The 57,671-nt window shown below is 54.6% G+C and carries 45 protein-coding genes (2 of these 45 only partly in view); 27 read left to right on the top strand and 18 right to left on the bottom strand.

Annotation, left to right across the window (positions count from 1 at the left end; translation table 11 throughout):
- The 5 genes from KIS77_00695 to KIS77_00675 all read left to right on the top strand — a co-directional run.
- Positions 1–360, top strand: partial view of a biopolymer transporter ExbD gene (locus KIS77_00695; protein MCW5920838.1) — the 3' portion only. It extends 60 nt beyond the left edge of the window; only the last 360 of its 420 coding nucleotides appear in the window; the start codon falls outside the window, past its left edge; its stop codon occupies positions 358–360.
- Positions 361–415: 55 nt separating this feature from the next.
- Positions 416–1,372, top strand: coding sequence for a hypothetical protein (locus tag KIS77_00690; GenBank protein MCW5920837.1), 957 nt, complete (start codon positions 416–418; stop codon positions 1,370–1,372).
- A gap of 161 nt (positions 1,373–1,533) precedes the next feature.
- Complete coding sequence (locus tag KIS77_00685; GenBank protein ID MCW5920836.1) at positions 1,534–3,009, top strand: glucosaminidase domain-containing protein; 1,476 nt, start codon at positions 1,534–1,536, stop codon at positions 3,007–3,009.
- Between the two features lie 7 nt (positions 3,010–3,016).
- Positions 3,017–3,676, top strand: coding sequence for a DUF4112 domain-containing protein (locus tag KIS77_00680; protein MCW5920835.1), 660 nt, complete (start codon positions 3,017–3,019; stop codon positions 3,674–3,676).
- 215 nt (positions 3,677–3,891) lie between these two features.
- Entirely contained in the window at positions 3,892–5,067 is a 1,176-nt protein-coding gene (locus KIS77_00675) for a DUF4105 domain-containing protein (GenBank protein MCW5920834.1), read from the top strand.
- Here KIS77_00675 and KIS77_00670 read toward each other — a convergent pair.
- Positions 5,052–6,437 carry a hydroxymethylglutaryl-CoA synthase family protein gene (locus KIS77_00670; protein ID MCW5920833.1) on the bottom strand — a complete coding sequence of 462 codons (1,386 nt, stop codon included), beginning with the start codon at positions 6,435–6,437 and terminating at the stop codon, positions 5,052–5,054. The two genes, KIS77_00675 and KIS77_00670, sit on opposite strands and share 16 nt — an antisense overlap.
- Before the next feature lie 549 nt (positions 6,438–6,986).
- On the opposite strand from KIS77_00670, the gene KIS77_00665 reads away from it, so the two are divergent.
- The 5 genes from KIS77_00665 to KIS77_00645 all read left to right on the top strand — a co-directional run bounded on the left by KIS77_00665 (position 6,987) and on the right by KIS77_00645 (position 12,213).
- Positions 6,987–7,328 (top strand): hypothetical protein, encoded by a 342-nt coding sequence (locus tag KIS77_00665; protein ID MCW5920832.1) that lies wholly within the window; start codon positions 6,987–6,989, stop codon positions 7,326–7,328.
- A gap of 62 nt (positions 7,329–7,390) precedes the next feature.
- Complete coding sequence (locus KIS77_00660; GenBank protein ID MCW5920831.1) at positions 7,391–8,473, top strand: c-type cytochrome; 1,083 nt, start codon at positions 7,391–7,393, stop codon at positions 8,471–8,473.
- Positions 8,474–8,768: 295 nt separating this feature from the next.
- The gene (locus tag KIS77_00655; GenBank protein ID MCW5920830.1) at positions 8,769–11,027 is read left to right on the top strand and encodes a TonB-dependent receptor; all 2,259 of its coding nucleotides are present in this window, start codon (positions 8,769–8,771) and stop codon (positions 11,025–11,027) included.
- 28 nt (positions 11,028–11,055) lie between these two features.
- Positions 11,056–11,262, top strand: a complete 207-nt coding sequence (locus tag KIS77_00650; protein MCW5920829.1) for a hypothetical protein — start codon at positions 11,056–11,058, stop codon at positions 11,260–11,262.
- 90 nt (positions 11,263–11,352) lie between these two features.
- The gene (locus tag KIS77_00645; protein ID MCW5920828.1) at positions 11,353–12,213 is read left to right on the top strand and encodes a phosphatidylinositol-specific phospholipase C/glycerophosphodiester phosphodiesterase family protein; all 861 of its coding nucleotides are present in this window, start codon (positions 11,353–11,355) and stop codon (positions 12,211–12,213) included.
- Between the two features lie 6 nt (positions 12,214–12,219).
- Here KIS77_00645 and KIS77_00640 read toward each other — a convergent pair whose 3' ends face one another.
- Positions 12,220–14,472 (bottom strand): T9SS type A sorting domain-containing protein, encoded by a 2,253-nt coding sequence (locus tag KIS77_00640; GenBank protein ID MCW5920827.1) that lies wholly within the window; start codon positions 14,470–14,472, stop codon positions 12,220–12,222.
- 501 nt (positions 14,473–14,973) lie between these two features.
- Here KIS77_00640 and KIS77_00635 point away from each other — a divergent pair.
- The 4 genes from KIS77_00635 (at position 14,974) to pstB (ending at position 18,514) form a co-directional block, all read left to right on the top strand.
- Positions 14,974–15,885 carry a PstS family phosphate ABC transporter substrate-binding protein gene (locus KIS77_00635; protein ID MCW5920826.1) on the top strand — a complete coding sequence of 304 codons (912 nt, stop codon included), beginning with the start codon at positions 14,974–14,976 and terminating at the stop codon, positions 15,883–15,885.
- A gap of 8 nt (positions 15,886–15,893) precedes the next feature.
- Positions 15,894–16,778 carry a phosphate ABC transporter permease subunit PstC gene (pstC, locus tag KIS77_00630; GenBank protein MCW5920825.1) on the top strand — a complete coding sequence of 295 codons (885 nt, stop codon included), beginning with the start codon at positions 15,894–15,896 and terminating at the stop codon, positions 16,776–16,778.
- A 2-nt stretch (positions 16,779–16,780) separates the two neighbouring features.
- A complete protein-coding gene (gene pstA / locus KIS77_00625; GenBank protein ID MCW5920824.1) occupies positions 16,781–17,599 on the top strand; it encodes a phosphate ABC transporter permease PstA in 819 nt (272 codons plus the stop codon).
- A gap of 159 nt (positions 17,600–17,758) precedes the next feature.
- The gene (pstB, locus tag KIS77_00620) at positions 17,759–18,514 is read left to right on the top strand and encodes a phosphate ABC transporter ATP-binding protein (GenBank protein MCW5920823.1); all 756 of its coding nucleotides are present in this window, start codon (positions 17,759–17,761) and stop codon (positions 18,512–18,514) included.
- Here the strand turns inward: pstB and KIS77_00615 are convergent.
- Entirely contained in the window at positions 18,490–19,491 is a 1,002-nt protein-coding gene (locus KIS77_00615; protein ID MCW5920822.1) for a flippase-like domain-containing protein, read from the bottom strand. The two genes, pstB and KIS77_00615, sit on opposite strands and share 25 nt — an antisense overlap.
- A 299-nt stretch (positions 19,492–19,790) precedes the next feature.
- On the opposite strand from KIS77_00615, the gene KIS77_00610 reads away from it, so the two are divergent.
- Positions 19,791–21,527 carry a zinc-dependent metalloprotease gene (locus tag KIS77_00610; GenBank protein ID MCW5920821.1) on the top strand — a complete coding sequence of 579 codons (1,737 nt, stop codon included), beginning with the start codon at positions 19,791–19,793 and terminating at the stop codon, positions 21,525–21,527.
- A gap of 152 nt (positions 21,528–21,679) precedes the next feature.
- Positions 21,680–22,291, top strand: coding sequence for a hypothetical protein (locus KIS77_00605; GenBank protein ID MCW5920820.1), 612 nt, complete (start codon positions 21,680–21,682; stop codon positions 22,289–22,291).
- A gap of 153 nt (positions 22,292–22,444) precedes the next feature.
- Here KIS77_00605 and KIS77_00600 read toward each other — a convergent pair whose 3' ends face one another.
- The 6 genes from KIS77_00600 to KIS77_00575 form a co-directional block, all read right to left on the bottom strand.
- Positions 22,445–23,278, bottom strand: a complete 834-nt coding sequence (locus KIS77_00600) for a phytanoyl-CoA dioxygenase family protein (protein ID MCW5920819.1) — start codon at positions 23,276–23,278, stop codon at positions 22,445–22,447.
- 211 nt (positions 23,279–23,489) lie between these two features.
- Positions 23,490–24,239: an acylneuraminate cytidylyltransferase family protein gene (locus KIS77_00595; GenBank protein ID MCW5920818.1), complete on the bottom strand. Its 750-nt coding sequence runs from the start codon at positions 24,237–24,239 to the stop codon at positions 23,490–23,492.
- A gap of 90 nt (positions 24,240–24,329) precedes the next feature.
- The gene (locus tag KIS77_00590) at positions 24,330–25,334 is read right to left on the bottom strand and encodes a Gfo/Idh/MocA family oxidoreductase (protein ID MCW5920817.1); all 1,005 of its coding nucleotides are present in this window, start codon (positions 25,332–25,334) and stop codon (positions 24,330–24,332) included.
- 220 nt (positions 25,335–25,554) lie between these two features.
- The gene (locus tag KIS77_00585) at positions 25,555–26,505 is read right to left on the bottom strand and encodes a hypothetical protein (protein MCW5920816.1); all 951 of its coding nucleotides are present in this window, start codon (positions 26,503–26,505) and stop codon (positions 25,555–25,557) included.
- A 66-nt stretch (positions 26,506–26,571) separates the two neighbouring features.
- The gene (locus tag KIS77_00580; protein ID MCW5920815.1) at positions 26,572–27,462 is read right to left on the bottom strand and encodes an N-acetylneuraminate synthase family protein; all 891 of its coding nucleotides are present in this window, start codon (positions 27,460–27,462) and stop codon (positions 26,572–26,574) included.
- A gap of 23 nt (positions 27,463–27,485) precedes the next feature.
- Complete coding sequence (locus KIS77_00575; protein MCW5920814.1) at positions 27,486–28,046, bottom strand: HAD hydrolase family protein; 561 nt, start codon at positions 28,044–28,046, stop codon at positions 27,486–27,488.
- 507 nt (positions 28,047–28,553) lie between these two features.
- Between KIS77_00575 and KIS77_00570 the strand changes: the two genes are divergently transcribed.
- The gene (locus KIS77_00570; protein ID MCW5920813.1) at positions 28,554–30,056 is read left to right on the top strand and encodes a serine hydrolase; all 1,503 of its coding nucleotides are present in this window, start codon (positions 28,554–28,556) and stop codon (positions 30,054–30,056) included.
- A gap of 110 nt (positions 30,057–30,166) precedes the next feature.
- On the opposite strand, the gene KIS77_00565 is transcribed toward KIS77_00570, so the two are convergent.
- A complete protein-coding gene (locus KIS77_00565) occupies positions 30,167–30,982 on the bottom strand; it encodes an SDR family oxidoreductase (GenBank protein ID MCW5920812.1) in 816 nt (271 codons plus the stop codon).
- Positions 30,983–31,178: 196 nt separating this feature from the next.
- Between KIS77_00565 and KIS77_00560 the strand changes: the two genes are divergently transcribed.
- On the top strand, positions 31,179–31,475 hold the full coding sequence (locus KIS77_00560) for a hypothetical protein (GenBank protein MCW5920811.1): 297 nt from the start codon (positions 31,179–31,181) through the stop codon (positions 31,473–31,475).
- 24 nt (positions 31,476–31,499) lie between these two features.
- Here KIS77_00560 and cmk read toward each other — a convergent pair whose 3' ends face one another.
- Positions 31,500–32,174 carry a (d)CMP kinase gene (cmk, locus tag KIS77_00555; GenBank protein MCW5920810.1) on the bottom strand — a complete coding sequence of 225 codons (675 nt, stop codon included), beginning with the start codon at positions 32,172–32,174 and terminating at the stop codon, positions 31,500–31,502.
- A 114-nt stretch (positions 32,175–32,288) separates the two neighbouring features.
- Here cmk and KIS77_00550 point away from each other — a divergent pair, with 114 nt between their 5' ends.
- Positions 32,289–33,617 carry a glycosyltransferase gene (locus KIS77_00550; GenBank protein ID MCW5920809.1) on the top strand — a complete coding sequence of 443 codons (1,329 nt, stop codon included), beginning with the start codon at positions 32,289–32,291 and terminating at the stop codon, positions 33,615–33,617.
- 88 nt (positions 33,618–33,705) lie between these two features.
- Here KIS77_00550 and KIS77_00545 read toward each other — a convergent pair whose 3' ends face one another.
- Positions 33,706–34,227 carry a hypothetical protein gene (locus KIS77_00545; GenBank protein MCW5920808.1) on the bottom strand — a complete coding sequence of 174 codons (522 nt, stop codon included), beginning with the start codon at positions 34,225–34,227 and terminating at the stop codon, positions 33,706–33,708.
- A 239-nt stretch (positions 34,228–34,466) separates the two neighbouring features.
- Positions 34,467–37,577: a gliding motility-associated C-terminal domain-containing protein gene (locus KIS77_00540; protein MCW5920807.1), complete on the bottom strand. Its 3,111-nt coding sequence runs from the start codon at positions 37,575–37,577 to the stop codon at positions 34,467–34,469.
- A gap of 1,622 nt (positions 37,578–39,199) precedes the next feature.
- On the opposite strand from KIS77_00540, the gene KIS77_00535 reads away from it, so the two are divergent.
- The 3 genes from KIS77_00535 (at position 39,200) to KIS77_00525 (ending at position 42,294) form a co-directional block, all read left to right on the top strand.
- Positions 39,200–39,757 carry an RNA polymerase sigma factor gene (locus KIS77_00535; GenBank protein ID MCW5920806.1) on the top strand — a complete coding sequence of 186 codons (558 nt, stop codon included), beginning with the start codon at positions 39,200–39,202 and terminating at the stop codon, positions 39,755–39,757.
- 13 nt (positions 39,758–39,770) lie between these two features.
- Positions 39,771–41,111, top strand: a complete 1,341-nt coding sequence (locus tag KIS77_00530; protein ID MCW5920805.1) for a hypothetical protein — start codon at positions 39,771–39,773, stop codon at positions 41,109–41,111.
- A 76-nt stretch (positions 41,112–41,187) separates the two neighbouring features.
- Positions 41,188–42,294 (top strand): hypothetical protein, encoded by a 1,107-nt coding sequence (locus KIS77_00525; protein MCW5920804.1) that lies wholly within the window; start codon positions 41,188–41,190, stop codon positions 42,292–42,294.
- Here KIS77_00525 and aat read toward each other — a convergent pair.
- The 4 genes from aat to KIS77_00505 all read right to left on the bottom strand — a co-directional run bounded on the left by aat (position 42,285) and on the right by KIS77_00505 (position 44,420).
- Positions 42,285–43,007, bottom strand: coding sequence for a leucyl/phenylalanyl-tRNA--protein transferase (aat, locus tag KIS77_00520; protein ID MCW5920803.1), 723 nt, complete (start codon positions 43,005–43,007; stop codon positions 42,285–42,287). The two genes, KIS77_00525 and aat, sit on opposite strands and share 10 nt — an antisense overlap.
- Before the next feature lie 37 nt (positions 43,008–43,044).
- The gene (locus tag KIS77_00515) at positions 43,045–43,365 is read right to left on the bottom strand and encodes an ATP-dependent Clp protease adaptor ClpS (GenBank protein ID MCW5920802.1); all 321 of its coding nucleotides are present in this window, start codon (positions 43,363–43,365) and stop codon (positions 43,045–43,047) included.
- Positions 43,366–43,379: 14 nt separating this feature from the next.
- On the bottom strand, positions 43,380–43,862 hold the full coding sequence (locus KIS77_00510) for a redoxin domain-containing protein (protein MCW5920801.1): 483 nt from the start codon (positions 43,860–43,862) through the stop codon (positions 43,380–43,382).
- A gap of 159 nt (positions 43,863–44,021) precedes the next feature.
- A complete protein-coding gene (locus KIS77_00505) occupies positions 44,022–44,420 on the bottom strand; it encodes a hypothetical protein (protein MCW5920800.1) in 399 nt (132 codons plus the stop codon).
- 37 nt (positions 44,421–44,457) lie between these two features.
- Here KIS77_00505 and KIS77_00500 point away from each other — a divergent pair, with 37 nt between their 5' ends.
- Entirely contained in the window at positions 44,458–46,215 is a 1,758-nt protein-coding gene (locus KIS77_00500) for a M23 family metallopeptidase (protein MCW5920799.1), read from the top strand.
- Between the two features lie 453 nt (positions 46,216–46,668).
- Here KIS77_00500 and KIS77_00495 read toward each other — a convergent pair whose 3' ends face one another.
- Positions 46,669–47,082 (bottom strand): hypothetical protein, encoded by a 414-nt coding sequence (locus KIS77_00495; GenBank protein ID MCW5920798.1) that lies wholly within the window; start codon positions 47,080–47,082, stop codon positions 46,669–46,671.
- Positions 47,083–47,456: 374 nt separating this feature from the next.
- Between KIS77_00495 and KIS77_00490 the strand changes: the two genes are divergently transcribed.
- The 4 genes from KIS77_00490 to KIS77_00475 form a co-directional block, all read left to right on the top strand.
- Positions 47,457–48,095, top strand: coding sequence for a hypothetical protein (locus KIS77_00490; protein MCW5920797.1), 639 nt, complete (start codon positions 47,457–47,459; stop codon positions 48,093–48,095).
- Between the two features lie 4 nt (positions 48,096–48,099).
- Positions 48,100–48,297 carry a hypothetical protein gene (locus tag KIS77_00485; protein ID MCW5920796.1) on the top strand — a complete coding sequence of 66 codons (198 nt, stop codon included), beginning with the start codon at positions 48,100–48,102 and terminating at the stop codon, positions 48,295–48,297.
- A gap of 261 nt (positions 48,298–48,558) precedes the next feature.
- Positions 48,559–53,175: an HYR domain-containing protein gene (locus tag KIS77_00480; GenBank protein MCW5920795.1), complete on the top strand. Its 4,617-nt coding sequence runs from the start codon at positions 48,559–48,561 to the stop codon at positions 53,173–53,175.
- Between the two features lie 208 nt (positions 53,176–53,383).
- Positions 53,384–57,671, top strand: partial view of an HYR domain-containing protein gene (locus KIS77_00475; GenBank protein ID MCW5920794.1) — the 5' portion only. 239 nt of this gene lie beyond the right edge of the window; 4,288 of the gene's 4,527 nt are visible here — the first part of the coding sequence; it begins with the start codon at positions 53,384–53,386; the stop codon falls past the right edge of the window.

The following is a 57,671-nucleotide window of genomic DNA, read 5'->3' as shown; positions in this document are numbered from 1 at the left end:
GTCATCTTCCTCCTGTTGATGTTCTTCATGCTGACATCCAATTTCGTCACCACCAACTCGCTGCAACTACAGCTGCCCTCGAGTAGCTCCTCCGCCCCCATCGCCTCCACTCCGTTGGCCGTCTCGATAAGAAAGACCGGCCAGATGTACCTTGGCAATAGCCCCATTGACCGCCAATCGCTCCAGCCTGTGCTCGGCTCGCGGGTAAGAGCCGAAGACGAAGACCCCACGAAGGTGACCATCACCATCGCTGCCGAGCAGGGAGTGCCCATTGAAGATGTTGTGTTCGTGTTGGATATTGCCAATAAATTGAAGGTGCGAACTATCTTGGCCACCAATCAGTTGAAAGACGACAAATAATTTTTTGTGCATTCAACACCGTTTCGGCATCCATTCACCCAAAACTGCAATAGTCATGAAAGCCATAGTCCATAGAGAAGAAGACCGCACCAAGGCGATACTTACCAGCCTGTTGGTTCACCTTGGCATGTTGGCCCTGCTTATGTTTTACAAGTTTTCCGTCCCGGAAAAAGCAATTGAGCCACCACCCGTCTATATCAATATTGATATGTCGAACTGGGGCGGTGGCGGCGACAATGCCGCACAGGGCCAACCGGACAGAGGCAGAAACAGCACTTCGGCACCCGCTGGCGACCCAACCGACGTGGCAGAGCCTGCTTTGCCCGCCAAGGTGCCGCCCGCCGAGCCCAAACCCACGCCTCCCACCCCTACCCCACCAGCCAAGACAGAGCCTCCGGTCAACACGCCCACGACCGAAGACCCCAACGTGGCGGCACTGCGCCGTCAGCAGCAAGAGGAGGCCAAGCGCAAGCAGGAAGAACAAGACAGACTTGCAGCCATCGAACGCGAACGCATCAAGAAGGAACAAGAAGCCGCTGCCGCCAAAGCAAGGGAAGAGCAAGCAAGACGGGATAGGATCAAAAATTCTGGACTTGGCACGGGCGGCACAGGCGCAGGTAGCGGTTCGGGTGGCAACGCCGGCAACCAAGGCATCCCCGGAGGCACAGGCAGCAACCCATTCGGGCAAAGCCCCGGCAGCGGAGGCGGTTCGGGAGGAGGCATCGGCACTGGCACCGGCGGCTCGGTCGGCGGAGGGCTGGGTGGCCGCAAAGTGCTGACCCTTGCCAAAGCAGATTATGACTCCAATAAACAAGGCACCGTGCGCGTGCGCGTATGCGTCAACAGCGACGGCACGGTGGTGGAAGCCGACCCCACCCAATCCGGCTCCACCACGACAGATGCCACACTCCGCTCAGCCGCCAGAGCTGCCGCGCTGAAAAGCAGATTTGCCGCAGAGCCGGGCGCAGAGGTGCAATGCGGCTGGATTGAGTACAACTTCATCCTGAAATAACACACCTAACCTTTTTTGATACTCGAACGGCGATTCCGATGCAAACGGAAGCGCCGTTTTTTGTTTGACGAAGACAACCCTCTTGGCAGAATAGATTTTTTGCGAAGGCGTTTTACATTTGGCCGTTCATTCAGAATTCCAAAACTCAATTTCCGCATTACATGATGACGAAACAGATTTTCCCCGTGCTGCTACTCGTAGCAGCCCTCGCAGCGCCCTCTTGCAGCGCCTTCAAAAAAAAGCCCGAACCCGCTCCCGCCTCTTCCATGTTCAGCTCGCGCACTGGCGCCGACCGCAACCAGATTTACACCGAAAAATTCGCGTCGGCGGCCATTTATGAAATGCAGCGCCTTGGTGTGCCAGCCAGCATCACGCTCGCCCAAGGCATACTGGAAAGCGGAGCAGGCACTAGTGAGTTGGCTCAAAACGCTAACAATCATTTCGGCATAAAATGCGGCAACGACTGGAAAGGCGCTACCTATATGAAAAAAGACGATGACCGGGGCCCCGACGGCAAACTCAAGGAATCCTGCTTTCGCAAATACACCAAGGTGGAAGAGAGCTACATAGACCACGGACATTTCCTGCGCGACCCCAAAAAAGAATTTCGCTACGGATTTCTTTTCAAACTCGACCCAACTGACTATAAAGGCTGGGCACAAGGGCTGCAAGCGGCAGGCTATTCCACCTCCAACACTTATGCCGACAAACTGATTGACATCATCGAGCGATACAAACTCTACGAATACGACGTGGCCAGCGGCAAGCCCACAGCCCCGCCCCAGCCCGAAAACCCTCAATACGGCACGGAAACAGGTGCAGATGTCGCGCTGCCAAACCCCGCCAACCGCGTGGGGCGCATCAACAACGTGAAGGTAGCCATCGCGCGTCAGGGAGAAACCATCACCGATATTGCCCGCACCTATATGCTCAAACCTGACAAGGTGGCCGAATACAACGACCGAGGCTACACCCCCCTTGAAAAACTCAAAGCCAACACGCGGATTTTCATCGAGCCTAAAAAAGACAAATGGACGAGCGGGCCAGCCAACGAACACGTCGTGAAGGCCGACCAGACCATGTTCGACATTTCCCAAGTATATGGAATCAAACTGAGCAAACTGTTGGAGCGCAACTACATGACCAGAGGCCAAGAACCCGCCGAAGGCGAACGCATCCGCCTCAACAGCAATCGCTCAAAAAGCGACCCCGTGCGCCTACGCGACGGCATGGCAACCACAAAGCCCGAAAACCCCGGCGGCTATTGGCCAACTCCCAACCCCGGCAGCATGACCCCCGACGAGGACGGCCTGCTCGAAGAAATCGGCGGCGGCGAAGGGAACAAGCCCCAACAGCCCTCCACCCCACCAACCACTACCCCACCGACCACTCCGCCACCCAGCGCGCCAGCGCCAGTGGTGACGGGCAGCACCAACTATCCCCCCATCGTCACGCCACCCAGCACCCCACCGCCCACCCCCACAAACCCCGCCGCCCCCGGCACCCATGTAGTGGTGAAAGGCGACACCCTGTTCAGCATTGCCCGCAAATACAACACCACCGTCGCCAACATAAAACGCCTCAATAACATGACCAGCGACACCGTGAAAATCGGGGAGACGTTGCGCGTGCAATAGGATTATTTTGAGGAGCAAGCCCCAAAAGCAGTCGCCCCAACAAGCGGCTGCTTTTTTATTTCCCCACTGCCACATCTTCGCCACCAACCCTACTTTTGCCCCCCAAATCAACCTCCGCATGGACAACCAGCAACCACCAACCACCAACGAACAACTCCGCCCGGACGAGCCAGTCGGGCAAGCAACAACGAACGCCCCCCAACCAAACGACCCCGACCTCGCCCGGCTCGACGCGCTCGCCAAAATCTTGGACGACCAATTCCGCATCCCCGGCACCAATGCCCGGTTTGGATTGGACGGCATCATCGGACTCGTGCCCTATTTAGGCGATGTGGCTGGGTTCGTCGTGTCGGGCATACTCATGCGCACCATGCTCAAGCGCGGCGCTGGCCCCCTGCTCATGCTGCGCATGATGGGCAACTTTGCCCTCGATGCCATCACGGGCATCGTCCCCATTGTGGGCGACTTGTTCGATTTTGGCTTCAAAGCCAACCGCCGCAATGTGAATTTATTGAAAAAATATTATGCCGACGGAAAGACAAAACCAAGCGCCCGGTGGTCAATAGCTTTGCTGAGCATCTTGTTTTTCGTGCTATTTGCCCTTTTGATTTGGGGCATTTGGAAAATGGCAGCCATGCTCGCCTCATGGGTGTGGGGGCTTTTTTGATTTTTTTGCCACCTTCGCTCCCGCAAAAATTGAGAGTGTTCAGAAAAATGTGTCAAACCATACCGGGGGTGTTTTCTTTTTACGCAATACACGCCGCGCTTAAAGGAATGTAAATTATTGAAAACCAAAACCCTGTGCCCTTAGTGCCTCTGTGTTTTCTTATCGTCTCCATTGGGATGACACAGTTTTCTGAACACTCTCCAAAAATTGTTTGGATGAAACACCTCATGCTGCTTGCCTTCCTGCTGTGCGCGGGAACATTACCGTCACAAAACACGCCCGCCCTCTCCGATAGCGCCCGCGTCAGCCTGATGACCGTCGCGCCGGGCGAGTTCCTATACAGCACTTTTGGCCACAGCGCCCTGCGCATCCTCGACCCCGCCAACCGACTCGACCGATGCTACAACTACGGCACATTCGATTTCGAGCAGCCCAATTTTATCCTCAAATTTTGTCGCGGCAAACTCCTCTATTACCTCGATGTCGAGCCTTATCGCGGCTTCGAGCGCGGCAATCTGCGCGACCAGCGTGCCATGCAGGAACAAACCCTCAATTTGAGCCAAACACAAAAGCAACGCCTTTTCGAGGTGTTGGAAGAAAACGCCCTCGAGGAAAACCGCTACTACAAATACGACTTTTTCTACGACAACTGCGCCACCCGCATCCGCGACGTGGTGGGGTTGACCTTCGACCAACCCATCCAATGGGACAGCAGCCGACTCGCCCTAGGCACCACAATGCGCCAACTCCTCAACCCCTACATGACCAGTCAGCCCTGGACACATTTCGGCATGAACCTCGGCTTGGGCTACGCCGCCGACCGACGGGCGCTAGCCCAAGACTTCATGTTCCTACCCGACCATGTGCGCGATATGTTTGCCGCAGCCCGCATCAACGACACCACCCCGCTCGTCGCGTCGGAGCGCAACATCCCCGAATACCCGTTTCCGACCACCGAGTTCAGACCCGGCTTCCTCGACCGACCCCTCTGGGTGATGAGCCTCGTGGCGCTGCTCGGTCTGTTAAGCATGTTTCATCGCCTAACGGAACGGATATTCGATACAGTTTTTTGGTTCGTGTTGGGCGCGTCGGGGCTGCTCATCGCATTGCTTTGGTTCGCCACCGACCACTCGGCCACAAAGACGAACTTCAACCTGCTGTGGGCGCTCCCCACGCATTTGCTTGTGTTTTGGCGCAGCCACAAAGGCGGCTGGATTCGGCTCCACTTTGCGATAGCAGGCAGCCTCGCCCTCATAGCCCTCATTTTTTGGAAAATCATTCCGCAGGAAATGCCAGTGGCAGCCATGCCCATTGCGGCGTTGGTGGCGGTGAAGGGGTTGTGGAGTCCATTCAAAGACTGGCTCGCACAACGTCGTCAAAACACCGCATAATACCTCGCCCCCAACGTCACGCCTTCGTGACCCACTCTTTCAAGCCCCCAACGCCCTTCCTCTGCGAAAACCGCCCCTTGTTGCTGCCCGGTGTGCAGCAGTTCATATTGGTCGTAGTCGAGCGCCCGGCGGTCGCGCAATTTTTCAAACACCTTAAAATGCTGCGTCACCTCGCGCCACTCTTTCTGTACGACGGCCTCAAACACCTTCGCCTTCGAGCCGCTGCCGTAAGCCACGAAGCCCAATTTTTTTCCCGCCAAATTGCCATTTCCCGCAAAATCACACTCGAGCGTGCTCATGAGCGCGAGGAAAATAGAAGCCGTGTACAGGTTGCCAGTCTCCATGCTGGCGCGTTGGGCTTTTTCCAATTTTTGGGCGACAAAACGGCGATAAAGCGTTGATTCGCTGACGTTTTTCAAAAAGGCAGCGTGCGCTTTCCCAAATGATTTTTTCTCCAAAAACTGCCCCGCATATGGCTCCTGAAAGCCAAATCTGGCAACGTCATTTTCCCAAGCACCCTTCGTTTTTCGCTCCTCAACAAACCGCTCCACAAACATCCGCTTGGCGTGAAAAGCATAAGGCAGGTGAAAAATCATCCGCGCCCAACGCTCGCTCAGCGCCTGAAACTGGGCGTCGCGAAACAATCGCGCCGCCACCGCCCGACGGCGAAAATCGTCGAGCGCCTCGTTCATGCGGTTCTGATAGCACAGGTTGGAAAACTGCCCGTCGAACACAGGCGTTTCGCTGAATTTTTCCCGGCGGGGCTTGTAAAAATCATGCACGCTCTCCATCGCCACGCCAAAGAGCCGCCGCACCACCAACAGTCGCGGATGCCAGCGCACAAGCATGGCCACCGCGCCAGCGCCTTGTGTGTATTCGCCCGTGGAGTTGAGTTCGTATTTGGCAATGTCGCTGGCCACCACGATACCGATGTTGTTGCGGTCGGTCGCTACCCAGTCGAGCGTGTTTTGCAGCGCATCCGTCGCGCCGATGCAGGCGAACGTCATGTCGAGTACGTCGCAATGTCGAAAGCAGTCGGGTCCGTAGCGGTTGGCGAAGCGTTGCGCGAGCATCTCCACCGCGTAGGTACCCGTCGGTTTGGCCATGTCGAGTGCGCTCTCCGTGCCGAGGTAGATGCGCCCGATGTGGCGCGGGTCGAGGCCGTTGCGCTCCATAAGTTCGGCCACCGCTTCGGCGGCCATCGTTGCGGCATCCTCGTGCGCATCGCACACGGCCATTTTGTGGAGGCCGAGGCCCAGCGAAAGTTTCTCGTAAGGGATGTTGCGTTTTTCGGCCAATGCGCGGATGTCAAGATAAAGTTTGGGCACATAGAAGGCCATGTCGTCAATGCCGATGGGAAGTAGCGCCATGAGTTGATTGCGAATAGTTGAGTGTGTGTGTTGCATTGCCCGCGCCTTCGGCGATTCGCGCTTTGTCGGGTTCTGAGGTGTCATCCCGGAAGCATGGAGGGGTGACATCTCAAAAACAGGCCGTGATGTCACCTTTTTCGTTCCTCAAAAGATGACACCTCTTACAAACCGAGAATAGCTGACATAAGCGAGCAGTTATTTCAAAAAAATACTTGCTCCCAATGACTAGCGCCATGGGCAATATGAAAAACGGACAAAGTGGTTAGGGAAAAAAATGGTCGCTGTGTGGTGTCGTCAGCGCATAAAATTGGCGGGCGAAGGTAGCGTGAGTTTTTAGTATCAATCCAGCAGCACCCACAAATTTTTGCATAAAACCCGTATCGCTCAAATTTGTTTTCATTTTGCAAAAGATTGATTTTAAGCGATTTATTTTAAACACAAAAAATTTTTTCAAAAAATTTTACAAAATAATTTGTGTTTAAAAACAACTTGTTTATTTTTGTACCGCGTTTAAAACAAACAAGTTAACAGCAACAAAACGAGTGGCTTATGAAACTCGAAGTATTTGAAAGCAAGCACGGCACCAAAGTCGTCACCGCCTCCAACCTTCACGCCGCCCTCAAATTGCCCGTTCGTCAATACGGCGCACAAGTGCGTCGCTGGCTCCGCGATGCCTACGAATTTGCCGACGGCATCCGCCGCCCGCAGCCCTATCGCGACTTCGCCAAACGGCCTCGGCCCGGCGAACCGATTGAGGACTTCTTCCTCACGCTCGAACTGGCCAAACTCATCGCGCTCCGCACCAATAGCAAGGACAAACTCAAATATGCACGCCTGCTCGACACCTTCTTGCACAACGGGCAAATGAGCCTCTTCCAGCAGGCTGCATAAACGCTGCCGTTATGCGTATTTTTGCCCGCCGTCAGCGTCTGAACACGCTAGCGCCAATATGCATGAAAAACCGTTGTTACCTTGCATGGGCCACACTCACCTTTTTGTCCGCCTGCGGCACAAAGGAGCCTGTGGAACCCCCTGTCACTTTTGACCCGACACCGTACACTTTGGACTACGGCCACTTCGACCCTCCGCAGTTGCCGACCGACAATCCCCTCACCCTTGCGGGCGTACAGTTGGGGCGAATGCTGTTTTACGAAAAAAAGCTCTCCAAAGACGGCTCTCAATCGTGCGCCGATTGTCACCAGCAAAAAGATGCTTTCACAGACACGCGCCAATTCAGCATCGGCGTGGAAGGGCTGCCGGGCCATCGCCACGCTATGTCGGTGATGAATCTGGCTTGGCACCGACACCGATTTTTTTGGGATGGCAGGGCCGCTACGCTGCGCGAACAGGCGCTGATGCCGATAGAAGACCCGCTCGAAATGAACGAAACCCTTCCCAACATGGTCGCTAAGCTCAGCGCCGACAAACGATACACCGACCAATTCGTCCGCGCTTTTGGCGATGCCACAGTGACGGCTGAACGAGTCGGGCTGGCCTTGGAGCAATTCATGCTGACCATTGTCTCCCACAGCTCGAAATACGACCATTGGGAAAAAGGACACGCTACTTTGAGCGCCTCGGAAGAGCGGGGGCGAAAGTTGTTTTTTGGTCAATTTGACCCCAGCGGCATCGAAAAGGGAGCACAATGCTTCCATTGCCACGTCGGGCACAACCTGACCATTGATGATTACGTGAACAACGGCCTCGACTCGGACGCAACCATGACCGACGCGGGCCTCCAAAACGTCACGCTCAATCCAGCCGACCGGGGCAAATTCAAAGTGCCAAGCCTGCGCAACGTGGCTCTTACCCCTCCTTATATGCACGACGGGCGATTCGCCACCTTGGAAGAAGTGATTGAGCATTACAATACTGGCGTGAAAAAGTCTGCAACCGTAGATGTGCTCATGCAGGTCAATTTGCAATCAGGCGGCTTGCAACTGACCGAACAGGATAAAGCGGATTTGGTGGCATTTTTAAAAACGTTCACGGATTTGGACTTTGTGAAAAACCCAGCGTATGGCAAGCCGGATTGACCTCAGCGATTCTCGATTTGGCGGGTTCTGAGATGTCACCCCGGAAGAATGGAGGGGTGACATCTCAAAAACAGGCCGAGGTGTCACCTCTTTCGTTCCTCAAAAGATGACACCTCTTGCAAACCGAGAATGGCTGAATTAACCTTGCAAGCAACACCTTCACGCAAGAATCCCTGATGTGCGACACGCATCGGGGATTTTTTTTGCAAAAACGCACGCGCCCTATTGCTTTTCAAAAAAAATTAAAAATACCTTTGTAATAATTTTTAGACAAGGCTAAAAATATAATTTTACAATGCAAAAACATTTCCTCGCCGTCTTAATCTTGCTTGAGGCCTTATTTGCATCAGCCCAAACGAGCATCTTGAAGGGGCGCATCACCGACGCGCACACGGGTGAGCCACTCGCTTTTGCTACCGTGCAAATGACTGCCCCTTCCCCCGCCGGAACGTTGAGCGACACGGCGGGTTTTTTCCTGCTGAATGTGCCCGCGCTGGCTGATAAAGTAAAAATCATCGTGTCGCTCATTGGTTACGTCAAACAGGCCATTCCGCTGAAAATCAATGATAAAGAAATCGAAATCCGCCTGTCGCCCGATGAAAGCAGCCTGAAAGAAGTGGTGGTGACTGGCACCATGAAGGAAATGCGCAAGGCCGACAGTCCCGTGCCGGTAGAGGTTTTTTCGCCCAAATTTTTCCTCCGAAACCCCACACCGAGCCTCTTCGATGCCATCCAGATGGTGAACGGCGTGCGCCCGCAACTCCAGTGCAACGTGTGCAACACTGGCGACATCCACATCAACGGCATGGAGGGGCCGTACACGATGGTATTGATTGACGGGATGCCGATTGTGAGCGGGCTTTCGACGGTGTATGGCCTGAGTGGCATCCCAAACAGCGTGTTGCAACGCATGGAAGTCGTGAAAGGGCCAGCCGCATCGCTCTATGGCTCGGAAGCAATGGGCGGCCTCATCAATATCATCACGAAAGACCCGGCAGAACGCCCCGAATTGCACCTTGATTTGAACGGCACCACCTACGGAGAATACAACGCCGATGCCGCAGGCTCGCTCATGTTTGGAAAGGCCAGCACCCTTTTGAGCGCCAATTACTTTCACTTCACCAACCGCTGGGACCTCAACGACGACAATTTTACCGACGTGACTTTGCAAAAGCGGTTTTCCGTTTTCAACAAATGGCGTTTTGAAAGAAAACACAATCGCCTCGCCTCGGTCGCGTTCCGCTACCTCTGGGAAGACCGCTACGGCGGCGAATTGCAGTGGGAGCCTCGCTGGCGCGGCACCGACAGCATCTATGGCGAGAGCATCCGAACGAACCGCTATGAAATCATCGGCAACTATCAGTTGCCTATTGAAAATGAGAAAGTGCTGTTCAGTTTTTCCTACAACCGACACAAACAGGACAGCTACTATGGGGATATGCCTTATCTCGCCGACCAGCGTATTGGCTTCGGCCAACTGACTTGGGAGCGAAAGGCAGGCCGATGCCACGACTTGCTGTTCGGCACGAGCACGCGCTACACGTTTTACGACGACAACACACCCGTGACTGCCAACAACAATCTCGAAAACGCACCCCAACGTACTTGGCTACCCGGCGTATTTGTGCAGGATGAATGGACATTCAACAAACGCTGGAAACTGCTTTCGGGCTTGCGATACGACCACGACCCTCGTCACGACCATATCCTTTCGCCGCGCTTGAATTTGAAATACAACCCCGACAGTGAGAACACTCTGCGCCTCTCTGCTGGTAGTGGCTTCCGCGTCGTCAATGTGTTTAGCGAAGACCACGCGGCGCTCACGGGAGGGCGGCAGGTGGTGTTTGCGGAGGCATTGGAGCCGGAACGCACTTGGAACACAAACCTGAATTACACCCGCTTTCAAAACACTTCGTTCGGGTTTATCAACTTCGACGCGACGGTTTTTTACACCTATTTTTTCAACAAAATAGTGGCCGACTACGACACCGACCCGGAAAAAATCATTTACCAAAACCTAGCAGGCTACGCCGAAAACATGGGGTTTTCGCTCAATTCGGACTGGAACTTCGTCAATGGCCTAAAAGCGATGGCGGGATTCACGCTCATGGATGTGAGCGTGGTGGCGGGCGACATCAAGACGTGGCAAATCCATACGCCACGCTTCACGGGCAATTGGTCGCTCTCATGCCCTATTGTGAAGTGGAATTTGACGCTCGACTACAACGGCCATCTCAACAGCCCCATGCGGCTGCCAGTGTTTCCGAACGACTATCGCCCGGCTGAGTCGCCGTGGTTCAGCATTCACAATATTCAGGTGACGTGGAAGCCTCGGCGCCAGTCACCGGGCGGCTTTGAGGTGTACGCCGGCGTGAAAAACCTGTTCAATTTTTATCCCCGCGAAGATGTCATCATGCGCCCGCACGACCCTTTCGACAAACGGGTGAACGACCCGGTAAACAATCCCAACGGTTACACGTTCGACCCTTCGTACAATTACGCGCCAGTGCAGGGTGCGCGAGGTTTTGTGGGAATCCGGGCGCTCCTGCGGTAATGGCGTTCGCGCTCAACGCAACGTTTGCATGAAACTTCAACAGTCCATCCCAGTCATTTTCATTGCCCTCTTGGGGCTTGTCGCGGTGTCGAACCTCCACCCTGTGGCCGCCGCATTGGCCATGATGGCGGTGCCGCCGCTCATTATTTGGCAAGTCATCATTGCTTTGCGCCACAAAGAGCCTGCGGCGGAGCATCCTACCAAGTTTGATGACCAGTGGTATGAAAACCCGTGATTTTTCACACACGCTTGATGTTAAGTTAATTCAGGCATAACACCCCCTTTCGTCCTTTACGAGGAATTTCGGTGTAAAAACCAATTCCTCATGCAAAACGAAAAACACCTGCCGACACCCCGGCGAGGACGCTGGCCCATCAGGAACTACTGGCAAAGCTCGCTCCTGCTCTTGATTGTCCCTTCGTTCCACAGCGACCGGGCCGTGGATTTTTCTTCTCAAAATCGAGAACCGCTCGTTGCCTCGGTCGCGTTGCCCAATGCACACGCCCACAACGATTACTTGCACGACAATCCATTGTGGGAGGCCTTGTCCAAAGGCTTCACGAGCATCGAAGCGGATGTTCATTTGGTGGGCGGCGAATTGTATTTGGGGCATTGGCTCCCTCAGATGTTTCCGGCGAAAACCCTCCGCGAAGTGTATCTCGAGCCTTTGAGCAAACTGTTGGCCAGCCAAAACGGGAAAATTTACCCTGCCTACGACGGCGTCTTTTACCTGATGGTGGACGTAAAAACCGACTCTTTGGCGACCTACCGCGTGTTGCGCCAACAACTGCTGCAATACCCGCTCTTTCAGTGCAACCCTCATTTTCAAGTGTTCGTCTCTGGCAACCGTGCCGTGCAGCACATCCTGAACGACGCGGAAGAAGTGGCGGCGGTGGATGGCCGTTTGCCGGACCTGAGCAAAAACTTCGCCGCGAGCGCAATGCCCGTCGTGAGCGACAATTTTAAAAAACACTTCAAATGGCGCGGCAAGGGCGCGATGCCCGCTCAGGAAAAATCAAAGTTGGAAAGGCTTGCCCACGAAGCGCACCGACAAGGGAAAAAACTCCGATTCTGGGCCATTCCTGACCAGCCGAACGCTTGGCTGACCCTGCTCGAGGCCGGAGTGGATTTGATTAGCACGGATGATTTGGAAGGAGCGGAGCAATTTCTTTTGGGGCGAAACTGACCAGAATTATCTCGCAACCAGCATTTTTTGAACCGTCATAACACCTTCCGCATCCAGTATTTTTACAAAATAAAATCCCGAAGACAGTCCCGACAAGTTCAACAGTGTTACCGATGAGTTGGTCGGGCCATTTTCAAGTACAAGCCTGCCATCAAGGTCGAAAACCCAGATGCGTTCCAAGGGTTGAGTGGCTTCGAGGCGAACCACATGGCCATCATTGGGATTAGGGAATAGACGCATTTCCCTACGGGTATAAATATATTGCTGCCCCACTGCATCCAATTTCATTTTCCACACGCCGAAAAACTGGCTACCCACATATAGCCAATCTCCAACCACTTCCACGTCCATGGCATTTTTGGCGACATCGTTGTTGGCCAATATGCTCCAATCAGCACCATTGTTCACAGATTCGAGAATGCCAACGCCTCTCACGACCAAAAACCACTTGCCAGCGTGAGAAACAAGACCGATAATTTTGCGATAGTGGTTTTGGTCTTCCCAAGAATATGATATCTTAATACTATTGGAAAGGAGCGTCCATTGCTCGATATCGTCGTGCCATCTGTACACTTCAAATTGATATTCCTGTTCAACAGGGTCTCGTCGCCCTCCCACAAACACCAGCATGCTATCAACCATTGTCAATAAGTGCAGCGGCGTATAGATATTGGTCGGAAAAGGAAACATATTCCAATGCTCGCCTGCGTCGCTCGAACTGTACAGCACCCCTTGGTCGTCGTAAGTGAAAATCAGTCCTTTGTAATAGACATCCAGTATACCTGAGTTGACAAATTGACCGGGGATTTTATCCGAAATCTCCTTCCAGCCTCCGTCGTCGGGAAATCGCCTGAAAACACTGCCGCCAAAATACTGGAACAGTGCAAGAGGGGTGGAAATCAGCGGATAGTCAGATGCGCTAAAATCTTGGTGCCAAGAGTTGCCCTCATCATCAGAGGCATACAATCCTATCTCTGCCACACTGGCAAGTTGCAACACTGATTTCCAGAGCTGGCCGTCAAACCGAGTTGCAGAAAAAATAGCTAAACCGATGGTATCATTGCTCTGCCAGTCATCTTGTCCTGCGATTTGGTAAAAAAGTCCTGAGGAGGTGGCTGCCCAAATGCGTTCTCCGTCGGCATATAGGTCGTTGAGCATCGGCTCCTCGAGGGTATTTTCCCTTGTCGTCCATCGTCGGCCAAAATCGTCAGAATGCCAGAGAGACGGGAACCAATAAGAATGGCCGTAAGAAGAAAAACCAATACGGTTAGGGGAGCGAATAAACAATCGGTCTGAAATTTCCATCAACCTCGTGTCCATAAGCGAAAAATATCCTTTTATCGGAGTTCTTCGTGTCAAATCTTTGGTGAATTGCAATTGCGCGGTATCACCCACCCAAAGATAATCTTCATTTTCCCAGGGAAAATTAGGCCAGAGCAGAACGGTATCGCTCACAACTACTACATCAAACTCGCTCAAATGCATCAAGTTGGTTTTTTTTCCCCAAGGCAACCCCCAGCCCTTCGAAGCCCAAAAGTTTTTTATGCCATTGGCTTCGGACGCTCGAGCAAACAAAAAACCGTTTTGAACTTTGAGGTTGCCGAAGCCCTGAAAATCATTGCCTTCCCAAGTCTTCAAATAGTCGCGGCTCAAAAAAAGGGAATCATTGTTCCAGCAATACACCCAGTTCCCGTCAACCGCCATTCCGAGTCCATCATCAGAATGACCGGGCATAGGGAGCCAACTCCATGACACTGCATTGTTGCTGGAATAAAAAATCCGTTTCCCATTCCGCAGCAAGAAGAGAGAATCGGTAAGCGCCCATTGTCCCGAATACACCTTTTGGTTGTTATAGGTGGGATAGGAACGTGTCGTCCAAGAGTTTCCCCGGTCAACACTGACGAGCAAGCGATAGGAGGAGTCATCATGATAGTGAAAAAACACCTTGTCATGAAGTGCCTTTACCATCCACTGCACTGGCAGAAAAAGGTTTGTGCCTTTCAAGTTTTTGTTGAAAGGGATGTCCAACAGTTTCGTCCAACTCAAGCCATAGTCCGAAGAGCGATACAGGCTATGTAGCGAAGCCACATAAATAGCCGAGTCGGTCACAGCCATATCCACCACCAGTACTCCAGGTGGACCTCCGGCGGGTATCAGTTGCGACCGTACGGGCTTTGTAGTGGCAAGTAGGCCAGCGGAAAGAAAAAGCGACAGCATCCAACGATGGCGCGATATCAAGAAAGGGTTGAGAAAAGTCATAGCTGTTTCATTTTTTGCCAAAAGTAATCAGGAAAAAGCAACATTAAACCAATTCGAATGCAGCGATTCTCGCCTTGGCGGGTTCTGAGGTGTCATCCCGGAAGAATGGAGGGGTGACACCTCAAAAACTGGCCGAGATGTCACTTTTTTCGTTCCTCAAATGATGACACCTCTTACAAACCGAGAATAGCTGATTCGAATGCCTTTCTGGTTGGGGTGCGTTTCAAATTGCCACACTTGTAAACCGGAATGATATTCCGGGATGTGCGGAATGTCATTCCACTCTACGTTCCGCAACAATTTGAAATGAACCATTTGATTGTTGTAAACATCTGATGACTTCTGGGGTTGCTCCCGTGCCTCTAAAAACCGCAAGGCCCGTCCGATAGCCCTCATGCCCAAGCCGCTGACCACAATCTTGCGCCTCCCCGTAAACTTAGCTTTGACTTAACACACACCCGCTACTTCCCCGCTACTTTTGAAGCCGAAAAAAGAGCTTCTATGAGCCGCATCGCAGGTTGGGTCTTGCTTATACTCTTGCTAATTTCCTGTCAGAAAAGTTCAAACTCCATCGAGAACCTCCTCATCAAAGGCTCGGATACGGAGGTGAACGTCGCGTTGGCACTTGCCGAGGCGTTCATGGAAAAAGAGCCAAACGTGTCCATCGCCGTCACGGGTGGAGGCTCCGGCACTGGCGTGGCCGCGTTGTTGAGCGGCAAAACCAACATCGCCAACTCCTCCCGCCCCATGAAGCCCGATGAACTGAAGATGGCAGAGGCCCGCGGCATCAGGCCGCTGCCCATCGTGTTTGGCATTGATGCGCTTGCCATCATCGTCAACGAACAAAACCCGCTCGATAGCCTGACAATGGACGAGTTGGCGCGTGTTTTTAAAGGCGAGGTACGCCATTGGGCCGCAATAGGCGGCCCCAATATGAACGTGTCGCTCTATGGGCGGCAAAGCAACTCGGGGACGTTCATCTATTTTCGGGACGAGGTGCTCAATGCCGAATACAGCGCATCGTTGAAGCAAATGAACGGCACGGCGCAGATTGTAGAGGCCATTTCTACTGACCCGGCAGGCGTTGGTTATGTTGGTGTCGGCTATTTGCTCGAAAAAAGCGGCGACCTGCCCCAAGGCGTAAAATTGCTCAAAGTGAGCCGCGCCAAAGGGCAAACGGCCTACTCACCGCTAGAATCTTCGCACATCACAAGCGACCAGTACCCCATCGTGCGCCCGCTCTACCAGTACGTCAACGGCAAGCCCAGCGGTCGGTTGCTCGAATTTTTGCTTTTCGCCATCGGCGCGGAAGGGCAAGCCATTGTCAGCAAGAACGGCTATTACCCTATTTCCAAAGCACAACACGCGGCAGACATCGAGCTGCTCAACGCAGAAGTAGCCATCAACAAATAAGCAGGCGCATGAAACTGACCGCGCACCAAAGCGACCGATTGGCTGCCCTTGCCTTTCAATGGGCGGGTTGGCTGTCTGTCATTGTGCTGTTTGGCATATTCGCCATGCTTGTGTGGAATGGGGCAAAAGCTTTCACCGACATTTCGCTCGCCGAGTTTTTCTTTGGCACGGTGTGGAACCCCGCTGCTTTTGGGGAGGCTCGCTACGGTATTTTGCCGTTGGTGGCCAGCACTTTACTCGTCACCACGGGAGCCATGTTGATAGCCGTGCCGTTGGGCATTGGCACAGCGGCCTATTTGGCAGAGGTGGCGCCACCGAGGGTTTACAACGTGCTGAAACCCGCCATCGAATTGCTCGCCGGGGTGCCGTCCGTTGCCATCGGCTTCATCGGCATCACCGTCGTCGCGCCTGCGATTGCCAAAATTTTTGGGCTGAGCAATGGCCTGAACGCCCTCAACGGCTCGGTGCTGCTGGCGGTCATGGCCTTGCCCACCATCATCACGGTCGCGGAAGATGCCATCCGGGCAGTGCCGCAATCTTTTCGGGAAGCCTCCTTCGCTTTGGGCGCCAATCGGTCCCTCACGCTTTGGCGCGTCACGCTGCCAGCCGCCATGTCGGGCATTCTCGCCGCGGTGATGCTTGGTTTGGGTCGCGCATTGGGCGAGACCATGACGGTGCTCATGGCTGCGGGCAACGCCTCGGCGTTTCCGAGTGGCTTCTTTGCCCCGGTACGCACCATGACCGCCGCCATTGCTATCGAATTGGGTGAGACGGCGCAAGGCACCACGCACTATTTTTCCCTTTTTGCCGTCGGTGCCGTCTTGTTCGGAATTAGTTTGTTGGTCAACATCTTGTCGGAAAAAATTGCCCGGCGATTCAGGTATAAAATCTAACCATGCGCCTCCTCTTCGTTTGCACACTTGTGGTCGTGGCCATGCTTGGCTACATCCTTTGGGACATCTTTTCCAAAGGGGTAGGCGTGCTTACTTGGGAATTTCTGCTCACCAATCCGCGCAAGGGCATGACCGAGGGCGGCATACTGCCTGCTGTGGTCGGCACCGTTTATGTCACCCTCATCACGGCTGTTTTTGCGGTGCCGTTTGGCGTGGCCACTGCCATTTATCTCAATGAATATGCCCGCGACAACGCAAGCACACGGCTGATACGCGCGTCCATCCGCAACCTTGCGGGCGTGCCGAGCATCATTTATGGTCTTTTTGGGGTCGCCATTTTCGTGCAAGGATTTGGGTTGGGTGCCTCCCTGCTTTCTTCGGGACTCACGTTGGGTTTGCTGACCCTGCCCTACGTCATCACGACGAGCGAGGAGTCCTTGCGCAACGTGCCCAATGGCCTGCGGGAAGCCGCCCTCGCGCTGGGCGCCACGCAGTGGCAAAGCGTTTACTCGGTCGTGCTGCCCGCCTCTGTGCCGGGCATCGTGACGGGAAGCCTGCTCGGACTGTCGAGGGCCGCTGGCGAGACCGCCCCCATCCTGTTCACCGGAGTTGCTTTTTACCTGCGATACTTGCCCGCTTCGGTGTGGGATGAGTTCATGGCCATGCCCTATCACCTGTTCATCATGGCCACGCAGCATCACGCGATTCGGGAGGTGCGGCCTTTGGCCTATGGCACGGCGCTGGTGTTGCTCGGCTTTGTGCTCATCATCAGTATTCTGGCCTTTTTCATACGTTCGCGTTACCGGCAAAAAATTCGTTAAAAAAAAAAAGCCCCCCCCTTTCCCACGACACGCTTGTGACGACAAAGTATACCTCACATCTCCAAGTTTTGAGTATAGATAAAAGCGCAATCCGCTTAAAATCGAAGACATCAATCATGGTGAACTGACAAATCCTAGCGAATCAAGGTATAAATTACCATGCAAGCAAAACTCAGCGTCCAAAACCTCCACCTGCATTTCGGCAAAAAAGAAATCCTGAAGGGCATCTCCCTCGAAATACCGGACAATGCCATCACGGCGCTCATCGGACCCTCCGGTTGCGGGAAAAGCACCTTGCTGCGCAGCATCAACCGGATGCACGACCTTAACCCCAATGCCCACCTGAGCGGGCAAATCATGCTGGATGGCAAAAACATTTTGGGCAAAACACAGGATGTCACGGGCATCCGTCGGCGCGTCGGCATGGTGTTCCAAAAACCCAACCCTTTCCCGAAATCCATTTTTGAAAACGTGGCTTATGGCTTAAAAATCAATGGCGAGCATCATCCGCAACGCCTGCGCGAGCAAGTGGAAAAAGCCTTGCGAGAAAGCTTCCTTTGGGAAGAAGTACACGACCAACTCGACAAATCCGCGCTCGAACTCTCGGGCGGCCAACAGCAACGCCTCTGCATCGCCCGCGCCATCGCCGTGGAGCCAGAAGTGCTTTTGATGGACGAACCCTGCTCCGCGCTCGACCCCATCAGCACCGACAAAATAGAGCAGCTCATGCTCCGCCTCCGCGAGCGTTTTTGCATCGTCATCGTCACCCACAATATGCAACAGGCGCAGCGGGTGGCCGATTTCACCGCGTTCATGTACCTCGGCAACCTCATAGAACACGGCCCAACAACCGATATTTTTAAAAATCCAACACAAGAATTGACCCTCAATTATGTGTCTGGCAATTTTGGCTGAATAGGGCCCGCCCACCGCTGCGTCGCCCACAATATCGCCACACCCACCAACAACATGAAATAGTAAGTGAGAAAGCGCCAGCCCGTAAGCGCCGGGCCGACTGCCGATTTGGGGATAATTTTTCCGAAAACAAGCAAAAAAGCCGCCTCTGCCCCACCCGTCGCGCCGGGTGTCGGCACGAGCGCCATCGCCACAAACACCATCCATTGCAACAGGAAAAAATGGAGCAAACCCTCGGGCAGGCCCAGTGCCAGCAACACCGCGAGCAGGATGGAAAACCGCGTCAGCCATTGGGCACTCAGGGCCAAAATGCTCAAAACAAATGGCTTGCGCCCTTTTTGGCGAACGAGCCGCATCGCCGCCCTAAACTCCGACTTGAGCAGTTGCCAGCGCGATTCGGGTTTGGCCTGCCTGTTTTTTGAAAAAGATTTTTGTCTGAAAAACAAGAAAACGGCGAGCGCGACCAACAAAACGCCGACGAGCCAAAATCCATTTTTTCCCAAAAAAGCACCCGCGTGTTGCCATAGCGGATTCTCCCAGGGTCGCGCCAGCGCGAGCGAAACCGGAATCGCAAAAGCGTAAAACACCACATCCTCAAAGTTGCCCAACAGCGTCAGTGTCGCCGCCTCGCCGGGTTTGTAGCCCTGTTGCACCAGCATCGCCATTTTCACCGGCGCGCCGCCGACGGCCTGCGGCGTCACCGTGCCACCCACGTCGGTGGCCACCACGATGCGAAGCAGGTTCGTATGGGAGATTTTTACCCCAAAAAATCGCCCCCATATGGCCAACCGGACGCAGTGCCAAAACCACGGCAGCAGCGACAGCAACGCTGCCAGCAGCAAATAAGCGGGAGAAAATTTCGACCAATCAGGGCTATTGCTGCGGTCAGCCAGATACCACGTCACAGCCAGATTGATGAGCACGCCGACACAGATAATCGGTAGCAAGCGACGGAGCAATTTGTCGAGGTCGAACATTTGCAAGGGTGTTTTTTTGACAGGATTGACATCAATAATTTTTTGTGGTAAAATTTTTCAAAAGAAGCGCAGTTATCACATAATTTTGACCTCGCAAAAGTCATCATTAACAATCTTAACTCATCTCCGCATGAAAAAAGTCTTTTGCCACACCATTCTTCTGGCGATGTCGCTCCCTTTTGCCCCACATCTGTCAGCACAGACCTCCCTCATTCAATTTGCCCCCCCCCAACCCTCCCGGCCTAACCCTTGACCAACAACAACAGTTTCAAAACTATTCGACCGACCCCTATTCAAAAATGGCTCACCTTGTCTATCTTGGCGACCCCACTCAGTTGCAGCAAAATGGCGTGCTAAGCTTTAGTATCCCGCAACTCGGTGCCGACTCAAACATCGTTGCCAACATGACCAGTTTAGAGTATGGCGATTCCACGGGCTACACATGGTTTGGTGCCATCACAAGCAAGCCCGGCTATATGTCCATTGTTCAAAGTGCCGGCGAGCGCAGTGCATTTGTTCAGGTCGAAGGTAGATTGTTCAATATTACCCCTATTGGGGGCGGTTTTTCTATTTTTCAGGAAATTGACGGGGACTTCGGGCCAAGCGACGGATGCGAGCTGGTAGTGGAAGAGGGTGAAAGCCAAGGAGAGCCTGAGTTTTACCCCTGCAACGAAGAATACAACAATTGCCCGGCGGTCATTGATGTTTTGGTGCTTGTGACGACCGACGCGACGCCTTGGTACGTCGCCAACAACCCTTCCTACTCGCAGATTAGGCTTGCGGTGGAAACTGCCATGAGAATCGCCATTCAAAACAGCGGCATCCCGAGAAAAAAAGTGAGAATCAGCAAGATTCTTCCCAATTTCAATTTCACATACCCCCCCGTTCAGGACTGTCTTCAATTGCTCAACAATTTGCGTCAGCAATCGAACAGCGATAGAGAGCGATACCGCGCCGATTTGGTGCTCCTGATAACAAGCGAGGATTGGGCCTGTGGCGCGGGCGCGGCATACGTGAACAACAATTGCGGGAGCGGCATATACAACTGCTACGCTTATGTAGAGAGACCCTACTTGCTTCATCCGCGCTGGACGGCCGTGCACGAGCTCGGCCATTTGCTCAATATGCACCACGACGGCCCCGGCCTCCAGGACAATTGTCCGCACAGCGCCAATCTTGACAACCTGTGTGGGCATGGCTGGAAAGTGGGCGGACAGGACAACCAAAATACCCTCATGCAGACAATGAGCCTCCCAACCCCGCCGGGCAGCACCCGCATCCTTCACTTTTCCAATCCCGATATTTTCTACAACGGCGTCCCGACGGGCACCGCTACCTCAAACAACGCCAAGATATTTCGCAATCGCGGATGCGGCGTGGAAAACTTCATCGCCACGGCCACATGGGATGTCTTCATCTCCGCCCCCGACGAAATCTGCGTCATACCCGAATCGCCAGAGCCTGTCGAAATGAGTGCCCATGTCGAGCAGCCCAACACGGGAGGGCAGATACAACCCGTCGTGCCCTCCGCGCTACCCATCACGGGCAAACCTTCTTACACCTACGAATGGCGCTACAACACCACAGGAAACTTCAACGCTGACCCAGGCACCCTGTTCGGCACCAATGCCGCCGCCACCCTGCTCCCTCCGGCATCCAGCGTATTGTTCGTGCAACTGAAAGTCACTTCCGGCGACCTTCAGGTCATCACCATCATCAAAAGAATTTCGGTGGCAATTTGCGGAAGGCCTTTGTCGGACAACGCGCCAGCCAACAACCATGAGGTAAGCCTAAGGCTTTACCCCAATCCCACGGATGGCTCTCTTCAGATTGAATTGCCCAACACCCTGTCAAATGCCAGCTGGCAGGTTCAGATATTCGACGCGATGGGCGAGATGAGACATTCGACGCTGGTTCAGCACACCGGCGCTCAGCGGGTGGCTAAATTGGAGGTTCATCGGCTTCCATCCGGCTTTTACACCTGCCAAGCGCAACAAAATGCTCATGTATATAGGGCCAAATTTCTCAAACTCTGACATCAGGCGCACCGGAACTCAACGTCGGTTGAACGTCGGAAGGGTTTTGAACGTCGGAAGGGTTTTGAACGTCGGAAGGGTTTTGAACGTCGGAAGGGTTTTGAACCCTTCCGACGTTAGCGATCAATCAAACAAAAATATACGAATCAGTCATGAAAAAAATAATCGCCGCTGCGATGGCAGCCATGCTGGCCTTCTCCTGCCACCACGACCCCACGGAACCCATAGAGCCTCAGCCACCCCTCGCGCTAAAGCCCAACGACTTCCCGCCAGGGCAGCGCAAACACGGCTGGGCCAGCGCCATCAAAAACGACACCATAGACTGGCAGGCCTCCGCGAGGGCCAGCTTTCATTTTTTGCGCAACGACTTCTTCTTTTGCGCTTTTACCACACACGCGACCAACGAACCGGGCTGGGATTTTTTGAGAGAACAACTCACTTTTGGCAACATGGCGCTGCGGCCCAAAACCTACCCGCTCAAAAACAACGTGAACTGGAACGTGGACGACGGAATCGCTTTTGCAATAGTAGGCCGTTATTTGGGTGAAGGCGACGAGGTGGTAATGGGCTATGAGATAGACGAGTCTTATGGCGATGAAAACTACATCAGGATATCGGTGATTGACACCGTGGCCAAAGTGGCGGAGGGGGAGTTTTCGGCGCATTTTGTCGCCGATACTTTTTTCAACGCCAACCTGTGGCTATATCCCAAACACACCTCGTTCAAAAGCGGAAAATTCAGGTGTCAGCTGGTGCCGTGGTGATGCGGTGGATTCGACACCGGAACGTCGGAAGGGTTTAGAACGTCGGAAGGGTTTAGAACGTCGGAAGGGTTTAGAACGTCGGAAGGGTTTAGAACCCTTCCGACGTTATCGCAAACCCCTTCCGACGTTATCGCAAACCCCTTCCGACGTTACCTATTTAAACTGCCGCGCCACCATCGAGAACGCCTTTGAGGGCAACCAAGCGCCTTCGATGGGTTCGCCGTCGAACGACTCATCGGCGTAGAGACCCGCGTCGCGCAGGCGCGCGGCGAGTTCGGGATGCAACGTTTGATAGTTCAAATCCTCGCGTAGGTGGCGGTAGTAGTTGTAGTGATTTCGGAAATGACTGTTTTCGACCCCATAGGCCACAAAAAACGAGTATTTCGTGCCCTGAAAATCGCTGCCCGTGTGGATGGCACGCGGGTCGAAAATGACGCAATCGCCCGGCTCCGTCGCCACCCAATCGGCGCGAGCGTGCAGGGGGTCTTTGCCGCCGATGAGCGAAAGCGCCTTCGTCAGGCCGCTCAATTTGCTTTCGATAAAATGCCGTTCGTTGTCCGGCAATCGGTCGGGACGATGTGTGCCTTTCACGAGACCGAGCCGAAAACCGCCTGTTTTTTCCTGCAAATAAATGCCCACGCGCACGAGCTGGTACGGCTCCGCCGATTCGTCCCAGTCGGGGCCTTTGCCAAAGCTGCGGCACACGCTGTCGCGGTGCCAGTGGAACGACGAGAACCCGACGTGCAAATCGTTGTGTTGCAAAAACTTGATTTCCTCGCCCAACAATCCGCGCACCGCCGCGAGAATTTTCTCATTGAAAATCACATCCCAAAACGGGCGGTTCTGACAGACACCATCGGGCAAAGTCCATTTTTGGCTGCGCCCGACCGAGAGGGCATCCAGTTCTTGTTTGTAAAAAGCGATTTGTTCGGGCGAAAACAACGAACGAACGACGGTGTAGCCGTCGCGAGAGAATTGCTCACGCATGATTTAAAGTCATTAAAGTTATGGGAACGGCCTTTCCGAAAATTCGAAACTTTCGGAAAGATGGGGTGACACAATTTCCAAATTCCAATGAACACCGGAACGTCGGAAGGGTTTTGAACCCTTCCGACGTTGAACCCTTCCGACGTTGAACCCTTCCGACGTTGAACCCTTCCGACGTTGAACCCTTCCGACGTTGCCGGACCGACGCGCTTCATGCTGGCGCCAGACCCACAGGCGACACAATCTCCAAATTCCACTTCGCCAAAACATGTTCCGCATAGTCCCACTGGTACAAATTGTCGAGGTCAATGGCGTATTCGGGCGGCACGAGGCAGGGCAAAATCACGTCGCCCGTCAGGCTATGTTTTTGGATAATCGTCTCTCGGCGCATCACCTCGACATGGCCCGTCTGCCAAAAAGTGTCGGGCAAAGCCTGTCGCGGCTGATTGTACGGTTCAGGCAAGTCAAGTGTCAGCAACGGCTGCAATGCCCCATTTTCGATGCGCCACATTTTGAAGGGGTTTTGCCCGGAGGGCGTGACGCAGCGCACACTGTCGGCATCGGGTGCGTTCCGCAAAAGTTCAATCGCCTCGTCCACCAGATGCGTTGGGCGCAGCGGCGAAGTGGGGCGCAACTGTACGATGATGTCGGCGCGGTAGCCCTCGTTTTCCTCCAGCCAGCGCAGCGCGTGCTCGAACACCGGAAAATCCGTCGTCGTGTCCTCGGCCAGTTCCGCAGGCCGCAAAAACGGCACCTCGGCGCCCCATGCGAGCGCGACTTCCGCGATTTCCGCGCTGTCGGTCGAGACGAGCACCCTGTCCACCCATTTGGCTTGCAAGCCGGCGGCTATGCTGTAAGCCAGCAGCGGCGCACCGCCCAGCAGCCGAATGTTCTTTTTCGGGATGCTTTTCGAGCCGCCGCGCGCGGGGATGAGGGCGATTGTTTTAGGATAGTCGGGCATTTCGTATCAATTTTCCTTGTCATTCTGGCGGAATCCGTCCACTCTACGAGGTTAAATCGCAAGAGATGCGCACTAAGAGCGGGCAGGTTCTTACAGAACGACAAATTCGGTGGGTGTTTTTTCAAGCATATTTTTCGCCGCCAGCGCCATTTCCAGCGCCCGGATGCCGTCGCCCAAATCGCAGGCCGGGCGGCGGTCGTTTTTGATGCAGTCCAAGAAGTCGGCGACCTCGACGAGGAACATTTCGTTGCGCTCGAAGAATTTGCCGGGGGAAATGGTCTTGAAGCCAAGCCCACACTCGTCCGACGAATTGAAATAAACTTTTGCGGCGCCCAAATCCGCATCCCACTCGATGCGCCCCCGGGTGCCGATGATTTGCAGGGTATGCTTGGCGGGTTTCGACACATAATCGAGATAGACCGAGCCGATAGCGCCATTCTCGAAACGGAGCGACACGAGCGCCACGTCCTCCGTGTCGGTCTCCAAATCGGACAATTGGCCGCCGACGGCGACGACGACTTCTGCCTCGTCGAGCAACCACCGCAGGTAGTCGAACGGGTGACACAGCGTGAGCACCACGCCGCCGCCCAAATCCTCGCGGGCGCTATACGAGTGGCGGTAGTCCTCCCACGGGTGCCAACCGGGCAGGTATTCGCCCCAATGTGCGTGCGCCGACACTACTTTCCCGATTTGGCCTGCCGCGAGCGCCTGTTTTATTTGCCTAAAAACCCCGTGATAGCGAAATTGGAACCCGACTTGGGCTTTCAGCCCCTTCCGTTCCACGAGAGCCGTCAATTCATCCAACCCTTCGAGCGTGTGCGACACGGGTTTTTCCAAAAAAACATGACAACCCGCGCGGGCGGCTTCAAGCGCGGTCTGCAAGTGCAAAGCGGTCGGGTTGCACACAAACACCGCGTCGGGCCGCCACTCCAAACCACTTTCCATGGACTCAAAAGTTAGATGGGGCGGCAAATCATCGGCGGGCAACTGGCAACGGTGCTGCGTGACGGCAGCCAACTGCCGCACACCCAATGCAGAGAGGTTTTTTATATGGCGGCGCCCAATGGAGCCAAGACCGACGAGGAGGATTTTCATGGTTCGTATCTGATTTGTCATGTTTATGCGGTCGAGCCTCGGATGCGCATACTCAAGATGTGCCCCGTTTGTCGTCCTGACGGGAGCCGTCCCCTCTACGGGCGGGGCAACCCACGCGACTTCCCTATTAGAGCGGACGGTTCCTTACAGGATGACAAACGGGGCGAGGCAAAAAATGCGCATCAGATGCTCAGAGGTAAAAGCGTGACAAAAAATTGGTTTACAAAAAATTGCGACAAATATCAGCGATGCGGTTGGCCGATGTGCCGCCGTTTTGAACTGGCCTCAACCGCTCCGCGAGGCTGGGGTCGAGGTCGCTGTAAACGGTTTTTCCCATTCCCAGCGCCACCATGAGCACGGAGGAGTATTTCGTGACCATCGCCGTGCAGTTGGCGATGATGGGGTGGATGTTCCCACGGGTGTAGGTGATGGCTTGGGGGGCGTGGTGCTCGATTTCGCGCAGGGCGCGGGTGTGGTTTTCGTTGGGGTGCAATTTGAAAATGACTTGCCGCCCATCGGCCACTTCGAGCACCTTGCGGATGAATGCGGGGCGGTTTTCGTACTGAAAGCTCTCGCGTAGGCAGGAGGTTGCGCCCAAAACGAAGTCGCGGTGCGGAAAATCATTGTCCTGAAATCGCTCCAAATCGTCGAAGTTGGGGATGCCTGTGACTTCGATGCGTTCGGGTCGCACGCCTTTTCGGACGAACATCTCGCGGAAGCCTTCGGAGGCCACGCAGAATTTTTGGTAAGCGTGCGAAAGCCCCGTCATGGATGTGTTGCCCAAATAGCGCGGCAAACCGAGTTGCTTCACCAAGTGATAGGTCAGGTTTTCGGGGGTCATCATACCTTCTTGCACCAGCACGATGGGTATGTGACGGATGTTTTTCGGCACGATTAAATCGGAGCAAGTGACGACCAAATCGTAGTGGTTGCGTTCGCCGCGCTCGTCCACTTGCAGTTTTTTTTCCTGAAAAAACGCTTCTGTCGCGTGCCGCGCCACTCCGCCGAGAATGGTGAAATCCAGCCAACCGCGCATGGCCAAGGCCCGCACCACGCCGTCGCCGTAGTAGGGAGTGAACCAACACTCATGTTCTTCCAATGCTTGCGCGACACGCCAGAGCATGGTGGTCTGGTTGAGCGAACCGCCGATGAAGAGGATTTTTTTAGTCATAACAGTACGCCGGAACGCTGTTCCGGCTTTTAAACATTTTGCCGGAACAGCGTTCCGGCGTACATTTTATGTGTTGACCAATTCCTCGTTTTGCACCCGCCGCAGTTTTTTCCGACTGCTCATTTCGCTTTCATAGACGCGCTTCACACCGTCGCCCAGCGCCTCTTCCACCGCACGGATGTCTTTCACGAGGCGGTGCATGCCGGTGGGTTCCACCGAGGCGGCTTGGTCACTTCCCCACATCGCGCGGTCGAGCGTGAAATGCCGCTCCACGAAACAGGCGCCCATTGCCACCGCCGCCACCGTCGTGGCCAATCCCGTCTCGTGTCCCGAATAGCCGATGAGTGTGTCGGGGAACATTTCCCGCAAGGTGTGGAGCATTCGCAGGTTGAGCTCGTTGAGGGGGCAGGGGTACGAGGAGGTGGAGTGCGCGATGAGCAGGTTGTCGGTGCCGATGGCTTCGACGGCTTCCACAATTTCGTTGAGGGTGGACATTCCGGTGGAGATGATGAGGGGCTTGCCGGTTTCTTTCATTTTCGAGAGAAGGGCGTGGTCGGTAAGGGAAGCGGAGGCGGCTTTGTAGAGCGGCGGGTCGAATTGTTCGATAAAGTCCACCGATAGCTCGTCCCAGCAGGAAGCGAACCAGTCAATGCCGCGCTCGCGGCAGTGGCGATTTATTTCCACATATTCGACAAATGAAAATTCCACTTTGTGGCGATATTCCATATAGGTCATGCGGCCCCAAGGGGTGTCGCGCTCGATGTTCCATTGGTCGCGGGGAACGCAGAGTTCAGGGGTTCGCTTTTGGAACTTGACGGCTGAGCATCCGGCGGCGGCGGCCTCGTCAATGAGTTTTTTGGCGATGTCGAGCGAGCCGTTGTGGTTGATTCCGATTTCGGCGATGATGTAGGTGGGTTCTTCTTGCCCTATTTTTTTGTTCGTGTTGAGCCAAATCATGAGTGGTTGTTCGTTGCTGGTTATCAGTTGATAAGAATTGATTTTTTGGAAGAGGTGCCGTGTGTGGGTGAACTGGTTTTCGCTTGGATGATGCGCTCGGCGAACTCGCGGAAGGCACCGTGGCCGCCGGGTTTTTGGCAGATGTAATCGGCTATGTGGAGGATGTCGTCTTCGGCATCGGCGGGGCAGGCGGTGAGGCCGACGGCTTGCATGACGGCTTGGTCGTTCACGTCGTCGCCGATATAGGCCACCTGTTCGGGGGCAAGTTGGCGGCGTTTGAGGATGTCGGATAGGACTTGGTGTTTGTTTTTTGCTCCGAGATGAAGTTCCACTATTTGTAGTTTTTCGGCGCGGCGGGCCACGATGGGCGAGTTCTCGCCAGTGACGATGCCAGTCTCTACGTCGGCAAGTTGGCGGAGGCGCTCCACGCCCATGCCGTCGCGCATGGAGAAGCGTTTGAGCGCTTCGCCGTCAGCGGAATAGTACACCCCAGCATCGGTGAGTACGCCGTCGCAATCGGTCAGGAGGAGCCGAATGCGAGTGGCTTTTTCGATAAATGAGCGGGATAGTTCGGCCCCAAGCATGGGGGCAAAGGTGCTGGGCGTATATTTCGTGAAAATGAAGCGGGGGTTATGTTGATTTTAAATCTTTTATTGCGGCTTTACGCAGGGTTTGCACTTGCTTAAACGCTTGTTTACACGACCGCATAGGCAGGAGCAGCACCTCGAAGAATTGGTGGGAATTGCTTGAAGTTGGGCATCGCCCCAGAGCGTGCCGAACGACGCTGTCGGTAGTCAATTGAACCGATTCACCCAACGACCAAACAAGCCGATGCGTCGAAAAAGGCCGCCCGGGCTTGCCCTTGCAAACAATCAGACCAAACGAATACCTGAACTTTGAACCATTAGACTTATTGCGGTGAAGGCCTTTGGCGAAGAGAAAGCCCTTTTTCCAACTGGCTTCGTTCAATTTTTCGCCGAATATGCCCGATTTCGACTGCAAAATTTGCCTTACCAGCCGAAAAAATGCCCCCCCTTTACTCAAAGCACCTCACCGCAACAAGTCAATTATTTCACCACACAAATTGAACGATGAAAAAACAAACTCTCCTCCTCCTCCTCTGCTTGCTTTTCGGAGCCAACGTTTTTGCCCAACAACTTCAACTGCGTGCCCCGCTCCGCGAATCCGCCCATGCACTGCACGACCGATTGGCCCAAAAAACACCGACGGGCAAATCGCCTTCCGCTCTCCTAAGCCTCGAAGATGCCCTCAACCAAGCTTTCGACGATGTGTGTGCCCCCACGCCCATCAAAGGCATCAACGCTGCTGTGCTGCTGCCCGACGGCTCGGCTTGGAAACGCGCGCACGGGGTCGCCGCCGAGCTCCCGCTCCCCATCCCGCTGACCACAAATCACTTGATGGGCATGGGCAGCATCACCAAAACCTTCGTGTCCGCCACGCTGCTGACGCTCGTGGACGAAGGCTTGCTCACGCTCAACGACAGCATCGGGAAGTTTCTCGCGCCATACCCCAACGTGAACGGCAAGGCGACCATCCGCCAGATACTGAGCCACCGTTCCGGTTTTTCGGATTATCTCAACGAGAATCCTGCCATGACGACGGCTTGGGTGGCCAACTTGGACAGCATCTGGGACACCGACACCATCCTGAAATACTATGTGCTGGCACCCAATTTCCCCACTGGCCTTGCGTGGTCTTATTCCAACACCAACTACCTGCTGGCAGCGCGTATCATCGAAAATATCACGGGAAAAACATGGTACGAAGCGGTGCGCGAGCGCATCCTGACCCCTATGAACCTGACGCGCACCTTCGCCTACCCGTGGGAATCGGCAGGCAACCAGCCTTTTTCGCACGCCTTCGCCGACGCGGACAACAACGGCACCGTGGAAGGGCTGCAAGGCATCGGCATCTCGATGGATGGCCTATTCAGCATCGCCGCCGGGGCCGGATGCCTGATTTCAACGCCGGAGGATATCGCGCGTTTTTGTGAGCGCCTGTTCGGAGGACACCTGCTCCAACCCGCCACCTTGGCCGCCATGCAGACGGACTATCTGCAAAATGCCTCCACAGGCATTCGATACGGTCTTGGCGCTTATTCGCTTATCGGTCTGCAGCCTCTGAAAAACTGGGGGCATGACGGGAGCCTGATTTATCAATCGTTTGGGTTTTACTTCCCTGACCTCAACATCGCTATTGCCGTTCAACAAAACGACGACCGCAACGGCACTCCTCAAATGCCGATGAATGACTTGGTGGATGTCTTCCTTGCCCTGTTGGATGCCTACCTCGAATATGACCCCAACACCTCCACCCACGATGTCGCGCTGAACGAGCAGGTGCGCGTGTTCCCCAATCCGACCGCTGGCGCGCTCACGGTGCAATGGAACGAATGGCCCTCCGAAGCCACGCATCTCACCTTGCTGAATGCCTTCGGGCAAACGGTGCGTTCGCAACAGCAGGTGCGCGACTTGCAGACCTCGCTCGACCTTTCCGACCTGCCGAAAGGCTTATACTTCTTGCGTTTGCAAAGCGGAGCGAGTGTGGGCGCGGTGCGGGTGGTGGTGGAGTAGCGCGACGTTTACGAAACCTCCGAGGTTTCGTAAACGTATTCTGGGTACGCGACGTTTACGAAACCTCCGAGGTTTCGTAAACGTGATTCGGAACGAGATTCCCCTCCCCCTCACACCGCCGTCCATCCCCCATCCACCACCACATTCGCGCCCGTCATGTAGGCCGAGGCATCGGAGGCGAGAAACACCAAAACGCCCTTGTAATCAGTGGGTTGCGCCATGCGACCGAGGGCGGTGCGGCGGCTGTAATTGTCCACAAACCACTCATCCTGACCATTGGCCACGCCGCCGGGCGAGAGCGAATTGACACGCACGCCGTTTTTGCCCCAATAGGCGGCGAGGTAGCGGGTGAAGTTGAGCACCGCGCCTTTGGTGGCGGGGTAGGCGGGCGATTTGTAAAACACCTGCTCGCCGTCGGGTTTTTGGTACAAGGACTGGTCAGGCCCGACCATGCCGTAGGTGGAAGCGATGTTGATGATGCTGCCCGTGCCGCGCTCAGCCATGGGAGTGCCGAAAATCTGGGCGGCGAGAAAAACGCCCGTGACGTTCACCTCTAGCGATTTGCGCCACATTTCGAGCGGGTAATGTTCAAATTTTGACTGTTCGGCGGCCAACGCGGGGTTTTCAAACATATCGTTCACGGCGGCATTGTTCACCAATACGTCTATTTGCCCGTATTTTTCCAAAATCGAATTCCGCGCCGCGACGAGCGAGGTCGGGTCGGTCACATCCACCCGCAGCGAAAGATGGTCGCGGTCGGGCAAGGTGCTTTCCACCGCAAGACAGGTGTCCAAATCCAAATCGGCGACGACGACACACGCGCCCGCCTCAGCCAGCGCAAGGCAGTGTTGGCGGCCCAACAGGCCAGTGGCACCGGTGACGATGGCGGTTTTGCCGTAGAGAGAAAATAGTGCGGGAGAAGTCATGTTGCAGAATTTTTCAATCGGCAAAAATCCTGCGCGTGAGGCCGTTAGAACAATGGGAATGAAAAACTTAGCGATAACTTATTGTGTGCGACGTTTGCGTGACGTTTACGAAACCTTGAAGGTTTCGTAAACGTAGGGAAACGCTAGTGGAACTTTTCACTTCAAACTGCCCGTTAGTGGCCGAAATTTGAAAGCCATGGAAAATCAAACCCCACTTGCGCAGCACGATGCGCTCGAACAAAAACTGGCCAAGTTGAAAATCATCTACGCCGTCATGCAACCTTCCTTGCGCGGTCGTTGGATTCGACTTGCGATTCGGGAAACACTCACCGTGGCCCTCTACGTCATTTTCTGGAAATACGCTTGGGTACGTTGGTCGCTCTACCTCGTTGTGCCGTTGGTTTTGGTCAACCTTCTGATTTTGTCGGCACTCACATGGGGGTTGCCGCGCAAAATCAAGCAGCTGAACCAACAGCTTGAGCAGCTCGATTGAGTCGCTTGCCCTCGAAGCAAACGTTTAGGACTCCACCCGCGCCCGCACCAGCGCCAGCGCCTTTTCCAACTGCTCCTCCTCCGAGAGCAAGGTGTTGTCAATCACGATGGCATCGGCTGCTTGTCGAAGGGGGCTGTCAGCGCGGCTGGAGTCAATCCGGTCGCGTTCGAGCAGGTTTTTTTGAATTTCATTCCAGTCTGCATCAATGCCTTTGGCAGCCAATTCAAGGTGGCGGCGGCTGGTGCGTACATCCAAGTCGGCGACGAGGAAAATTTTAATTTCGGCATCGGGGAACACGACCGTCCCGATGTCGCGCCCATCGGCCACGATGCCGCGCCGCTTGCCCATCGCCTGCTGCTGCGCCACCATCGCCCTGCGAACCGCGCTAATGGCCGATACCGGGCTGACGTGCTCGCTCACGCGCATCTCGCGGATATCGCGTTCCACGTCGCGGCCATTCAGAAAGGTACGGTTCTGACCGTCAATGCGTTCAAAATGAATCTCGATGTGGCGCAGGGCCTCCTCCACGGCATCGGGAGCGTGGTAGTCAATCTGGTGAGCGAGAAAATAGAGAGTCACGGCGCGATACATGGCTCCGCTGTCCAAATAGGCGTAGTGGAGCGCCTTGGCGAGTCCTTTGGCCAAGGTACTTTTGCCACAAGCAGAGTGGCCGTCAATGGCGATGATGATTCGTTTCATAATGATGCCGCAAAAGTGAGACAATTTGGGAATGTGCTGATGTGCTAATTTGGGAACCTTGATAGGTGGAGGGCAATTTGCGCCGATGCACCACCTTTGCGCATCAATTTTTTCATGCTGCAAGATTTTGTTTGGTCATGCTTGTTCTGGCTCTATGTGGCCGCCACACTGACACAGTTGTTGGTGTGGTGGCGTGTTTTCGGCAAGTTGGCCTCCGCCACCCTCCACCCTCCGCCCTCTACCTTCCACCCTCTACCCTCCACCTTCCACCTTCCACCCGTCTCCATCATCCTCTGCGCCCGCAACGAGGCCGACAACCTGCGCCGCTATTTGCCGAAAATTTTGGCCCAACAATATCCGGGCGAATGGGAGGCCATCGTCGTGGACGACGCTTCGGAGGATGAAACGCCCGCCGTTTTGCAGTTTTTCTTGAAAAAAAATGCCCGTTTGCGCGTGGTTCGCATTTCTGAAAAAAGACATGCCGGAAAAAAACACGCCCTCGCGCAGGGCGTTGCGGCGGCCAAACACAACCATCTGCTGCTGACCGACGCAGACTGCGAACCAGTGTCTCCGCATTGGCTGTTGCAGATGACGAGGGTGCTGGTCGAAAGGCCGGAGACGGAAATTGTTTTGGGATACGGGCCGATGAAAAGAATAGACTTGTTGCGGTGGAGAGATTTGAGTGAAGGGGATTGTCATTTTTTCGACTGGAAAGGCAAATTTTGCAATCGAAATCGGGTATATTCGGCGAAAAATTTAACGAAGCCAGTCGGAAAAAAGGCTTTCCCTTCGCCAAAGGCCTCCACCGCAACAAGTCTAATTGAGAGCGGCTGGCTGAACACTTGGTCGCGCTTCGAGACCGCGCACACGGCCATGCAATACCTATCGTTCGCGCTGGCTGGCATGCCCTACATGGGTGTGGGCCGCAATCTGGCGTTCAAACGAGCGGCCTACGAACGGGTGGGTGGTTTTGAGGCGCATTGGGATGTGCCTTCCGGCGACGACGATTTGCTGGTGAACGCGGCGGCCACCTCCCGCAACACCGCGATTTGCCTGCACCCTGATGCCTTCGTGTTTTCGGAAAGCAAAAAAACATGGCGCGAGTGGGTGCGGCAAAAACAACGGCACTTGGGTGCCGGCAAGCGGTATCGGTGGCGCCATCAAGCCGTGCTGGCGAGTGTCAGTTTGTCTCACGTTTTGCACTATTTGATGTTTGTGGCGTTGTTGGCGGCGGGGTTTGGCATGGTAAGTGTCGTGTTTTTGTTTTGCCTGCGCAGTGCTTCTTTGCTGTTTCTGTATTGGAAAATCTTGCCCAAATTGCGCGAATCCTCTTTGCTTTCCCTGATTCCGAGTTGCGATGCGCTGTTGGCAGCGTACTATGGAGCATTTGTACCTTTTTTTTTAATCAAGCCACAGAGCAGCCGCTCGACGTGGAAACAATGACGCTGCCGAAGCCAACCCTTTCCGCCCTGACCACCACTTTGGCCGGGCATTGAAGAGGCGAGTGTGGTCAGAGGCGGAGGCGGAGCGTTTATTTCTCCATATATGGTGTCCAGAAAACACCCTCCGTGAGGCGAATCGTGTCGGGAAAACCATCTTTTTTGATGGGCGACAGGAGGGTGTCACGAATGAACGTGGCCTGATAGGTGCCATAGAGCCAGCGTGTCGAGGTGTTGATTTCGGTGATGGATACGGTGTTGTCCGCCTCGTCCAAAAGCACATAATCGTCGAGTGCCAAATCGTCGTCAAAGGTGAAAAGGTAAGAAATATGTGGAATGTCCGGGATATTGGCTTTGTGAATGGGATAGTCACCTTTTTTGGCGGGAACATTGAAGACCACTGTTTGGAAGCGCAGACGCTCTTCTGAATAATACTCAAGATAAACGTGAAACCGATTTCCTTCCCGGAGCATTGCCTGTGCCTTGAGTGTAAGCGACGTATTATTGAGCTTCACTGTCGAAGACCCATGCGATGGCTCCTCCTCCTTCTTGCAGCCATGCAGCACAAGAAATGAGAGCAGAAATGCACTTAGAATAGCGATGCGATTTTTCATAAGAGATGTGCGATTGAAGATACGTTATCAGCCTTGTTGCGGTGGATGCCTTTGGCGAAGGGAAAGCCCTTTTTCCGACTGGATTCGTTACATTTTTCGCCGAATATGCCCGATTTCGACTGCAAAATTTGCCTTGCCAGCCGAAAAAATGACAATCCCCTTCACTCAAAGCCCCCCACCGCAACAAGGCTATTGAAAACTTGACGGCGCGCAGCGTAAGACAAACCAACGCGCGGCGCTCACCGCAACACCGTCACTTCCCCCGACTTGCGCTCGAGCGTCCCGTCGGCCCGCCGAATCTCGGCCCGCCACACGTACACCCCCGGCTGGGCTTTTTTGCCCCGCCAAGTGCCGTCCCACCCGCGCCGCTCGTCGTTGAGCGGCAGCCCCTTGCCCTCGAACATCATTCCTCCCCATCGGTCGAAGACTTGGAGCAGCTCGATTTGCGCAAAATTCTCCGCGTTGCCGAACAGCGTGAAAAAGTCGTTCCACCCGTCGCCGTTGGGCGAAAAAACGTTGGGCGCGTACACCTCGGGCGCGGCGGCCTGCACGCGCAGCATCACGGAGCCGGAGGCCGCGCAGCCGTTGGCGCTTTCCAGAAAAAGCGTGTAGGTCGTCGTCTGCGAGGGCATCGCCACGGGGTTGGCGCAATCGGCGCACGAAAGCCCTTGGGGCGGCGACCATGCGTAACTGAACTGCCCCGACTGGTTGATGCTCACGGGGATGGCGTACGACTCGCCCTCCCGGAGCAACTGCCCGGCGCCCAAATCTACCGCCAGCGCGGGAGGGTCTTGAAGATCGAAGGAAAAAACGGCCTCACAGCCCGCGCTGTCTTTCACCGACACTTGCCACTCGCCCGCGGCAAGGTTTTGGAAAAAGGCGGAACCCGACGGGGCGCCGTTGTTCAGTCGAAAAGCAAGGGGCGGCGCGCCGCCGGAAACATCGGCCAACTCGATGAACCCGCTCGCCTGCCCGTGACAAAGCGGCGGGGCCGTGTCCCAGACGGCCGCCACGGGCGGCACCTCGGCCACGAGCACCGTGTCGGCCCCCCGGCAGCCGTTGGCATCTGTCACCGTCACCGAATGGGTGCCAGCTTCCGCGACGACGCTCGACGCGCTCTCGCCCCCCGACCATGCCCACGCCACGAAATCGCCCGCCGCCGAGAGCGTCGCCGTCGCGCCCGCGCACACCTGCGTCGCGCCCGTTATCTCGGGCTTCGGCAAGGCCAGCCAGCCGAGCGTCAACGTCACGGCGGTGTCGCAGCCGCCGCCCACGGATGCGGGCAGCGTGTCGAGGTAAACCCCCGGCGCGACAAGTGTCCTCCCGTTGAAAATCAGCGAATCGCCCGCGCAAACGCTCCGGGCGAGCGCGACCGTCGCCAGGGGCGTCACCGAAAGGTTCAGCGTCACGGCGGTCAGGCAGCCGTCGTGGGGCAATGTGTCCTGAAAAACGCCCGGCTGTGCGGGGAAGGCTTGACCCAGCCACGAGAGCGTCTGGCCGGCGCATACTGAGGTGTCGAGCGCCAAACTTGGATAAAAAAAGGAGAGGTTCAGGCAGTCCAGCGAGTCGCAGCCGTTCGCGGCGGCGTAGGTGGCGCACACGCTCGTGTCGGCGCTGAACGCCTGATTGTTCCATGCGTACGTTTTCCCAAAACAAGTCGTGGCGAAGTGTTGCGACACGCTCGGCTGCCTCGCCTCCACCAGCACGCTGTCGCGCCAGCGGCAGCCGTTGGCATCGGCGATTTCAGCCCAATAAAGCCCCGGCTGGCTCACGTTGTGGCTCGTTGCGAGGGTGCCGTCCTGCCAAAGGGCGACGGCGGGGGCGGCAAGGGCGAGCGTGTCGCCCGCACAAAAAGACGCATCGCCGCCCAGCGAAAAGGCGGGCAAGGGCAGCACGCTCACGCTCACCGTGGCCGTGTCCGCTGGGCACACGCTGTTGCCGACGAGGTAGGTGTATGTGCCGCTCGCGTCATTTTGAGGAGAAAAAACGCTGTTGCCCGATGCTGTCGAAGGCGACCAGGCGCCGCCGGGGGAAGCGCCCGCCTCGAGCAGCGCGGCCAAGTCGAAAGGTGGCGCGTCGGCGCACAGCGCCAGCGCCGTGTCGCGCCCGGCGCTGAGCGGCTGCGGCACGGGGATGAAGGCGCGGGCCGTGTCGCGCAGGCCGTTGGCGGCAAAGGCCACCACCTCCACCGTGCGCTGGCCGGGGGTGAAGGGCGCGGCATCGTTGTGCCAGCGCAGCGAGCGCAGCACGGCCTGAAAATCGGCGTTCGCCGCGGGCAGGGCGGTGCCGGCGGCCACGCTCAGCGTGAGCCAGCCAGTGCCCTGCCCCGCCACGCCGACCGAGCCGGAGGCCTGGGCCGTGAGGTATTCGAGCGGCGCGTCGGGCGCGGGCGGCAGCAGGCGCGCGTGCAGTGAGTCCACGCGGTAGCCGGAGTGGAAGGTGGCATCGGTGTCGGCGGCGGCCACGAGGGCGGTGCCGGGGCAGAGGGGCGGGGCGAGGTAATCGCCGCCGGGCGTCCCGCTGGAATTGTCCGCGTCGAGGTCAAGGCGGACGGAGCAGTCGGAGGCGAGGAACTCGGTGGGGGAGGCGGCACCGAAAATAACCCCTCGTGTCTCGCAAACAAAAGTCGTGGTCTGCGCCACGGGGTCTATGGCGTAGATTTCGTTGATGGTGTCGGTGATGCCAAGAGTCTGCTCGTTTGTCACGGTGATGTAAGTGATGGCCGAATCGCAGCTCCTTGCGTCGGTCACGACACCCAACGCTCTGAGGGTGTTGGGAAGCGAGTACTGAAAAACAGGCTGCGAGGCAGTGGGGGTGGCCGTGTCTATCTCGAGCAAATGGTTGGACGATGTGGTGCCGTACAGCTTGCCGTCGCGAAACGTCAGGTCGCCCGCTAAGGAGTGCCCCAGAAACCCAAGCGTGTCTATGGCGCCCGTTTTCGTGTCGTAGGTGAACAGGTTCCACACGCTCCCGCCGTACAGCACCCCGTTGGCATCGCAGGTGAGCGAGTTGGAGCCAGGCATTGGTTTATCAGTAAGGATATGTATCGAGGAATCCTGTAGGTTCAATACCCCGACTCTTGTTTTTCCATCCATCCCCGAGCCAGACACATAAAAATTGCCGTCGGGACAAATCGCAATGTCCATTGCGAAGGTTAATAAATCATTGGGTTTTATTGGAAAAATGGTGGAATCCTTGCAGGTGCTCGCGTCTATAACCCCGAAATCAAATTTGGTATTTGACAGGGATAGGTCATAGGGGTTAGTTGACCTGACATAATATATCAACTGGGCGGACAGGTTGATGCTCCAAAGCAACAACAGCGAGAGTATTGGCAGCCGAAGTGTCATGGGATGAGCGGTTGTGTTGATTAGAAAACATGGTATGCCGACAACGGGTAAAAGGCTCGTTGCCGGCATGCCGCCCCGACACCATCCACCGAAATGTCCACGTTGAGCAGATGGACAGAGGAATAAAATAGATTTTCCCAATTAATCGTGCAGCGCGTGGTGGCTGTGGCGGGGTCGTTGACAAAGCCCGAAATCGTAAAGTCCCCGGCTTGTTGCGCATTAAGGGCGGCACATCACAAAAGCATTAGCATGGCAATTGCAAGTGTGTGTGTGTGACAACCATTGTGCCACATTTCGGAGAGAAAGAACTGATTTCATGTGCGTGATGAGCGTTTTTGAAATGAAGAGGGAGGGTTGATGACGCGCCTCCAAAGACTGGTACCGAATCTCGGAAGGCTGTGCAAACATACAAAACGTGCCAAAGAACCGATAGAGCAGCATGTTAAATTTTGGGACTTTTCTTGTCGGGCGTTGAATCTGACGGCAAGCGATTCTCCCGTTCAGCCACTCTTTTTCCCGGTTCAGTTTTTTTGACAAATGGCCTTGAGCGGCGATTTCCATATTTGCGGCGCTCACACGGGTAATTTTTTTCCCTGCCAAATCTTAATCAAGTCACACTAAAACTACTTTTTAGGCTGCGGCTGCTCCGGTACGTTCGGAGCAGCCGCTCTTTTTTTGTGCCTTGATGCAGCATGGTTTTATTAGTGTTTTTGCAAGGAGGGGGTGAAAACGCCTCAGAGAGGCGAAAATGTTGGTAACGCGAGTTCGGAGTTAAAACTTTTGAAAATCCAGGGACGGTGCCCAGGGCAAGCGCATCCAAATGGCACAAACCTCGGAGAGGTCGGTTGTATTTTGATGCGTTTGCCCTGTGGACGGTGCCCTGAAACACATTCCGGGGCGCTGCCCCTCCATCAAACAATATCGAGCATCTCCTACCGATTTTTCGGGGCGCTGCCCCTGCCTGAGTGGTCACAAAAATTCAAATATCGCAAACGTTTGATTTCCATAAAGTCATTTTAGTGCCTCAAAGAGGTGAAAAGTTGATAAAAATCGGGAATCAATCGGCGATGCTCGCTTTGTCGGGTTCTGAGGTGTCATCCCGGAAGCATGGAGGGGTGACATCTCAAAAACAGGCAGAGATGTCACCTTTTTCGTTCCGCAAAAGATGACACCTCTTGCAAACCGAGAGTGGCAGGGGATCAGTTAGTTAAGCGCCATCTGTTAGATCAGATATCTTCGAGCTCACGTTTGGTAGGATTTATTTCATGAGACAGTTCAAGTCCCAGCGGGGCGAAATGTGGGGCGTCCTCGAAAATAATCCGCCCCGATGAAGCGGCGTCAACTATCGCTTCGCATATCAGCCTTGTTGCGGTGGATGCCTTTGGCGAAGGGAAAGCCCTTTTTCCGACTGGATTCGTTACATTTTTCGCCGAATATGCCCGATTTCGACTGCAAAATTTGCCTTGCCAGCCGAAAAAATGACAATCCCCTTCACTCAAAGCCCTCCATCGCAACAAGGCTATTTTTCAAAAAAAAAAACGCCGACGCACCCAACCCTTGTCCCCACCTTTGCGTGAATGGGGTATCTCTGACTTGCCCCCGGCCAAGAACCTTCCGAATGCATGAACATTGACCCGCAATTGCTCTCCGCCGCGCACCGAGGCGACCGCAAGGCACAATATGCCCTCTACCGTGTGTGTTTCCCGGTACTGATGGCTGTTTGCATGCGTTATCGGCGCGACGAGCAAGCGGCGGCGGCGGCGCTCAATAGCGGGTTTCTGAAAATCGTTCAAAACCTCGCTCGATATCGCCGCGAAGACGTGCCCTTCGAAGCATGGATTCGGCGCATCATGATAAACACGGTGATTGACGAGTTCAGGCGCGAGAAAAAATGGCGCGAGCTGACCGTCTTCACGGATGCGGTGGAACGCGACTACGACGAGGCCATTGACTGGAATGAGGCCGAACAGCGCCTTTCGATACAATATCTCGAAACCTTGCTGCATCGCCTTCCTCCGGTGACGCAGCAGGTGTTCAATCTGTTCGCGCTCGATGGGTTCAGCCACCGCGAAATCGGCGAAATGCTCGACATCAGCGAAGGGACTTCCAAATGGCACGTCAATCATGCCCGACAAAAACTGCAAGCTTGGATAAAAACCGAACTTAACCCCGCCATCTGACGCACCAACGACTATGGAAAATCTGGACGACTTCATGCGGCAAAAATTCAACGGCGACTCCGACCCTTCGGAACCGCGCTTCGAATTCCGTGAGGAATATTGGGAGCAGGCAGAGGCATTGCTCGAAGCCGATGAAAAACGGCGGCGGCGGCGATTCTTCTGGTGGCTTTTCGCGGGATTGCTGACCGTTTTGTTGGGCTGGTGCGTGGCCACTCGCCCCGGCAAAGAAGCAGGCCTTGCCGAAATCAAAGACGACATTCAGACACAGCGCGAGGGTTTGGTTTTGAGCGAAAAAATGCCCGTCGTGGATTCGTCGTGGCAAGAAAAGAAGGGGATAAGAAATGAGGCGCCAGACAACCAAAGCCTCGACTCGCAAACGGCGGAACAAGCGAAAAGCCTGCGCGAAAAAGGCGCCATCAGCGGAGGCGCGGCATTGGGCAAACACTCGAACAAGGCTGTGGCGGAAGGCGATTCAAAACCACCTGTCGCCCCTCAACGCGACATCCGCGCCCCACAGCGGCCAGAGGCATCAAAAACAACTAACGACAAGCAAGTATCGCTCATCGCCCCGCCCGCCCAAGCAGCAGATTCGGCTTTTGGCACAGCTCCTGTTGAGCTCGATGCGCCCTCGCGCATGGCACATCTGGAGTTGCTCCCCACGCTGCTGTTGCTGCTCGAACCGCCGACGCGCCAGCAGCCCACGAAACCCGTCTCGCCCGACTCATTGTCCATTGACCCACATCGGGTTCGGCGATGGCAGTTTGGCCTATCCGGCGCTGCCACTCGACACGATGCCTCGCCCGACGGGAAACGGTGGGGCGTCACGGGCGGCGCTTTTGCGAGACTTGCCTTCCGGCCCCAATGGCAGCTCGGCGTGGGAGTGCAATACCGCCTATTGCAGGGCGACTGGGCTCCCGCAGGAGACCCGCTCTCCAGCAGCCAATTGCGCTACGGGTTTGGCTACCAGCAGATTGAGTGGCAGTTGGGCCAGACTGGCTCGCATTTCATCGAACTGCCCTTATCCGTGAGCCGACAGTTGGGTGCTTTTTGCGTGGAAGGAGGCATTTCGACGGGGGTGCTGCTCGGCGTGCGGGCCGTGCTGCTCGAACGGCGCTCCGAATCCTTGCAGGTGGAGGAAAAGATGGAAAGCCGGCGCGTTTGGGCCGACACCGCCCCTTATCGCTCGGCTTACTGGGCGCCTTTCCTCGGCGCGGAATGGCAGTTCGCCAATCGGCTGAGTTTGGGGGTGCGCGGCCATTACCGGCCCAGCAGCCTTGTGAAAAAGACTTCGGATGCCAATCAAACCAATGGCCTTTTCTGGCTCGACGCGGGCGTGCGTTGGAGGGTTTATTAATAGTTGATTGTTGAGAGTTGATTGTTGTGTGCCCCAAAAAAACCGCGATTCAAAAATCTGAATCTACTGACTTGCTATGAAAAACGCATCATATCTGCTAGCTGCGACGATGCTCCTCCTCTGGGGCTTGCTCGGGACGGCCTGCCAAAAAACCGGGTTGCCGCCGGACTCAACCGAAGCTCCGGTTTTCATGGTGACACCCGACGACATTTCCCAATTCAAACCGCTCACGGCGGGCGTGGATTCGGTGTATTTGTTCACCCGCTTCACGACGACGGGGCAAGAGGTCGTCTGCAAGGGTTCGTTTGCCAAGGAAAATTGCCCCGCTGCTGATTGCCCAGAGAGTTTGACGTTTGAGTTCAAAGGCACCGCCATTGAGTTGAGCGAGCCGAGCTTGTTTTTCAACTTGGGTCAATACGCTTATTTGGGCAATGATTCCACGAACAGCGATTCGGTGGTCTATCGCACTGTTTTTTATGCCGATACACTGGGGGGGGCCACCAGTTTCTCTTGGACAATTGACGACCAACTCGCCGGGACTGGCTCTTCCTTTGAGTTGGTATTTCTCGACGACACGCCTAAGCGTGTCGAGCTGGAAGCTATGTCGCCGACGGGTTTGCGCAGCAAAGTGCGCCGATTGGTTTCGTTGGCCGCTCCCGGAAGCAGCGCCTATCCCCAAGTCAATATACAAGTGCAAGAACTGGATACCATCGGTTACCAATTGACCGCGGAGGTAGGAGTGCCTCAATACGATACGTTGGTTTGGAGCGACGGAAGCAATGAGGTCAACAGGGATGTCTTTTTCCTTGATAGCACATACAGTGTGTTCGTGGTGCAAGGTTCCAACGTTGCCTCGGCCATGCTGTTTGGGCTTTCCGCCTCCGTGTTGCCGGCCCGTTCCACTGATTTTACCTACACCGTTGAAAAAATCACATTCCCTGTGCCAGAGGGCAAGGTCGCCATTCAGTGGGTGGATAAAAACGGCATGACATGGCGCACTGATGGAGGCAAACAGGATGGGACAGCCGTTTTTGAGGTGAGCGAATCGGCCCCCTACGACAACAACGAATTGGGGCAAAAGACTCGAAGCATGCGGGTAAGTTTCCGATGCGACTTGTTCAACGCAACGGGCGAACGACGGCCTTTTGCGGGAGAGGGGAACATCGCGGTGGCCTATCCTTGATGCGCCAGCCGGATGCCTTGTGCGTCGTCGAATTCCCAGCGGCCCACCAAGGTTTTTTCATACACGTTTTTGGCCATAAACTCCAAAAACAACTCGCGGGAGATGCCTCTCGCCCCTAGGCTTTGCAAATGGCTCGTCTGCTGTTGGCAATCAATAAGCCAAAACCCGGCGCGTTCGAGCGCCCGCACGAGGGTGATGAAACCCGCCTTGGAAGCGTTGGGCACGAGGGTGAACATACTTTCGCCATAAAAGACCTTGCCCAGCGCCAAGCCATAAAGCCCAGCCACAAGCGCAGTCCCCTCCCACACCTCGACGGAATGTGCCACTCCTTGCTGGTGCAACTGACCGTATTGCTCCACAAACGTCTCCGTAATCCACGAGCCTTCGTGCTGTCCCCGTCGGGGGGTCGCTGCGCAAGCTTGCATCACCTGTTCAAAGGCCGTGTCGAGGGTGTAGCGAAATCTGTTGGCATTGAATATGGAACGCATGCTTTTATGCACCCTCAACTCTCTGAGAAACAACACCCAACGCGGGTCGGGCGAGTACCAGTAAAAATATCCGTCCTCCTCGAACCATGGAAAAATACCATTGCGATAAGCCAGCACGAGCCGTTCCACGCTCAAATCTCGCCCGATGGCCAGCAAGCCGCCCCCCTCAGCGAGTGAGGGATGGGGGAAAGAAAGTTCGGTGTCGTTGAGCCAAAATACGGGCAAGGGCGCGAGAAGAGTGAGAGGGTGAAAAGGCGAGGCATCAATCCTCGCTGATGACTTCGGCAGAAAGGCCGCGTTCGAGCAGGGCTTCGCAGAGCGGAATCAGCTCCTCCTTGCCGCCCGATTTCACGGTGGCCTTTCCCTTGAAATGAATAATAAGAGAAAGTTGTTCTGCCTGCTCGTGGGTATGTTTCAGAATCGCCATGAAAGATTCGATGACCCACTCGAAGGTGTTGAAATCGTCGTTATAGACCACAATATGCGCGGGCATATTGGAGCCAATGTCGTCTTCCACGAGCACATCCTCGTCTTCTTCCCAAAGGGGTTTTTCGTAATTGGAAATGTATGGACTGGGTTGCATAGTTCTGTGAATCTTTACGAGGGCATGGCCTGCTTCAACGATTGCAAGGTTTGTCTCACCGCCCCAAAGTTCGGCAGTTCGCCTGCGTTTTCGAGCACCTCCGCGTAGCGCACGATGCCCGTTTGGTCAATGACAAATGCCGAGCGTTTCGACACTCCTTTGAAGCCCAAACCGAACTCCTTGTAAAGGCTGTCGTATTTCTTGCTGACCGTTTTGTTGAAATCGGAAAGCAGCGGGAAATTGAACCCCTCCTCATGTTTCCATTTGGCGAGGGCGTATGGGCTATCCACCGATACCGCCAGAATCTGTGCATCGAGGCTTTCATACTCGGCCAAGCTGTCGCGCATGTAGCACAATTCCTTGGTGCAAACACCCGTGAAAGCAAAAGGGAAAAACAACAGCACGACGTGTTTGCCGTGCAGTTCGGAAAGCCTCACGAGCGATTTGTCGCTGGCGCGAAGGGCAAAGTCGGGAGCTTTGTCGCCGGGTTTCAACATGAGAAGATGCGATTGGACAAGCAATGCGGTAATCCGAGTGGCAAAAGTAGGCAACTTCGGAGAAGAACAAGGAGCCTTGTTCGCAGGTTGCTGACAGGTTTGGTCAGAAATTTTTTTTTGTCAGGCCTTACAAGATTTGCGGGATTGGTTTTGTTGCGCTTAAAAACCTGTCAATCCTGTCAACAATGAAAACCCGCCAGCCAGAGAGGAGCCTCTGCCAGGGCAATCGTAAATCCAAAATCGTAAATCCAAAATCGTAAAATCCAAAATCGCAAATCCAAAATCGCAAATCCAAAATCGTAAATCCAAAATCGTAAAATCCAAAATCGTAAATCCAAAATCGCAAATCCAAAATCGTAAATCCAAAATCGCAAATCCAAAATCGTAAAATCCAAAATCGCAAATCCAAAATCGCAAATCCAAAATCGCAAATCCAAAATCGCAAAATCCAAAATCGTAAATCCAAAATCGTAAATCCAAAATCGCAAATCCAAAATCGTAAAATCCCCCACCATCCTTTCCCAATTTTAACATCCGTTTCCCCGCTTTTTTCCGCAAACGGGTGTTAATTTGCGTTGTAAAACGAACATTGGTTATGCGGAATTTTTGCTTGAAATGGCTGATAGGCAGCGCGTTGGTGCTCCCGGCGCTGTCGTTCGACAACCCCGGCATCGCTCCCCCACCCGACCCTGAGGTAGCAATGGCCGCCTATCCGAAGGATTATTTTATGGCTCCCGTGGCCACCACGCCGATGCGCCTGACCGGCACCTTTGGCGAGTTGCGCTCCGACCATTTTCACTCTGGCATTGACATCAACGGGACGCTCGGCCAATCAGTGTTTGCTGCCGCCGATGGTTATGTGCAGCGGGTGCGGGTGCAGGCTGGCGGCTATGGCAACGTGATTTACATCAAACATCCCAACGGCTATTCGACCGTGTATGCGCACCTCGACCGTTTTGCTTCCGACATCCAACAATTCGTGAAGGAAACGCAGTACAAACGCGAGCGGTTTGAGGTGGATTTATACCCCTCCGAAAATCAGTTCCGCGTGAGAAAAGGGCAAGAAATCGGCAAGTTGGGCAATTCGGGCAGTTCCACAGGCCCCCATTTGCATTTTGAAATCCGCAAATCCGGCTCCAACAAGGCGCTGAACCCCCTCCTGTTCAGCATGCCCATCAACGACAAAACCCCGCCCGAAATCCGCGACATGAAGGTGTATTTCCTCAACGACAAACGCGAGGTGATGACCAGCAAACCACTGCCCCTCATGCGTCGAAAAGACGGCACCGTGGGCGTGGAAGGCGACACGGTCAGTTTTGGCGCATGGCGCGTCGGCTTTGGGGTGAAGGCCTACGACCGCCAGACCGGGCAACGCAACGACAACGGCATCTACACCCTGACGCTCCACGCCGACGGGCTGCAAGTATATCAGTGGCGTATGGACGAACTCGACTTCGACGAGACGCGCTACATGAATGCCCACATTGACTACAGCGCCCGAAAACGCTACGGCGCGTGGTTTCACAGGTGTTTCATCCTGCCCGGCGACCGCCTTTCCAACTACACACGCACCGAGACCTTCGGGGCAGTGGCACTCTCGAAAGACAAACCCGTCAGAATCAACCTGCGCATCACGGATGCCAGCGGCAATGCCTCCACCCTTATGTTTTGGGTAAAACGCGACGAAAACATGGAAACCATCGTCGGCCAACCTTATCAATTTGAATTGCCATGGGATGCTGACAGCCGCATTGACCTCGAGGATTTTTTCATGGCGCTGCCCAAAGGCTCGCTGTACGAAAAATTACAGTTCCAATACAAAACCTCCACCGACGGTAGCAAGGGTATGCACTCTTCGGTGCATCACTTGCACGACAATCAAACCCCTGTGCATCGGTATTTTGAGCTTGGCATAAGGCCATACAACCTGCCGCCCGAATTGCGCAACAAAGCCGTCGTCGCGCTCTGTGGCGAAGGCCGCCCAGCCAGCTGCGGCGGTGCTTGGCGTGGCGAATACCTGACAACGAAAGTGCGGCAGTTCGGCGACTATTGCGTGATGGTGGACGACGAGCCGCCCACCATCACGCCCGTCGTGTTCGACAGTGATATGCGTCGCAAAAACACCATGTCGTTCCGCATACGCGACAACTTCGCCATTGGCAGCAACGCCGACCACCTCAGCTATCGCGGCACCGTGGATGGCAAGTGGGTGCTTTTCGAGTACGACCGCAAGCGCGACCGACTCACCCATACATTCGACGGGCGCATCGGCACGGGGGAGCATCTGCTGCGCTTGGCAGTAAAAGATGACAGAGGCAACGAGACAGTGCTCGAACGAAAGTTCCTGCGATAAAAGCACGGGATAGGGGGCCATTGAAAATCCGAATTGAGGGGTTGAATCTTCTTGGCCTCTGATGTTCAAGCACTTATTCAGGCTGTCTCACAAACGATAGTTGTTGACAGGATTGACAAGATTTGCAGGATTAGCGTCTTTATTCTTAGAAAAAACGCAAAAAAGCATAAAAAAAAGCGGCCCGGCGAAACCCTTTTTCGCCAGACCGCCAACATTTTAAGCGGGATAAAATCACAGGATTATAATTGCTCGGATGTGTGCGTTGATTGGATGATGCCCTTCGCAAGGCATTATTATACCTTGATTCGCTAGGATTTGTTAGATGAACATGATTGATGTTCTTGATTTTGAACAGATTGGGATTGCAGCCATGCCCAAAACCTAACGGCGCGAAGTATAGAGTTGTTGCGGTGGAGGCCTTTGGCGAATGAAAAGCCCTCCGCCGCAACAATTCTATTGGTTGGCACGCTCGAAAGTGATTTCCACTTTGTCAGTGTTTTGGATGGTCTCCACCGTCAGTTTGGTGCCCGTGAATTCGAGCACTTCGTAGAATTCGGTTTTACCGGTGTCGTTGTAAGTCAGCTCAATTTCCTTGCCATCGTCGGCAGACCAAGCGCCACGCGGGTAAGAAGTTTCATTTTTTCCGGTGACGATGTTGACGGTTTTGAGCGTGGCGCGGAAATCCTTGTCGGAACGCAAGTTGAGGTCGAGCGAAAAGTAGTTGGTGACATCGTTGCCGTTGAGTTTGACACTCATGGAAGTCCATTCGCCTGTGACTTTTTCCTCGAATGATTTTTCCTTTTTGCATGCAACGAAAGAGAGTGCGGTGATGAAGAGAACCGAAAGGTTGAAAAATGACTTTTTCATAGGATGACTAATTGAAAGATGATGAGAACGGATTTTTTAAATGTTGCTGGTTCGTCAGCGATTACGGCGCTATAAATGCCCCTCGCCCATTTTTTATTGCCGCCCTCAAATGGGGTTTAACTTTACCATAAAATTTGTAAGATTGTCACATTTCGCGGCAATGGGGTTTGCATTTAACGATAAGATGTAACTTCGCCGACGAAATTCGTCTGAAACCAGCACATTTTTTGTCGTTCTATAATCCGCGCCCGGTCTTTGGTGAAAACCGTCACGCCCAATCATTTCACCTTTTTTTAACGACCATGATGTTGAAGAAGATTTCTACGCTTGCCCTTGTTTTTTCCCTTTTCTCCATTGCTGCCAAAGCCCAAAACTTGAAAGTGAATCTCGGCGTGAACGTCGGGATGTCGCAGATTTTTCACGAGACGCGATTTGAGACAACGCCGCTCTATGACTTGTATCAGTTCACGGCCATTTCTCACCGCCCGAATCAGTATTCTTGGGAGAAATTCCAGAAGGATTACGACATCCGCACGTCGTTCGTGCAGCCTCGCTTTGGCATCTCGGCGCATTTTACCTACAAGGATTGGCCGCTGTTGGCATCCATTGAAGCCATGAGCTCGCCGTCGTCGTATCAGAAAATGGCCTATGGTTTCGTTGTTGGGGTCGGCAAAGAGTTTTTCACCTTCGACGATGATTACTTTTTCAATTTCCTCGGCGGCTATAAATTCGTGAAAGACCTCGGCTTTGGCGCCACTACCATCGTGAACAGCATCGGCAACGGCGAGGCGCGGGAATATGCCTCTACTTTCTTCAACCCGGAAGCGCCTTTGGGCAGCAACACGGGCAACCTTTTCACCATAAGGGGTGGTTTGGGGCGCGAAATCGGGGAGTCAAACATGATTCGAATGGGGGTAGAGGGATATGGCGAGTTGGATTTGACCCCGAAAACCAAACGCCAGTCGCGCATGACAAACTATGGAGCGCAATTTTTTGTGCGCTTCAAACTATAAATACATGAAAAACTACCGCATCGCAGCATTGTGTTTTTTTCTCCTTGTCGCTTTTGTGGCGGCTCCCGCCTGTAAGACCAAAAGCGGGTGTGAATCTACTGAAAGCCTAAAGCCCAAAGCGGGCAAAGACGGCAGTTACAAGACTGGCAAAAAAAGGGACGACGGCTTGTTCCCGAAAAAAATGGCGAAGAAGATGAAATGATGCGGTGGGGAGAAAGTGGGTTGGCGCTTGTAAGCGAACAATTCACTTTCAACAAACGTGCGGCAACTTGTGGCAAGCAACGGTGGGTTTGCGACAAGTAATGGTAGTGGAGTATGCAAACTGCCCGACATATCTGCAAATTTTCAGGCTCGAATATGGGTTTTTAGACCGCTGGTATTGGCGCGTCCGGTAGAGCGGCGTAGTTTTCGCAGACTTTTTGAAACGAAAAACTACGTTGTTCATTTCCAGACAATTTTTCCTATGAGCCGTTTACTACTCCTGTGCCTATTGGCAGGTTTTGCTGTTTTTACCAATGGGCTGCCGCTTTCCGCCAAGAATGTTTTTGACCCACCGATTTTTGCCTCCAGTCTTTCGGATACGATACCACCCACCATTGAATGTCCTCCGAGTGTCACCCTCACACTTGGCAACCCCAGTCAGTGCGACACTATGTATAGTTACACGGTGACCGCCGACGATGACCAGCCAGGCTTTCTGCTTATTCAATTGAATGGCCTTGCTTCGGGTAGCGCCTTTCAGATTGGCTCGACGGTCAATAGTTTCCTCGTGACTGACCTTTCGGCCAACACCGCCACCTGTTCTTTCACGGTGACGGTGGTGCAGCCGGCAGGCGGCGGGCCTCTTTTATGCAAGGACACGGTCGTGGTCGAGTTGGGTGCCAACTGCGCGAAGGCGGTGCTGCCGGAGGAGGGTTTGCTGCCTCCGTTTGGTTGCTTGGGAAATTATCGGGTGGACATTGACAGGGTGCCTCCTTATGGCAACGGCCCGTGGGTGCCTGCCAATCTGATGTTTAGCGATGTTGGCAATTTGATTGCCTTTCGGGTGGTGGATGAAAGTGTCGGCAATTCGTGCTTTGGCAGGTTAAGAACCCTTGACCCTAAGCCCATCTTGTCTTGCTCGCCCGTCATCGTGCACTGCGGCATGAGCAATCTCGACCCTTATTTTCTCCGCGACAGCCTCGGCCTCGCCGCCGGGGTGCCTCAGGTGATGGACAACTGCCCCGGCGTCACATTGTCGTATATTGACTTTTCGGAGGACTTGCCCTGCGACCCGCTCACCGATATCAGTGGCTTGGTGACGCGATTCTGGACGGCGACCGATTCGAGTGGCAACACAGCTACTTGCCAGCACACCATCGTGCGCCAACGCTCTTTCGCGGGCATCCAATTCCCAGAGGATGTGACCGTGAGCTGTAGTTTGAAAGACAGTATTTTTTCCACAGGTCTTCCCGTGCTGTTGGCCGGCAACTACGAGTTCAATCTGTGGCCCACTTCTTTTTGCGAGTTTGAAATTCAATTTTTCGACACGCTGCTGGTCTCGGATTGCAACAACGGCGCACAATACGCGCGCACATGGAAGGTCTTTGACCTGTGCGACCCTATTTCGGCGACCAATCCTTACTCGGGTGTTCAACTCATCAATTTCGTGGACAATAGCGGGCCCAAACTCACTTGCGACTCCAGTGTCATCATCAGCGCAACCACGCTCAATTGTTTGGCGGACGTGGATTTGCCGGATGTCCTCGTCAGCGATGATTGTTCGCCAGTGGTAGCTGTCACCGCGTTTTGGACCGACGGGCTCAACATAGACTCGTTGGATGGGACTATATTCGGCAACTCTCTTGCAGTGCTCGACACGGCCTTCAACTTTCCCTCTGGCGCTACCACCAACTTGCTTTATGTCGCTACCGACAATTGTGGCAACTCGGGCACTTGCCAAATTGCGCTGACGGTGTGGGATATGTCGCCCCCAGAGGCGCTATGCGTGAGTGCAATGACGGTTGCCTTGTCTGAAAACGGTTCATTTTCGTTGGCGGCGAGCGCACTCGACTCCTTGTCGGGCGATTCTTGCAGCTTGAACCTTTCCTTCAAAGTGCGCCGCGCATTGGCCAATGAGTGTCAGGACAACAGCGTGTTCGGGGATGCCGCGCTGTTCTGTTGTGCCGATATTGGCGACACGGTAGAACTCACGCTCCGAGTGTACGATGTGCCGCTTCCCAACGGACCAGTGGTGCCGATTTTTGCCGAAGGTCAATTCAGCGAGTGCGTGGTTCAAGTGGTGGTGCTCGACACGCTACCCACTTCTTGCATCGCTCCGCCCGACGTGGAGGTGAGTTGCACCAGTTTCGACACCACCTTCGCGGCATATAGCTTGCCCATGTTGTCGTGTGGGGTTGATTCGCTTGAAGTATCGCTCGATTACACAGACTTTGATTCGCTCTGCACGAGCGGGGTGATTGTGCGCACGTTTATTGTGTTTGACCAGAATGGCAACAGCACCTCGTGCGCGCACCAGATAGAAGTGGAGGCAGTGCAAGAGTATTTCATCAAATTGCCCGACGACGTGGTGGTGACGGTTTGCAATCCGGCGGGTTTCTATGGCGAACCCACGTTTTTGAATAATGGCTGTGGGCTTTTGATTGCCACTTATGAAGACGAGGTGGTCAATGTGGTGCCCGATGCTTGTTTCAGGATTGACAGAACTTGGACCATCCGAAACACCTGCAACTACGACCCCGATGGCCCTGTCACCGTCATACCGAACCCTGAACCAAACGCAACGGCCAACCATCCCAACAATTTGGCAGGCCCCATCGTGTCGGCCGCTGGAACACCCGACCCGTGGGCGCCCAGTCTCGTAGCCGTCGCACCCGGCCAGACCCCCACTGATTTTTCCGTCTTCTGGAATGCCGATGCCAATGCTTACCGGTATAAGCAAACCATCAAAATCGTTGACAACCAGAAACCCATCATCACAAACTGCCCCACAGAGGCGCTCACTTTTGGCGATACAACCACCAACGACCCGCTGCTTTGGAACCAATCATACTGGAACGACCCGCTGACAAATCTGAACGATGTGCCAGAAGCGGAGGTAACGTTATCCATCTCGGCCAGCGATGACTGCACGGGAGCAGGCGTGAGTACCACATACTTGCTTTTTTTGGATTTGGATGGAAACGGGAGCAAGGAAACCGTTGTCAGCAGCAACAACCCGCCAGCACCGGGCACCATCAACTATAACAACATCAATACCCCAAACTATTCAGGCGGCACCCCAAGGACTTTTGACGGGCGCAACTTGCCGCCGGCCCAAATATATCGCTGGGCGGTACACCACGAAATATCTGGCTCGACGCGCACATCCAGCGTGCAGTGGAAGACACAGGGGCAATTGCCTACCCCCGGCAGCCCGTTCGGTTCGCCAGGCGAATCGCCGCAGTTGCCCTACGGCACCCATTCGATAAGATGGGTTGTAAATGATGTGTGCGGCAACGAGACCATTTGTGAGTATGAATTCACCGTGAAAGACACGCAAGCACCCGTCGTCGAATGTGCAGACACGCTGAGTTTTGAAATCACCTCGTTCGACATACCGATTATGCTGACGGCATTGACGGCGCTCAATTCCGCAGAGGACAACCACACGCCGCCACAGTTGCTCCATTTCGGTATGCGCAAGGTCGGGGCTGGCTCGGGTTTCCCCGAAGACGCAACCGGCAATCCGATTGACACCCTCTTGTTCGACTGTTCCCAATTGGGCACTCACGACCTCGAAGTATGGGCCAAAGACCGCTCCAACAACACTTCTTCCTGCACACTTACCGTACACATCACCGACGCGGACAGCTCCTGCACACCTGACCTACTGACCGTAGCGGGCAACCTCTTGGTCAGCAACACCGCTGTGACACTCAATGCCACACCCCCATCCGGCCCTCCGGCGACGCTCATGGCGACATCGGACAATCAAGGCAATTTTAAATTTGAAAATGCCATCCGCGCCGGAACCAACTACACGGTGAAACCATTCAACGACGAAAACCACCTCAACGGCGTTTCGACTTTTGACTTGGTCCTGATTTCGCGGCATATTCTTGGTCTGGAAGAATTGGACACGCCCTACAAAATCATCGCCGCCGATGCCAACAAGAACAACGCCGTCACCACCTTCGACGTGGTGGAAATCAGGAAACTCATCCTCGGCATCTACGACAAGTTTCCCGACAACACTTCTTGGCGATTTGTGAACAAGGCTTTCAATTTCCCCGACCCGAAAAACCCGTTCTTCGTGCCATTCCCCGAAAACATCACGCGCAACGGTGTGACCGAAGACCAACTCAACGACGATTTTGAGCCAGTGAAAGTGGGCGACGTGAACAACTCCGCACTCTACAACGACGACGATTTCGCCTCGTCGGACGACCGCACCGAACATGCTCCCTTGTTCTTTGAGGTGACAAACCGCGCCGTGGAGGCCGGGGAAACATTCACCGTCCTGTTCAAGGCATCGGAGCAGGTGTCGGGCTATCAATTCACGCTCAACACGCAGGGATTGGAAACCGTCAACATCCTGCCGGGCGAAGGCATGAACCTCGGTAATTTTGCGCGCTTCGATGACGCAGTGACCACTTCCGTCGAAAACGGGGCTTTGGAATTCGCCATTGCCTTTCATGCGCGGCAGCCAGGCTTGCTGAGTGACATGCTCTCTATTTCCAGCCGTATCACCCGTGCGGAAGGCTACAAATTGGAAGGCCGAGCAGGTCATTACCTCAATCCGCTTTTGCGCTTCGACGATGGCACAATTTCCAAAATCGGCTTTGAATTGTATCAAAACCAACCCAATCCTTTCCGCGACCGCACGCTCATCGGTTTCCATTTGCCCGAAGGCTGCGACGCGACCCTGAGCATTTTCGACGAGACGGGGCGTTTGTTGCACACTCAAACAGCCACCTATTCACCCGGCTACCACGCTGTTCCCATCGAAAAGAGTAGATTGGGCAGCGGTGTGCTCTACTACAAATTGGACACGCCCACCGAGAGTGCCACTCGCAAAATGGTCATTCTTACACCTTGATTCGCTGGGATTTGTCAGTTCACCATGCCCGCTCTCCATGATTTTGAGCAGATTGCGCTTTTAGCCATGCCCAAAACCCGGCGGCGTAAAACATAAATAAATGTCAACAGGGAAGCAAGGTGTTGTTCGAGAAGTATGAGGGCCTGCATGGCCAAGCCCTCATACTTCTCGAACAACACCTACATTCCAAACAAAATCAAATTTTCCTATGAACCGTATTTACCTCATCCTTTTACTGCTTTCTTTTCAAGCTGTCCTAAAAAGTCAAGACACCATCCCGCCATTCATCTTCTGCCCGCTGACCGACACCGTTACGCTCGGCCCCGGCGGAATTTGCACCTTTCAGTATTTTTATGCGGTTGTTTCTGGCGACGACGAGCCGGGCGACACGCTCGTGCAACTGTCGGGTCTCGCGTCAGGTTCGGGTTTCCCGATTGGCAACACGGTCAACCTCTTCCAAGCCACCGATGCTGCCGGCAACACCTCCACTTGTTCCTTCACGCTCACCGTGCAGCAGTATTTCGGCGTCATCAGCTGCAAATCCAATGTGCAAGTGTCCATAGGCTCCAACTGCACATGGGATGCCGACGTTGCTTTTTTTCTGAGTGGCAACTATGGCTGCCCCGACGGATACATAGTGGAGTTGGACAAAAACCATCCGTTGGGCAATGGCCCCTGGGAGCCAGCAGTATTCGGCGCAGCAGATATCGACAAAACTTATGCCTTTCGAGTGACGGACACGATTGCAGGCAACAACTGTCTGGGGAATGTCACGGTCTCTGATTTTCTCCCGCCTACATTGACCTGCGACAGCATCACGGTCCCGTGTGTGGCGGCCAATGTCTCGCCCTATTTTATGAGAGACAGCCTTGGCATCGGCAACGCCGTGCCAGCTGTGAGCGACAACTGTAGCCCCAACGAGTCGTTGAACCTGTTTAATACGGACGCATCTATTCCATTGGATTGCGCCAGCGATCTGACCGGATACATTCGGCGCAGGTGGACGGCGCAGGATAACTTTGGAAATTCGAGCACTTGCGAACAGATCATCAGCCTAACGCGCATACAAATGGACGACGTGCAACTGCCACCCGACGTGACGGTGGATTGTTCGGGAGCAGGCCTGTCCCCCGCCGAAACGGGCGAGCCGTATTATGAATATGCTGGCAGAAAATTCACCAACCTTTGCTCGATAAGCTACACCCATTCAGATTCCATCACGAGTAGCAGCCCCTGTGCGCGCAACATCCTGCGGCATTGGACAATCCTCAACTGGTGCACCGGCTCTACCATCGATTTTTTCCAAAATATCGAATCGGAGGACAAGGCTGGGCCTCTCTTTGAGGAATGTCCGGCAAACGTGACCGTAACGGCCAACACAGCCAACTGCCAAGCCGAAGTCGTACTGCCAGAGGTGGTGGTCGCGGATGGCTGCTCGAACATCGCCTCCGTGATAGCAGTCTGGAAAATCAACAACTTGGCCGACACGCTCGAAGGCAAACTGGCCCCCATTGGCGGGAACGCCTCAGAAGTGCGCGTGTCTTTCGACACCATTTCAGAATTCCCGCTCGGTATCACTGGGGTCACCTATTGGGCTACGGACAGCTGTGGCAACACAACCAAGTGCGATATCTCGCTGCACGTCTGGGACGGCACACCACCTACTGCGGACTGCCCCGAAAATATCACGGTCAATTTGACCGCAGACGGTACGGCAGCCATCAGCGCGCAATCGCTCAACACAGGCTCGACCGACGACTGCGGCACCCTTTATTTCAAAGTACAACGCAACGACCCGGACCCTCCTTGCGGCGGCGCGAACGAGTTGGACGACACCACCCTGTTGTGCTGCGCGGATATTGGAAAGACCATAATACTCATGCTGAAAGTGTACGACGTATTTGTCCCGGCAGGCCCAGTCTCAGCAGATTATGGCGACGGGCAATCAGCTATCTGCTTTGTGCAGGCCAGCATCGTGGACAACAACCCACCGCGTTGCGACCTGCCGCCCGATGTCGCCGTGACGTGTGAAAATTTCGACCCCACGCTTGAGTCGTATGGGGATGCCGAATTTTCCTGCAATGTTGACTCCGTCGAGCTCTTGGCGGGATACGATTTGTTCGACACGATTTGCAGTCGCGGCACCATCACGCGCATCTACCGCGTTTTTGACACTAATTCCGGCCAAAATGCCCAATGCTCCCAAAGCATCGTGGTGACATACCAGCAAGATTACTACATACGCTTCCCCGACGATGCCGTAGTGGAAGGTTGCAACGACTCCAGCGACTACGGCGTGCCGCTTTTTTTTGGCGTGGATTGCGAATCAATGTCCATGACCTATGAGGATATCGAAATTCCCGACCCGCAAGGTTATTGCCGTATCATCGAGCGGCATTGGACCATCATCAATTGGTGTGACTACAACCCCAACTTGCCCATTACAGACGTGCCCAATCCCGAACCTGACTCTGCAGCCAACAACCCCGACAACCTGGCGGGGCCGATTGTCTCTGCGCCGGGAACAGCCGCCCCTTGGGCACCTACGGTAATCAACGTCAATTTCGACGACCCCGAACCGACCGATTACAGTACCTTTTGGTCGCTAACGACCAATGGGTATAGGTACAAGCAATTTATCAAAATCATTGACAATCAGGTGCCCACCATTGATGACTGCCACCCCACCGCGCTCATGTTTGGCGACACTTCCGTCAATGACACACTGCTCTGGAATGGTGGCAATTGGTTCGACCCACAAACCAACAGACCCGACTTGTGCGAGGGCATGGCTCCTCTCTCCCTGACGGCCACTGACCTCTGCACCGATACGGCAGTGACCATGCGATACCTGCTGTTCCTCGATTTGGACAATGACACCGTGCACGAAACCGTGATAAACAGCGAAGACCCGCCCGCGCCCGGCACGGTCAACTTCGGCAATGCCGCCAATCCAAACTACTCCGGTGGCGAATCGCGCGCGTTCGACAACCGCCCCGTGGATGCTGCGGAGAAATACCGTTTTGCTTTGCAAACAACCGTGTCGGGCAAGAAAAAAACGGGACACGTCGTCTGGAACTCGGAAGCCAACCCCGACCAATTCGCCGTGCCAGAGCTGCCTTACGGCTCGCACAAAATCGAATGGACCGTCACGGACGACTGCGGCAACCAAACCACCTGCGAATACAGTTTCGTCGTGAAAGATGCACGTCCGCCGGAAGTCACTTGCAACCCCTTCTCCCTGACCATTTTCGACAACGCTCCTGTGACGCTTCAAGTGAGCAACATCCTGCAAATTGCGACTGACAACCATACGCCCCCAGACCTCTTGGTGTTTGGCCTTAAAAAAGGCGGCGGCCCCGACTTCCCAACCGAAACCTCCCTCGAGTTCAACTGCGCCGATTTGGGGAACAACTCGGTACAACTCTGGGCAATGGACTTGGCTGGCAACACGAATTTTTGCACCGCGCAAGTAACCGTGCTCGTCGGCGACACCTCCTGCCAAAACATCAACTTCGATGTGGCTGGGCAACTGACCACCGAACTGGGAGCTGCCGTCGCGCAAGCAACGATACTCCTCACAGTCTCTCCACCGCCTACCAATTTGAGCACCGACAACGACCCGCAGGGCTTTTATCAGTTCAAAAGCGCGGTGCCGCTCAACGGCGACTACTCCGTGATGCCCGTCAAGAACATCAACCACCTCAACGGAGTCAGCACCGCCGATTTGTTGCTCATCAGCAGACACATACTGGCCATTGACCCGCTCGGCAGCCCTTACAAGATGATTGCAGCCGATGCCAACAAGTCGAACTCCATCACGACCTTCGACATCGTGGAGCTGCGCAAACTCATCCTCGGCATCTACGACGAATTGCCCGCCAACACCTCTTGGCGTTTCGTGGACAAAAATTTCGATTTCCCAAATCCCGAAAACCCGTTTGAAACACCGTTCCCCGAAAGCATCTCCCGCGACAATGTAAGTGTCAGCCACACAAACGAAGACTTCGTGGGCGTGAAAGTGGGCGACGTGAACAACTCGGCAAGCGGCGATAGCCTGCTGACCTCCGATGACCGTTGGGACACCACGCTGTTCTTCGACGTGAACAACCGCACGGTGCAGGCAGGCGAAGTGTTGAGCATCCCGTTCCGACCTGCCGCCGCCCTGCTGGGGTATCAGTTCACGCTGGATTTCCACCACTTGGAACTCTTGGAAGTGGTGCCGGGCGAAGGAATCAGTCTGGCCAACTTCGGGGTGTTTGAGGATGCCCTCACCACTTCGGTCGAACATGGCGCACAGGCGTTCTCCGTCGTGTTCCGCGCGCGAAAAGCCGGGCAATTAAGCGATATGCTCTCCATTTCCAGCCGCATCACACGGGCGGAAGGGTATGAGCTGGAGGAAGGAGATTCCCACAACGCATTCAACTACGCCAACATCGCCTTGCGCTTCGACGATGGCACCAACGTCCGGCCAGGGTTTGCGCTCTACCAGAACC

The organism is Saprospiraceae bacterium, assembly GCA_026129545.1.
In the GTDB taxonomy this organism is placed as follows: Bacteria; Bacteroidota; Bacteroidia; order Chitinophagales; family Saprospiraceae; genus M3007.
Note: the sequence above shows the minus strand (reverse complement) of the source record. Positions and strands in the feature narration are given on the sequence as shown.

What these genes read in the sequence shown, in the direction of transcription:
- KIS77_00610 (MCW5920821.1), top strand. Translation starts at nt 19,791, where the DNA reads ATGGCTCACCTTGTCTATCTTGGCGACCCCACTCAGTTGCAGCAAAAT.
- pstA (MCW5920824.1), top strand. Translation starts at nt 16,781, where the DNA reads ATGCGCCTCCTCTTCGTTTGCACACTTGTGGTCGTGGCCATGCTTGGC.
- KIS77_00525 (MCW5920804.1), top strand. Translation starts at nt 41,188, where the DNA reads ATGAAAAACGCATCATATCTGCTAGCTGCGACGATGCTCCTCCTCTGG.
- KIS77_00660 (MCW5920831.1), top strand. Translation starts at nt 7,391, where the DNA reads ATGAAAAACCGTTGTTACCTTGCATGGGCCACACTCACCTTTTTGTCC.
- KIS77_00510 (MCW5920801.1), bottom strand. Translation starts at nt 43,862, where the DNA reads ATGTTGAAACCCGGCGACAAAGCTCCCGACTTTGCCCTTCGCGCCAGC.
- KIS77_00615 (MCW5920822.1), bottom strand. Translation starts at nt 19,491, where the DNA reads ATGTTCGACCTCGACAAATTGCTCCGTCGCTTGCTACCGATTATCTGT.
- KIS77_00600 (MCW5920819.1), bottom strand. Translation starts at nt 23,278, where the DNA reads ATGCGTGAGCAATTCTCTCGCGACGGCTACACCGTCGTTCGTTCGTTG.
- KIS77_00645 (MCW5920828.1), top strand. Translation starts at nt 11,353, where the DNA reads ATGCAAAACGAAAAACACCTGCCGACACCCCGGCGAGGACGCTGGCCC.
- KIS77_00585 (MCW5920816.1), bottom strand. Translation starts at nt 26,505, where the DNA reads ATGACTAAAAAAATCCTCTTCATCGGCGGTTCGCTCAACCAGACCACC.
- KIS77_00675 (MCW5920834.1), top strand. Translation starts at nt 3,892, where the DNA reads ATGAAACACCTCATGCTGCTTGCCTTCCTGCTGTGCGCGGGAACATTA.
- KIS77_00565 (MCW5920812.1), bottom strand. Translation starts at nt 30,982, where the DNA reads ATGACTTCTCCCGCACTATTTTCTCTCTACGGCAAAACCGCCATCGTC.
- KIS77_00685 (MCW5920836.1), top strand. Translation starts at nt 1,534, where the DNA reads ATGATGACGAAACAGATTTTCCCCGTGCTGCTACTCGTAGCAGCCCTC.
- KIS77_00570 (MCW5920813.1), top strand. Translation starts at nt 28,554, where the DNA reads ATGAAAAAACAAACTCTCCTCCTCCTCCTCTGCTTGCTTTTCGGAGCC.
- KIS77_00515 (MCW5920802.1), bottom strand. Translation starts at nt 43,365, where the DNA reads ATGCAACCCAGTCCATACATTTCCAATTACGAAAAACCCCTTTGGGAA.
- KIS77_00650 (MCW5920829.1), top strand. Translation starts at nt 11,056, where the DNA reads ATGAAACTTCAACAGTCCATCCCAGTCATTTTCATTGCCCTCTTGGGG.
- KIS77_00485 (MCW5920796.1), top strand. Translation starts at nt 48,100, where the DNA reads ATGAAAAACTACCGCATCGCAGCATTGTGTTTTTTTCTCCTTGTCGCT.
- KIS77_00535 (MCW5920806.1), top strand. Translation starts at nt 39,200, where the DNA reads ATGAACATTGACCCGCAATTGCTCTCCGCCGCGCACCGAGGCGACCGC.
- KIS77_00530 (MCW5920805.1), top strand. Translation starts at nt 39,771, where the DNA reads ATGGAAAATCTGGACGACTTCATGCGGCAAAAATTCAACGGCGACTCC.
- cmk (MCW5920810.1), bottom strand. Translation starts at nt 32,174, where the DNA reads ATGAAACGAATCATCATCGCCATTGACGGCCACTCTGCTTGTGGCAAA.
- KIS77_00670 (MCW5920833.1), bottom strand. Translation starts at nt 6,437, where the DNA reads ATGGCGCTACTTCCCATCGGCATTGACGACATGGCCTTCTATGTGCCC.
- KIS77_00500 (MCW5920799.1), top strand. Translation starts at nt 44,458, where the DNA reads ATGCGGAATTTTTGCTTGAAATGGCTGATAGGCAGCGCGTTGGTGCTC.
- KIS77_00640 (MCW5920827.1), bottom strand. Translation starts at nt 14,472, where the DNA reads ATGACTTTTCTCAACCCTTTCTTGATATCGCGCCATCGTTGGATGCTG.
- pstB (MCW5920823.1), top strand. Translation starts at nt 17,759, where the DNA reads ATGCAAGCAAAACTCAGCGTCCAAAACCTCCACCTGCATTTCGGCAAA.
- KIS77_00550 (MCW5920809.1), top strand. Translation starts at nt 32,289, where the DNA reads ATGCTGCAAGATTTTGTTTGGTCATGCTTGTTCTGGCTCTATGTGGCC.
- KIS77_00590 (MCW5920817.1), bottom strand. Translation starts at nt 25,334, where the DNA reads ATGAAAATCCTCCTCGTCGGTCTTGGCTCCATTGGGCGCCGCCATATA.
- KIS77_00575 (MCW5920814.1), bottom strand. Translation starts at nt 28,046, where the DNA reads ATGCTTGGGGCCGAACTATCCCGCTCATTTATCGAAAAAGCCACTCGC.
- KIS77_00560 (MCW5920811.1), top strand. Translation starts at nt 31,179, where the DNA reads ATGGAAAATCAAACCCCACTTGCGCAGCACGATGCGCTCGAACAAAAA.
- KIS77_00605 (MCW5920820.1), top strand. Translation starts at nt 21,680, where the DNA reads ATGAAAAAAATAATCGCCGCTGCGATGGCAGCCATGCTGGCCTTCTCC.
- KIS77_00495 (MCW5920798.1), bottom strand. Translation starts at nt 47,082, where the DNA reads ATGAAAAAGTCATTTTTCAACCTTTCGGTTCTCTTCATCACCGCACTC.
- KIS77_00655 (MCW5920830.1), top strand. Translation starts at nt 8,769, where the DNA reads ATGCAAAAACATTTCCTCGCCGTCTTAATCTTGCTTGAGGCCTTATTT.
- KIS77_00545 (MCW5920808.1), bottom strand. Translation starts at nt 34,227, where the DNA reads ATGAAAAATCGCATCGCTATTCTAAGTGCATTTCTGCTCTCATTTCTT.
- KIS77_00635 (MCW5920826.1), top strand. Translation starts at nt 14,974, where the DNA reads ATGAGCCGCATCGCAGGTTGGGTCTTGCTTATACTCTTGCTAATTTCC.
- KIS77_00690 (MCW5920837.1), top strand. Translation starts at nt 416, where the DNA reads ATGAAAGCCATAGTCCATAGAGAAGAAGACCGCACCAAGGCGATACTT.
- KIS77_00595 (MCW5920818.1), bottom strand. Translation starts at nt 24,239, where the DNA reads ATGCCCGACTATCCTAAAACAATCGCCCTCATCCCCGCGCGCGGCGGC.
- KIS77_00540 (MCW5920807.1), bottom strand. Translation starts at nt 37,577, where the DNA reads ATGACACTTCGGCTGCCAATACTCTCGCTGTTGTTGCTTTGGAGCATC.
- pstC (MCW5920825.1), top strand. Translation starts at nt 15,894, where the DNA reads ATGAAACTGACCGCGCACCAAAGCGACCGATTGGCTGCCCTTGCCTTT.
- KIS77_00580 (MCW5920815.1), bottom strand. Translation starts at nt 27,462, where the DNA reads ATGATTTGGCTCAACACGAACAAAAAAATAGGGCAAGAAGAACCCACC.
- KIS77_00480 (MCW5920795.1), top strand. Translation starts at nt 48,559, where the DNA reads ATGAGCCGTTTACTACTCCTGTGCCTATTGGCAGGTTTTGCTGTTTTT.
- KIS77_00665 (MCW5920832.1), top strand. Translation starts at nt 6,987, where the DNA reads ATGAAACTCGAAGTATTTGAAAGCAAGCACGGCACCAAAGTCGTCACC.